This is a genomic window from uncultured Mailhella sp., assembly GCF_944324995.1.
GTDB lineage: Bacteria > Desulfobacterota > Desulfovibrionia > Desulfovibrionales > Desulfovibrionaceae > Mailhella.
Map to the genome: position 1 here is coordinate 1 of NZ_CALUYL010000015.1, position 57,671 is coordinate 57,671.

General features: G+C 62.8%; 43 protein-coding genes, 1 tRNA gene and 1 other RNA gene. 35 read left to right on the plus strand and 10 right to left on the minus strand.

All coding sequences use genetic code 11. The annotated features are described in order from the left end of the window. Window positions 1-48: 48 nt before the first annotated feature. From Q0K02_RS07390 to Q0K02_RS07410, 5 genes are all read left to right on the plus strand, one after another. Window positions 49-447 (plus strand): F0F1 ATP synthase subunit epsilon, encoded by a 399-nt coding sequence (locus tag Q0K02_RS07390; protein ID WP_294486815.1) that lies wholly within the window; start codon window positions 49-51, stop codon window positions 445-447. Between the two features lie 988 nt (window positions 448-1,435). Further along, on the plus strand, window positions 1,436-3,172 hold the full coding sequence (locus Q0K02_RS07395) for an alkaline phosphatase (RefSeq protein WP_294486816.1): 1,737 nt from the start codon (window positions 1,436-1,438) through the stop codon (window positions 3,170-3,172). 261 nt (window positions 3,173-3,433) lie between these two features. Continuing rightward, window positions 3,434-3,868, plus strand: a complete 435-nt coding sequence (locus tag Q0K02_RS07400; RefSeq protein WP_294486819.1) for a hypothetical protein — start codon at window positions 3,434-3,436, stop codon at window positions 3,866-3,868. A 6-nt stretch (window positions 3,869-3,874) separates the two neighbouring features. Continuing rightward, window positions 3,875-4,585, plus strand: coding sequence for an ATP-binding cassette domain-containing protein (locus Q0K02_RS07405; protein WP_294486822.1), 711 nt, complete (start codon window positions 3,875-3,877; stop codon window positions 4,583-4,585). A 119-nt stretch (window positions 4,586-4,704) separates the two neighbouring features. Beyond that, a complete protein-coding gene (locus Q0K02_RS07410) occupies window positions 4,705-5,877 on the plus strand; it encodes an ABC transporter permease (RefSeq protein ID WP_294486824.1) in 1,173 nt (390 codons plus the stop codon). 634 nt (window positions 5,878-6,511) lie between these two features. On the opposite strand, the gene Q0K02_RS07415 is transcribed toward Q0K02_RS07410, so the two are convergent. After that, on the minus strand, window positions 6,512-7,324 hold the full coding sequence (locus tag Q0K02_RS07415) for an MBL fold metallo-hydrolase (protein WP_294486826.1): 813 nt from the start codon (window positions 7,322-7,324) through the stop codon (window positions 6,512-6,514). Between the two features lie 236 nt (window positions 7,325-7,560). Here Q0K02_RS07415 and Q0K02_RS07420 point away from each other — a divergent pair, with 236 nt between their 5' ends. Further along, on the plus strand, window positions 7,561-9,168 hold the full coding sequence (locus Q0K02_RS07420; protein WP_294486829.1) for a sulfatase-like hydrolase/transferase: 1,608 nt from the start codon (window positions 7,561-7,563) through the stop codon (window positions 9,166-9,168). Here the strand turns inward: Q0K02_RS07420 and Q0K02_RS07425 are convergent. Next, entirely contained in the window at window positions 9,159-9,656 is a 498-nt protein-coding gene (locus tag Q0K02_RS07425) for a hypothetical protein (RefSeq protein ID WP_294486832.1), read from the minus strand. The two genes, Q0K02_RS07420 and Q0K02_RS07425, sit on opposite strands and share 10 nt — an antisense overlap. Before the next feature lie 294 nt (window positions 9,657-9,950). Between Q0K02_RS07425 and ileS the strand changes: the two genes are divergently transcribed. The 12 genes from ileS to Q0K02_RS07485 all read left to right on the plus strand — a co-directional run bounded on the left by ileS (window position 9,951) and on the right by Q0K02_RS07485 (window position 25,741). After that, window positions 9,951-12,815, plus strand: coding sequence for an isoleucine--tRNA ligase (gene ileS, locus Q0K02_RS07430; RefSeq protein WP_294486835.1), 2,865 nt, complete (start codon window positions 9,951-9,953; stop codon window positions 12,813-12,815). A gap of 8 nt (window positions 12,816-12,823) precedes the next feature. Beyond that, a complete protein-coding gene (lspA, locus tag Q0K02_RS07435; RefSeq protein ID WP_294486839.1) occupies window positions 12,824-13,312 on the plus strand; it encodes a signal peptidase II in 489 nt (162 codons plus the stop codon). 2 nt (window positions 13,313-13,314) lie between these two features. After that, window positions 13,315-13,923, plus strand: coding sequence for a hypothetical protein (locus tag Q0K02_RS07440; protein WP_294486841.1), 609 nt, complete (start codon window positions 13,315-13,317; stop codon window positions 13,921-13,923). A 138-nt stretch (window positions 13,924-14,061) separates the two neighbouring features. Continuing rightward, complete coding sequence (ybgF, locus tag Q0K02_RS07445; RefSeq protein ID WP_294486843.1) at window positions 14,062-14,919, plus strand: tol-pal system protein YbgF; 858 nt, start codon at window positions 14,062-14,064, stop codon at window positions 14,917-14,919. A 630-nt stretch (window positions 14,920-15,549) separates the two neighbouring features. Next, window positions 15,550-17,298 carry a DEAD/DEAH box helicase gene (locus Q0K02_RS07450; RefSeq protein WP_294486848.1) on the plus strand — a complete coding sequence of 583 codons (1,749 nt, stop codon included), beginning with the start codon at window positions 15,550-15,552 and terminating at the stop codon, window positions 17,296-17,298. 6 nt (window positions 17,299-17,304) lie between these two features. Then, a complete protein-coding gene (locus Q0K02_RS07455; protein ID WP_294486849.1) occupies window positions 17,305-17,775 on the plus strand; it encodes a hypothetical protein in 471 nt (156 codons plus the stop codon). Between the two features lie 11 nt (window positions 17,776-17,786). Beyond that, a complete protein-coding gene (locus Q0K02_RS07460) occupies window positions 17,787-18,695 on the plus strand; it encodes a tRNA (adenine-N1)-methyltransferase (RefSeq protein ID WP_294486852.1) in 909 nt (302 codons plus the stop codon). Window positions 18,696-18,914: 219 nt separating this feature from the next. Then, window positions 18,915-20,930: an ATP-binding cassette domain-containing protein gene (locus Q0K02_RS07465; protein WP_294486855.1), complete on the plus strand. Its 2,016-nt coding sequence runs from the start codon at window positions 18,915-18,917 to the stop codon at window positions 20,928-20,930. Between the two features lie 541 nt (window positions 20,931-21,471). Continuing rightward, entirely contained in the window at window positions 21,472-21,864 is a 393-nt protein-coding gene (locus tag Q0K02_RS07470) for a MerR family transcriptional regulator (RefSeq protein ID WP_294486962.1), read from the plus strand. Further along, complete coding sequence (gene rpe, locus Q0K02_RS07475; RefSeq protein WP_294486858.1) at window positions 21,861-22,514, plus strand: ribulose-phosphate 3-epimerase; 654 nt, start codon at window positions 21,861-21,863, stop codon at window positions 22,512-22,514. Before Q0K02_RS07470 ends, rpe begins: the two co-directional genes overlap by 4 nt. A 34-nt stretch (window positions 22,515-22,548) precedes the next feature. Then, window positions 22,549-24,543, plus strand: a complete 1,995-nt coding sequence (tkt, locus tag Q0K02_RS07480; RefSeq protein ID WP_294486860.1) for a transketolase — start codon at window positions 22,549-22,551, stop codon at window positions 24,541-24,543. Between the two features lie 16 nt (window positions 24,544-24,559). After that, window positions 24,560-25,741: a phosphoglycerate kinase gene (locus Q0K02_RS07485; protein ID WP_294486863.1), complete on the plus strand. Its 1,182-nt coding sequence runs from the start codon at window positions 24,560-24,562 to the stop codon at window positions 25,739-25,741. Between the two features lie 425 nt (window positions 25,742-26,166). Here Q0K02_RS07485 and Q0K02_RS07490 read toward each other — a convergent pair whose 3' ends face one another. After that, complete coding sequence (locus Q0K02_RS07490; RefSeq protein WP_294486866.1) at window positions 26,167-26,961, minus strand: biotin--[acetyl-CoA-carboxylase] ligase; 795 nt, start codon at window positions 26,959-26,961, stop codon at window positions 26,167-26,169. 116 nt (window positions 26,962-27,077) lie between these two features. Between Q0K02_RS07490 and bioB the strand changes: the two genes are divergently transcribed. The 3 genes from bioB to Q0K02_RS07505 are packed head-to-tail and all read left to right on the plus strand — an operon-like array spanning window position 27,078 to window position 31,473. Beyond that, window positions 27,078-28,055, plus strand: coding sequence for a biotin synthase BioB (bioB, locus tag Q0K02_RS07495; RefSeq protein WP_294486869.1), 978 nt, complete (start codon window positions 27,078-27,080; stop codon window positions 28,053-28,055). Continuing rightward, the gene (gene bioA, locus Q0K02_RS07500) at window positions 28,052-30,142 is read left to right on the plus strand and encodes an adenosylmethionine--8-amino-7-oxononanoate transaminase (protein WP_294486872.1); all 2,091 of its coding nucleotides are present in this window, start codon (window positions 28,052-28,054) and stop codon (window positions 30,140-30,142) included. The genes bioB and bioA overlap by 4 nt, the downstream gene beginning before the upstream one ends. After that, window positions 30,136-31,473 (plus strand): sodium:solute symporter family protein, encoded by a 1,338-nt coding sequence (locus Q0K02_RS07505; RefSeq protein ID WP_294486875.1) that lies wholly within the window; start codon window positions 30,136-30,138, stop codon window positions 31,471-31,473. Before bioA ends, Q0K02_RS07505 begins: the two co-directional genes overlap by 7 nt. Window positions 31,474-31,700: 227 nt before the next feature. On the opposite strand, the gene Q0K02_RS07510 is transcribed toward Q0K02_RS07505, so the two are convergent. Next, window positions 31,701-33,638, minus strand: a complete 1,938-nt coding sequence (locus tag Q0K02_RS07510) for an NAD(P)/FAD-dependent oxidoreductase (RefSeq protein ID WP_294486878.1) — start codon at window positions 33,636-33,638, stop codon at window positions 31,701-31,703. A gap of 959 nt (window positions 33,639-34,597) precedes the next feature. On the opposite strand from Q0K02_RS07510, the gene Q0K02_RS07515 reads away from it, so the two are divergent. The 4 genes from Q0K02_RS07515 (at window position 34,598) to Q0K02_RS07530 (ending at window position 37,783) form a co-directional block, all read left to right on the plus strand. Beyond that, window positions 34,598-34,846 carry a DUF6110 family protein gene (locus Q0K02_RS07515; RefSeq protein WP_294486880.1) on the plus strand — a complete coding sequence of 83 codons (249 nt, stop codon included), beginning with the start codon at window positions 34,598-34,600 and terminating at the stop codon, window positions 34,844-34,846. 105 nt (window positions 34,847-34,951) lie between these two features. Then, window positions 34,952-37,018, plus strand: a complete 2,067-nt coding sequence (locus Q0K02_RS07520) for a heavy metal translocating P-type ATPase (protein ID WP_294486883.1) — start codon at window positions 34,952-34,954, stop codon at window positions 37,016-37,018. Window position 37,019: 1 nt separating this feature from the next. Beyond that, entirely contained in the window at window positions 37,020-37,484 is a 465-nt protein-coding gene (locus tag Q0K02_RS07525) for an HMA2 domain-containing protein (protein ID WP_294486886.1), read from the plus strand. Then, on the plus strand, window positions 37,481-37,783 hold the full coding sequence (locus Q0K02_RS07530) for a hypothetical protein (protein WP_294486889.1): 303 nt from the start codon (window positions 37,481-37,483) through the stop codon (window positions 37,781-37,783). Before Q0K02_RS07525 ends, Q0K02_RS07530 begins: the two co-directional genes overlap by 4 nt. 507 nt (window positions 37,784-38,290) lie before the next feature. On the opposite strand, the gene Q0K02_RS07535 is transcribed toward Q0K02_RS07530, so the two are convergent. Beyond that, window positions 38,291-38,782: a peptidylprolyl isomerase gene (locus Q0K02_RS07535; protein ID WP_294486968.1), complete on the minus strand. Its 492-nt coding sequence runs from the start codon at window positions 38,780-38,782 to the stop codon at window positions 38,291-38,293. A 246-nt stretch (window positions 38,783-39,028) separates the two neighbouring features. Here Q0K02_RS07535 and Q0K02_RS07540 point away from each other — a divergent pair, with 246 nt between their 5' ends. From Q0K02_RS07540 to Q0K02_RS07555, 4 genes are all read left to right on the plus strand, one after another. Next, window positions 39,029-39,709: a DUF554 domain-containing protein gene (locus Q0K02_RS07540; RefSeq protein ID WP_294486892.1), complete on the plus strand. Its 681-nt coding sequence runs from the start codon at window positions 39,029-39,031 to the stop codon at window positions 39,707-39,709. Window positions 39,710-39,748: 39 nt separating this feature from the next. Next, complete coding sequence (locus tag Q0K02_RS07545) at window positions 39,749-40,729, plus strand: D-isomer specific 2-hydroxyacid dehydrogenase family protein (RefSeq protein WP_294486896.1); 981 nt, start codon at window positions 39,749-39,751, stop codon at window positions 40,727-40,729. A gap of 110 nt (window positions 40,730-40,839) precedes the next feature. Further along, window positions 40,840-42,252 (plus strand): Na+/H+ antiporter NhaC, encoded by a 1,413-nt coding sequence (nhaC, locus tag Q0K02_RS07550; protein ID WP_294486898.1) that lies wholly within the window; start codon window positions 40,840-40,842, stop codon window positions 42,250-42,252. A gap of 640 nt (window positions 42,253-42,892) precedes the next feature. Next, entirely contained in the window at window positions 42,893-43,549 is a 657-nt protein-coding gene (locus Q0K02_RS07555; RefSeq protein ID WP_294486901.1) for a DUF4125 family protein, read from the plus strand. A 148-nt stretch (window positions 43,550-43,697) separates the two neighbouring features. Here the strand turns inward: Q0K02_RS07555 and Q0K02_RS07560 are convergent, their stop codons facing one another. Genes Q0K02_RS07560 through Q0K02_RS07570 form a run of 3 tightly spaced genes read right to left on the minus strand, consistent with a single transcriptional unit; the run spans window position 43,698 to window position 49,462 of the window. After that, a complete protein-coding gene (locus tag Q0K02_RS07560) occupies window positions 43,698-46,832 on the minus strand; it encodes an efflux RND transporter permease subunit (RefSeq protein WP_294486904.1) in 3,135 nt (1,044 codons plus the stop codon). Next, window positions 46,832-48,019 carry an efflux RND transporter periplasmic adaptor subunit gene (locus Q0K02_RS07565; RefSeq protein ID WP_294486909.1) on the minus strand — a complete coding sequence of 396 codons (1,188 nt, stop codon included), beginning with the start codon at window positions 48,017-48,019 and terminating at the stop codon, window positions 46,832-46,834. Before Q0K02_RS07565 ends, Q0K02_RS07560 begins: the two co-directional genes overlap by 1 nt. A 36-nt stretch (window positions 48,020-48,055) precedes the next feature. Then, window positions 48,056-49,462 carry an efflux transporter outer membrane subunit gene (locus tag Q0K02_RS07570; protein ID WP_294486912.1) on the minus strand — a complete coding sequence of 469 codons (1,407 nt, stop codon included), beginning with the start codon at window positions 49,460-49,462 and terminating at the stop codon, window positions 48,056-48,058. Window positions 49,463-49,702: 240 nt separating this feature from the next. Here Q0K02_RS07570 and Q0K02_RS07575 point away from each other — a divergent pair, with 240 nt between their 5' ends. Then, window positions 49,703-50,611: a LysR family transcriptional regulator gene (locus tag Q0K02_RS07575; RefSeq protein WP_294486915.1), complete on the plus strand. Its 909-nt coding sequence runs from the start codon at window positions 49,703-49,705 to the stop codon at window positions 50,609-50,611. A gap of 1,225 nt (window positions 50,612-51,836) precedes the next feature. On the opposite strand, the gene Q0K02_RS07580 is transcribed toward Q0K02_RS07575, so the two are convergent. Continuing rightward, window positions 51,837-52,343, minus strand: a complete 507-nt coding sequence (locus Q0K02_RS07580) for a C40 family peptidase (RefSeq protein ID WP_294486918.1) — start codon at window positions 52,341-52,343, stop codon at window positions 51,837-51,839. 322 nt (window positions 52,344-52,665) lie between these two features. On the opposite strand from Q0K02_RS07580, the gene Q0K02_RS07585 reads away from it, so the two are divergent. Next, a complete protein-coding gene (locus tag Q0K02_RS07585; protein ID WP_294486921.1) occupies window positions 52,666-53,019 on the plus strand; it encodes a phage regulatory CII family protein in 354 nt (117 codons plus the stop codon). 201 nt (window positions 53,020-53,220) lie between these two features. Here the strand turns inward: Q0K02_RS07585 and ffs are convergent. Continuing rightward, window positions 53,221-53,316: signal recognition particle sRNA small type (gene ffs, locus Q0K02_RS07590), an RNA gene on the minus strand. 375 nt (window positions 53,317-53,691) lie between these two features. On the opposite strand from ffs, the gene Q0K02_RS07595 reads away from it, so the two are divergent. The 4 genes from Q0K02_RS07595 to Q0K02_RS07610 all read left to right on the plus strand — a co-directional run bounded on the left by Q0K02_RS07595 (window position 53,692) and on the right by Q0K02_RS07610 (window position 57,597). Next, window positions 53,692-53,776, plus strand: a tRNA-Leu gene (locus Q0K02_RS07595). A gap of 354 nt (window positions 53,777-54,130) precedes the next feature. Further along, complete coding sequence (locus tag Q0K02_RS07600) at window positions 54,131-55,756, plus strand: bifunctional metallophosphatase/5'-nucleotidase (protein ID WP_294486922.1); 1,626 nt, start codon at window positions 54,131-54,133, stop codon at window positions 55,754-55,756. 275 nt (window positions 55,757-56,031) lie between these two features. After that, window positions 56,032-57,060, plus strand: coding sequence for a tRNA lysidine(34) synthetase TilS (gene tilS, locus Q0K02_RS07605; protein ID WP_294486924.1), 1,029 nt, complete (start codon window positions 56,032-56,034; stop codon window positions 57,058-57,060). Window positions 57,061-57,321: 261 nt separating this feature from the next. Next, a complete protein-coding gene (locus Q0K02_RS07610; protein ID WP_294486927.1) occupies window positions 57,322-57,597 on the plus strand; it encodes a zinc ribbon domain-containing protein in 276 nt (91 codons plus the stop codon). The last annotated feature ends 74 nt before the right edge of the window (window positions 57,598-57,671 follow it).

A 57,671-nucleotide genomic window follows, 5' to 3' on the forward strand; every position in this document is an offset into this window, starting at 1 on the left:
GCCATTGAAAAGTACAACAAGCGTCAGCAGGCATAAGAGGAGACCGCTATGGAAGGTCTTCGTCTCGATATCGTCACGCCCGACAAGGTTGTGCTTCAGGCGGACGTGGAATATGTGGGCGCGAGCGGCGTGGATGGTCAGTTCGGCCTCCTGCCTTCCCATGCGGCCATGCTTTCCGCGCTGAAGATCGGCGACCTGTACTATCGTCAGGGCGGCACGACGAAATGGGTCTTCGTATCCGGAGGATTCGCCCAGATCGCCGACAACAAGGTGACCATTCTGGCGGAAGCCGCCGAACTGGCCTCCGACATCGACGTGGACAGGGCGGAACAGGCCAAGGCCCGCGCCGAACAGCGTCTGTCCGATCCCAAGCCCGATACGGACGTGCACCGGGCCGAGCTTGCGCTCACCCGCGCCATCGCCCGCATTCGCGTCGCAAGGCGCTGACGCCGGGTATCGCGCCGAGCGTTTCTTTCGGGGAACGCGAGAGGCTCCGCAGCCTGTTCCGGAAGGCGGCAACGCCGAGGAGGGCCGGGGAGTTCGGTCGCCATGCTGATACAGAATAACAAAAGGGGATGTCCCGAAAGGGGCATCCCCTTTTCGCGTCCTTGGGAGGGGCGCGGAAACGTGTTTTGAGAAAAGCGGGTGAGGGAAGCCGCTCGGGGAAAGTTTTGGGAAAGCGCCTCGGGAAAGGCTTTCCGAAATGCGTCCTTGGGGGAGGGGCGTCGCGGAACAGTGTCCCGTGAATTGTGCTCCCGGAAAGCCTCTTGAGAAAAGTGTCTGGGGCAGCGCGGACTCGCCGCGCTCCGAAAGGGGAGGGAGAATATTCCCCCGGAAAGTCTCTCAGGAAAAGTGTTTAGGGCAAGGTGCCGGGAGAGACATTTGCAAAACCGTGCTGGGAATTTCTCTCGGGGGCCGCGATTCAGGAAGAGCATCGGGAAAGCGTCTTGGAACGTATTTCAAGACATCTTCTCAGAAAAAGTGCATCGGAAAAGTGTTTGGGGGACGCATTTCGGGGAAGATTCTCGGGGAAGGGCATCGGGAGAACCGTTTTGGGAGCGTTTTCAGGAAAGACTGTCAGAAAAATGTCTTGAAGAAAGTGCCTTGCCTCCCCGCACTGAACCCTCTCGAAAAGTTCTCTGGCAGGATGGGCAGAGCGGCACCCTGCAAAGGCAATTTTCCCGGCTGAGCACCGTGTTGCGGGACAGCTCGTTTCCGCATTCCTCAAATAAAAAGTTTTGGAAGGGAGGATGGGGGTCCGGGGGAAGGAGGGACAACCTTTTTCAAAAGGTGTCCCTCCTTCCCCCGGCACAATCATCTTTCCTTTCTTCATGTTCGCGTAGTGTTTCTTCACGAAGAATTTATCATGACTTCACAGGGGAGTTACGGTTTTTGCTCATAGTGGCGGCAGCTGAAAACAACACTGGAGGAAGTTATGAAAGCTACCGTGATGATGCCGCTGTGTCTCGGCATGGCGCTTCTGACCGCCACTGCTCAGGCTGCGCCGTCCATTTATCCTGTGGACACGGCGCGTTTCCTGGGGACCTCGAAGTTTGACTTCAAGGTGGAATTCGACCGCGAACTCAGCCAGTCCGACATCGACGTGCGCATCAACGGCAAGAGCGTTGCCGACGTATTCGGCGCCAAGCCGGAATTCATCAAGAACGAGGAAGGCAAGGGCTCGGCCATCATTCTTCGCAACGTGTCTCTGGCTCCCGGCAAGTATGCCGTTTCCGCGAAGGACGGCAAGGAAGAAGCGAGCGCCAGGTGGGACGTGTACGGCACGCCGGAAAAGGCCAAGGCCAAGAACGTCATTCTTCTCATTGCGGATGGCCTCAGCATGGGGCATCGCACCGGCGCGCGTCTGCTTTCCAAAGGCGTGACCAACGGCATGTACAACGGTTATCTTTCCATGGACACGCTGCCCTACACCGGCATGCTCGGCACCTGCAGCGTTGACTCCATTGCCGCCGACTCCGCCAACACCGCTTCCGCCTACATGACCGGTCACAAGTCCAGCGTGAACGCCATCGGCGTGTACGCCGACCGCACCAAGGATCCTTTTGACGATCCCCGTCAGGAAACCATTGCCGAGCTGCTTCGCCGCAAGACGAACAAGTCCATAGGCATTGTTTCCGACGCCGAAATCGAAGACGCCACGCCTGCCGCCGTGGTTTCCCACACGCGCAAGCGTTCGGAAAAGGCCGCCATCGTGGGCATGTTTGCGGGCATTCGTCCTGAAGTGCTCATCGGTGGCGGTTCCGCCTATTTCCTGCCGCGCACGGTGCCCGGTTCCAAGCGCAAGGACGAAAAGGACTACGTGGAAGACTTCCGCAAGGCAGGCTACACGCTGGCCACCACGCGCACGGAACTTATGAGCGTCATGGACAAGAATCCTGATCGTCTGCTCGGTCTGTTCCACACCGGAAACCTCGACGGCGCGCTCGACCGCAAGCAGCTGAAGAAGGGCACGGTGTCCAAGTTCCCGGATCAGCCCGACCTCACCGATTCCATGAACGCCGCGCTCAAGGTGCTTTCCAAGAATCCCAACGGCTTCTTCCTCATGCTCGAAGCCGGTCTCGTGGACAAGTACACGCATCCTCTCGACTGGGAACGCGCCATCTACGACACCATCATGTTCGACAAGGTGGTGGCGCAGGCGCAGGCCTTCTGCGACGCCAATCCCGACACCCTGCTCATCGTCACCGGCGACCACACCCACGCGCTCAGCATCATCGGCACGGTGGACGACAATCTGCCCGGCGAGCTCATGCGCGACAAGGTGGGCATTTACGGCGCGGCCGGCTATCCGAACTACAAGGACGAGAACGGCGACGGCTATCCCGACGACGTGAACGTGTCCAAGCGTCTTGCCGCCTTTATCGGCAACTACCCCGATCACTACGAAACCTATCGCCCCAAGCTGGACGGCCCCTTCGTTCCCGCGGTGAAGGATGAAAACGGTCACTACATTGCGAACGCCGCCTACAAGGACATTCCCGGAGCGCAGTTCGTGCCCGGCAATCTGCCCCGCACCGAATCCACGGGCGTCCACGCCATCGACGACCTCGTGGTGGGCGCGAGAGGCCCGAACGCCGATCAGATTCACGGCTTCATGAACAGCACGGAAATCTTCCGCATCATGGCCGAAGCCATGGCCCTCGGCCGCTGATGACGGATGGGGAGGGAAGGCATGTGTCTTCCCTCCGCGACAACAGGGCGCTCCGAATGTTCGGGGCGCCTTTCTTGGAATCCGCTTCGGTTTTCGACGCGCGGCCGAAGCGGACGGGGCGGCCCCGGAAAGCAAAGCAAGCCGGAGCGGCCCGGGAGGAACGAAGACGTTCCCGGCGCGCAGACATAGAGGATTCGGAAGCCTCTGCGGAACGCAGAAGCTTCCGAACGAATCCGAACCTTTTGCACAACGGACATGGATATGAAAATTTGGCTGACCGTGCTGCTTTGTCTTGTGCTTTGCGTGCAGACGGCGCGGGCGGAAGAGGAAAACCGCCTGAGCTTCGACGAGCTGTACAGCGGAGGCGGCGCGCTGGGACTGCGTTTTTCCGACAAGGTGCTGGCGTTTGAAGGCAAGCACGTCGTCATCCGCGGATTCATGGCTCCGCCGCTGAAGGCGGACGCCGACTTTTTCGTGCTTACCCGCGAGCCTGTGGCGCTGTGTCCGTTCTGTCAGTCCGACTCCGACTGGCCGGACAACATTCTGGTGGTGTACCTCTCCGAAAAGCAGCGCTTCGTGCAGAACAACACCGTCATCGAGGTGGAAGGCGATCTGGAAGTCGGCTCCTGGACGGACGAGCACACCGGCTTTGTGAGTCAGCTCAGGCTGCGCAACGCCACCTTTCACAAGCTGTGAGGCAGCATGGAAAACGATCTTCATCTGCGGAACATCCGCTACAGCGTTCAGGACGGCGCCGGGGTGCGGCGAGTGCTGGACATTCCGGAACTTTTTCTGCCCGGCGGTACGCTGGCGGGCATTTACGGCGATTCCGGCTCGGGCAAGACGTCGCTGCTCAATCTTCTGTGCGGTCTGGTGCTGCCCGATCCCTGCCAGGGCTGCGAGCTGCGCTGGGGCGACGACGACCTCACCACCATGCCCGAAGGGCGGCGCGATGCCTGGCGGGGCCGGCACGTGGGCATGATCTTTCAGGATTTTCAACTTTTTCCGCAGCTTTCGGCCATGGAAAACGTGCTGTTGCCGGCCACGTTCCGGAATTTTTCCATTCCGGAAGACGTGCGCGACAGAGCGCGGGATCTGCTCAGGAGGCTGGGCATCCGCCGCACGGATGTGGGCACGGGGGTGTTTTCCCGGGGCGAGCAACAGCGCGTGGCCATGGCTAGGGCCGTGCTGTTCCGCCCGTCGGTACTGCTTGCCGACGAACCTACGGCCAGCCTCGACCGCAGCAACGCGCAGCTCGTCACCGACGAACTCGTGGATCTCGCCCGCTCGGAAGGCTGCACGCTGCTTGTCGTGACCCACGAACAGGTGCTCCACGGCAGAATGGACAGGCGCTACCGTCTGGAACGGGGGCGTCTGCTCTTTGGTCTGGAAGACGATCTGAAATCGAAATGAGCCGATGTTTCCGGCGGAATCTGCTTTCTGAGCGTCGGGGTTCCGGGCTTTTGCCGGAAGGCCGTCCGCATTGTCCGCGCTTCGGGCGGGCGGAGTGACAAACGCTTGCAAGGTGACGTATGAATCCTTTTCTTTTTCTGCGCGGCGAGTTTCGCCGTTCCTGGGGCGGCGCGCTGGCGCTGGCTCTGGTGCTGGCCTTTGCGGGAAGCCTGAGTCCCGCGGTTTCCATGATGGAGCGCTCCATCCGTTCCGGCATGGCGCAGGCGGCCGACGCCTTTGATCTGCTCGTGGGCGCGAAGGGCAGCGCCGTGGATCTGGTGCTGGGGGCGGTGTATCTTCGGCCCGAGCCGCTTCCGCTGCTGCCCCTCGGCACGCTTGAGGCCGTGAAGGCGCACGGCGGCGTCCGCTGGGCCGCGCCGCTGGCTTTCGGCGACCGCTGGCGCGATTATCCGCTGGCGGGCACGTCGTCGGAGCTCGTCACGCTGGGCGGCAAGCGTCCGCTGGCTTCCGGCCGCATGTTTCTCACGGGCGACGAAGCCGTGGTGGGCGCGGGCGTTCCGCTCAAGGAAGGCGACGTTTTTTCGCCGAGTCACGGCAGCGTGGCCGAAGCCGCGCTGGACGAGGGCGGCAGGAGCGCCCACGATCATTCCTTCCGCGTGGTGGGGCGCATGCCCGCCACGGGCACGCCGTGGGACCGGGCCGTGGTGGTTCCCATCGAAGCGCTCTGGAACATGCACGACGCCGGAACGGGGTCGGGGCGCTGTTCCGTGGTGGTGGTGAAGCCCGTCACCGTGGCCGACGCCTACCGTCTGCGGGGCGCGCTGAACGGGCCGGAATCGCAGTCCGTGTTCACCGGCGAAGTGCTGACGCGGCTTTTCGGCACGATGGAGCAGATGCACGACGTCATGATGCTGCTTGCCTCTGGCGCGCAGGCCGCGGCGCTGGCGGCGGCGCTGGTTTCAGGATTTTTCGCCGTGGCCATGCGCGTGCGGGCGCTGGCTCTTCTGCGGGCGCTCGGCGCGTCGCACGGCTTTCTTGCGGTGAGCGTCTGGCTCATGGTGTCGGGCGTGCTCTTTGCAGGAAGCGCGCTCGGTCTGGGGCTCGGCTGCCTGATGGCTTCGGCGGCGAGTTCGTGGATTCAGGCGGAAACCGGCGTGGCGCTGACCGTGACGCTGACGGCGGGGGACGCTCTTGCGGCGCTGGCCGCGGCCGGATGCGGCTGCCTGGCGGCGTTTCTGCCCGCCTGGTTCGCCTGCCGCAGAACGGCCGGAGAACTGCTGCGCTCGGCCTAGCCGATCACCGGGCGCAAAAATCAGGATTCGGCGTTTTTCCGGAGAATGCCGCGGGGGAAAATGCCGCGGGGCAAACGGAGCCCGGCCCGCGAAAAGCCGCGTTTCGACTTCGTCCGCCTGAGCGCGGCGTCCGGGAAAGGGAAAAGCGTCAATCATCGTTTCATGGGGCGCGGAAAGGCGCGAGGGATACCGTCCGGCGTCGGACGAGTGCGCCGTTCCGCTCCTGCGGCCGCAGCCGCCGAGGGATGGGGCATGGCCGCGTCGGCGTCCGGCCGACGACCGGCCTTGTGCGGCCGCAAAAAAAAGGGGGCTTTCGGGCCCCCCTTTTCCTTTCGTGTCCGGTTGTGTCCGGCGCAGGAATTCGACGCGGCAAAGAATATTTTTGCCGGGCGTAGAGGCGTGGTTGCCCCTGCCGGAGAACTTTTGCCATTGTTCAGGGGCGTAGAGGCGTTGCTCTGAGGTCGCAGCATTTTCGGGAGCTGCCGAGCAGGGCCGGGCGACGACCCTGCGCATGACCCTAGCCCGGCGCTTTGTACAACGCTCCGTGTTCGACCGGAGAGCTTCGGCCCGCGCGTCGTCTTTTGCGCCGGGGCTCTGCGCCTGCGAGGCGCAGGCTCTCCGATTCGCGGCGGCACTACTTTTTCAGAGCGATGACGTCCAGATCGTCGGGCACGTACACGCCGCCCCGGAAGGCCTGGCGCGCTTCCTCCGTGTAGCGTTCCTTGCGCAGCGAGGGCGGCGTGCGGTCTTCGGTGTGCCACAGCACAAGATTGCGCACGTGGTGCTTGCCCGCGAGCAGGGCGGCTTCGCGCACGGTGCCGTGACCGATGATGTGCGGCCGGAAAACGCGCGAATCGGCGTCGAGGCAGAAGGCTTCGTGAAGGAGCCAGTCCGCGCTTTCCAGATAGTGGCCGCACGCGGGCTGACAGGGCTCGTCGCCGGTGCAGACGATGCGCTGCCCGTCCGGGCCTTCCATGTGGAAGCCGAACTGCTCGGCCTTGCGCGAGTGCGTGTTGAAAAACGTGACGGTGTGCCCGGCGATGGAGCGCTGTTCGCCGTCCTTCACGGGCACGAAGCGGATGCTGGTTCCCACCGTGGAAAACTGCTTTTCGCTGAGCGTGAACTGACAGATGGCGCGCAGCTTTTCCGAAAGGCGGCTGTGACAGTGGATGCGCAGAATGTCGCTGCGCTTTTCCCGGAGAAAGAGGGAGGCGGTCATGCGCACGAGCCAGATGACCCCGAGAGAGTGATCGATGTGTTCGTGCGTGACGAAGATATCCTTGACGTCGAGAAGGGAGACTCCGGCCTTCTCCAGCTGGACGAGAATGCCGTTGCCGCCCCCGCCGTCCACCAGCAGACCGCCCTGCGGCCCCTCAAGCATGAAGCAGGTGTTGTAGTAGCGCAGCGCGTTGGCTGCTCCCGTGCCGAGAACGATGAGCCTCTCCATGGAGAACCTCCTTGCCTTCTTATGCACGATACGAAGCGCCGGGCGCAGCGTCAAGAAGCGAAGGTCACGGGGAGCGGGCTTTTGTTGAGAAAGTCGGGCGGAACGCCCGCATGACGAAGCAAAAAGCCCGCACGCAGCGCCGGAAATCCCCCGTGATGAGTAATCTTTCTTTTTTATTCTAAGTGGTTGACCTGATCTTCTTGCGGGCCGATGATGAAGGCTCCGTGGGAGGAGTCATGCGCAATCTTGTACCGCCCGTGAATCATGGAGGCCCGGCGCTCTGCCTGCGGCTTCTTGCCGTTGCGGCGAGCGCCGCGGAGTCCTTTTTCGTTCAGACGTACTCCATTTATCACGCGCTGACGTGGGAGAGCGTGCGAAGCACGATCAATGCTCCGCTGCTTTGCATCGACGTTCTTTCGCCGCTTGCGCTGGCCCTTCTTTCCCGCAGGGCTTTTGCGGTTTTTCTTGTGGGGCAGACGGCGATCAGCGCCGTGGTGCTGCACTACGGCAGCTTCTTCTACAACACGCTCACGCTTTCCACCATCTATCATTCCATGCAGGGGCTGTCCTATCTCGGGGGCTCCGCGTTCGTGTTCGTCAAGCCTGACCTTCTTCTCCTTCTTGCCCTCGTTCTGGCCGTCAAGCTCCTCCTTGTCCGGCTTTCCGCCGCGCCCGTCATGCCGCGTTTGTGGAACCTGCGGGGCGTGGCGGCCGTGATCTGTCTCATGCTGGTGTCGGTCACGGTGTTCTGGGAGCACGGCCGGTCGGGCATCCTTTCGCTCTGGACCGGAGAGGGGCCGCATCGGACGGCCGTCGACCGCCGCAGTCAGGAAGGCGCGAAGGAGTCCGTGCGCAGCCTCGGCTATCTGGCCACCTGGGCCGGGGAGTGGATGGGAGGCGTTTACAGGGATACCAGTCTCATCTACGCCGAAAAAAGGTGCCCGGATCCCAACGTCCGCTTTCTGGAACGGCATCCGGAGAGCGTCGATGCCTGGTGCGGCTGTCCGCTGCCGCCTCCGTTCGAGCGCGCGGCGCTCATTCAGGTGGAAAGTCTCGACTACGCCGCGCCGTTTCTGATCGTCAACGGCGAGCGGGTCATGCCGTTTCTGCATTCGCTTCTGTCGTCGTCGCTGCTGCTCAGAGCCTTTGCGCCGCACAAGGTGGGTTCGGCCAATTCCGACTATGAACTTCTGAACGGCCGCGTGGCGGATCAGAACGTCATGTATTATTCCTACATCCGCGAGTACCCCGACAGCGTGATCCGCGAGGCGGCGGCCATGCGTCCTGCGGTGTTCCACGGGCTGGAAGGCAATCTGTTCAATCTTCGCGAGGCGTACCGGCTCATGGGATTCGACAGGACGTTCTTCAAGGAAGAGCTGACGGAAGAAGGATACCCGACAAGCCGTCTGGCCATGGAGCAGGTGGCGGACGAACATGTGCTGGACGCGGCGGCGCGGTATCTGGAAGAGGGAGAGGGCAGGGCGGTGTTCGTGGTGACCATGAGCAGCCACATTCCTTTTATGGAGCCGCGGCCGCTGTTCGGGCCGGGACGGGGCATGTTTTTCCGCTACATATCGTCGCTGCGCTACGTGGACGAGTGCCTGGCCGACTTTTATGCCAGACTGCCCGAAGGCGCGCTGCTGGCGCTTTGGGGCGATCACGGCAGCGACGTGTCCTACCCTTCCGACATGACGCCGAACGGCAGGCGCGTGCCCTTTCTTCTGCACGTGAAGGGAAACGACGCCTGGATTGCCGGAAAGGAAAACGACGTTCCGCAGCGGGAGTTCACGCTGTGCTCGCTCTCCTGGCTGCTGCGGGCCGTGCTGCGTCGCGCCTACCCCTGACGCTCTCCCGGTTTCAGCACGGCGAGCGCGAGGGCGAGGCCGAGCAGGGCGGCGTAGAGCGCGCAGTACAGCTCGCGCCGGGCGTGCCGGGCCATGACGTCGGGCCTTGTGTAGGCTGCAAGGCCGTTTCGGCAGACGTCGTCGAGTTCCTGCCCGGCCCACGGAATGAGAAACAGCGTGCCGACAACGAGCAGGCTCGCGGCGATGAACCACTTGCAGGCCACCCAGGGATATTTCACGAAACCCCGGCTGGTGCAGAGCGAGAAGGTCAGGCCCGTGAAGAAGGTGCCGAACGCGCCCGCAGGCACGAGAACGTACTGATTGATGACGGCCGAGGCACGGAGCATGCCGAACAGATCGTCGTCCGAACCGGCGAGCGGGGCTTCGTGCATGAGCAGCAGCACGCACAATACGCCGCCGAGCCAGCACGAGACGGCCGCAAGGTGCAGAATACGCAGAACAAGCTGTCCTTTTTTCCCGAGATGCATGGCGTTGCTCCTTACGCGTGTTTTCTTGAGACACGGAGGGCAGTTACCATGCGCGGAAAAAAATCGGAATAATATTTTCCGGGGCGCGGACGCGGCGGGCGGAGAAACGGGGCTTTATGAAAATGACGCTCTCCGTCCTCCTCAGGCCGGACGTCGGCGCGCGGGGAAATTGGGCTTGACATTTGGGCCCGACGCGGGAAAACATACCTTTTTCTGACTGCTTTCGGGGCGGTCTCTGTACTTGTGCCCCGCAAGGAATACCATGGCGCGTTCCGCGCCCGGAGGAAAAGCCTCATGGCTGAATATAAGAAAACGCTGAATCTGCCCGTCACCGGTTTCCCCATGAAGGCGAATCTGGTTCAGAAGGAACCGGAGATGCTGAAGTTCTGGGAAGAAAACAATGTGTTCCAGCGCATGCAGGACGCTTCCGGCTCGCGCGGAGAATTCGTGCTGCACGACGGCCCGCCCTACGCCAACGGTCACATCCATCTCGGCACGGCGCTGAACAAGATCCTCAAGGACATGATCATCAAGTCCCGCAACCTCATGGGCTGGAAGACCGGCTACATTCCCGGCTGGGACTGCCACGGTCTGCCCATCGAACACAACGTGGAACTTGAACTCGGCGACAAGAAGAAGGATCTGCCCGCGCACGTCATCCGCAAGCGCTGCCGTCAGTACGCGCAGAAGTTCCTCGATATTCAGCGCAAGGAATTCAAGCGCCTCGGCGTGCTGGGCGACTGGGAACATCCCTATATGTCCATGGATCCGGCCTACGAGGCCGTGACCGCCGCGGAACTGGCCACCTTCGTGGAACGCGGCGGCGTGGTGCGCAGCAAGAAGCCCATCTACTGGTGCTGCCACTGCAAGACCGCCCTTGCCGAAGCCGAAGTGGAATACCGCGACCTTTCTTCGCCCTCCATCTACGTGCGCTTCCCGCTTCCCGATCCCAGGCTCAAGGACGTCTTCCCGAACGCCGACGTGTCCCGCGCCTACATCGTGATCTGGACCACCACCCCCTGGACGCTGCCGAGCAACCTTGCCGTGTGCGTGCATCCCGAATTCCGCTATTCCCTCGTGGAAACCGGCGGAAGTCAGTACATTCTCGCTTCCGAGCTCGTGGAAGGCTGCGCGAAGACTTTCGGCTGGACCGACTACACCGTGATCGGCGAGACCACCGGCGACAAGCTGGATCGTCTTGAGGCCCGTCATCCCTTCATCGACCGTCCTTCGCTCGTCATCAACGGCGAGCACGTCACCCTCGACGCCGGCACGGGCTGCGTTCACACTGCTCCCGGCCACGGCCGCGAGGACTACGAAGTCGGCATGAAGTACGGCCTCGACGTGTACTCCCCCCTCGACGACGAAGGCCGCTTCCTGCCTTCCGTGGAATTCTTCGCCGGCATGCAGGTCTTCGACGCCAACCCCGCGGTCATCGCCAAGGTGGAGGAACTCGGTCATCTGCTGGCCCGTCAGGACATCACCCATTCCTATCCCTGCTGCTGGCGCTGCAAGAATCCCGTTATTTTCCGCGCCACCACGCAGTGGTTCATCGGCATGGAGCCCAACAATCTGCGCGGCAAGTCCCTCGACGCCATCAAGAACAAGGTGAAGTGGATTCCTTCCTGGGGCCAGGGCCGCATCTACAACATGGTGGAATCGCGTCCCGACTGGTGCATTTCGCGTCAGCGCATGTGGGGCGTGCCCATTCTCGCCCTCATCTGCAAGGACTGCGGCGAGGTGTGGAACGATCCGGCCTGGATGCGCGAGATCGCTTCGCGTTTTGCCACGCATCCTACGGGCTGCGATTACTGGTACGAGCACGACGTGGATGAAATCGCGCCCAAGGATCTGGTCTGCCCGCACTGCGGTGGACGTCACTGGGAAAAGGAAGACGACATCCTCGACGTGTGGTTCGACTCCGGCACCAGCTTCGCCGCGGTCATGGAAAAGCGTCCCGAAGGCCGCGTGCCCGCCGATCTGTATCTGGAAGGCTCCGATCAGCATCGCGGCTGGTTCCACAGCTCCCTGCTGGTGGCCGAAGGCACGCGCGACATTCCGCCCTACAAGGCCGTGCTCACGCACGGCTACGTGGTGGACGGCAACGGCCGCAAGATGTCCAAGTCCATAGGCAACGTGGTGGCTCCGCAGGAAGTCATCGACAAGTACGGCGCGGAACTGCTGCGTCTGTGGGTCGCTTCCGTGGACTACCGCGAAGACATCCGCTATTCCGAAGAGATCATGAAGCGCCTTGTGGACGCCTATCGCCGCATCCGCAACACCTGCCGCTACATTCTCGGCAGCATTCATGATCTTACCCCTGAAACGCTCGTGCCCTTCGCGGACATGAAGCCCCTCGACCGCTACGCCCTGAGTCTGGTGGCCGCCTTCCACGAAAGCGCCGAAACCGCGTATCAGGAATACGAATTCCACAAGGTGTTCCAGGGCCTGCACGGCCTGTGCGCCACCGAGCTTTCGGCCTTCTACCTCGACGTGCTCAAGGATCGCCTCTACTCCTCGCTGCCCGACAGCGCCGAGCGTCGTTCCGCCCAGAGCGCGCTGTATCAGATGCTGCTCATCATGCTGCGCGACATGGCGCCTATCATGAGCTTCACGGCTGAAGAGGCGTTCCGCTACATTCCCGAGGCCTTGAAGCCCGTGGACGCCGAAGGCAAAACCGTGGTCACCGTGTTCGCCATGCCTCCCGTGGACGCGACGAAGTTCCGTCTGTCCGACGACGAGCGCGGCGCGTGGGAAATGGTCATGGACATCCGCGCCGGCGTCACCCGCGCCATCGAGCCTCTGCGCAAGGAAGGCGTGATCGGCCATGCGCTCGACACCCACGTCACCCTGTATGTGGACGACAAGCTGCGCGCCGCCATTGCCGACAGCGGCGCCGACATGCGTTCGGTGTGCATCGTGTCGCAGCTTGACGTGGCTCCCTTCAAGGACGCGCCCGTGGACGCTCTGGCCGCCGCGCAGCTCGACGAGTGCCCCGGCCTTGCCGTGCGCGTGAAGAAGGCCGGCGGCGAGAAGTGCGAACGCTGCTGGATGTACTCCGAGGAACTCGGTTCCGATCCTGAACATCCCACGCTGTGCCCGCGCTGCGCTGCGGTCATGAAGGAACTTGAGGCCAGAGAAGCCGGAGCCAAAGAGTGAAAGGGGCGGTGAACCGCCATATCGTCGTCTTTTCGGTGGCGCTGGTCTGGCTTGTGCTGGACCAGCTCACCAAGGCGGCCATAACGGCAGGCCTTGCCGTGGGACAGGGGTTTTCCGTCATTGACGGATGCTTCAACATCGTCCACGTGCTCAACCGCGGCGCGGCCTTCGGTTTTCTGAACAGCGAGGAAACGAGCTGGCAGTTCTGGCTCTTTCTGGGAGCGGCGCTGCTCGTGACGGTCGTCATCGTGCACATTGCGCGCACGTCCGCCTACAGCCGCACGCTGTTCTTCGGACTGGGGAGCATTCTCGGCGGCGCTGCGGGCAATCTCATCGACAGGGTGAGAAGCCGCGCCGTGACCGACTTTCTGGACGTGTACTGGGGAGAATGGCACTGGCCCGCCTTCAATGTGGCGGACATCGCCATCTGCCTCGGCGTGCTTCTTGCCGGCGTGGTGCTGTTCCGGCAGGGGCGCGAAGACGACGGGGGAAAATAGCCGTGCTCATTTCTGACCTCAGCAGCGAACAGCTGCTCATGCTCATCGTTCCTGCGCTGCCGAACATGTGGGCGCTCAAGCATGCCATGTACCACGACTTTCCCACCACGAAGGAAAAGTACCGCTGGATGATGGCCTGCGTGTTCGTGCCCTGCCTTGCGGGCGTGGCCTACTATTTTGTGGGCAGAAAGCGCGCCAGCAAGGAAAAGGTGGACATCCGCGCCAGAATGGAGGCGGAACGGGCCCGGGCGGCCGAGGAAAAGGCGAAGGCCGAAGACTCGGCGGCTGCATTGAGCGCAGCGTCGGCGGAATCTGCCGGAGCGGCGGGCGAAAGCGCGGCCCTTGCGGGGGCTGCGGGCTCCGGAGCTCTTGTGTCTGCCGGAGAATCCGCCATTGAGCGCGCTGAGGCCGCAGAGCGCGAAGCTCCGGCAAAGAGCGAAGCGTTGACCGCGGAGGTCGCAACCACTGACGAAGCATCTGCCGAGGCGCCTGCGGCGGCGGACGCTGCGGCGAAGGCAGAGCGCGCGGATGCGCGTCCGCGTCCTTCGGGAGCAGTGAGGGCGGGCGACGACTGGTCCTTCGGCTGCCCCGACGACGTTCGGAAGCCGTGAATATTTGACAATAGTAAGACAGGGCCCCGACCGGCGGCGTCGTCAGGACGCGGCGTGCAGGAGCGTCATTTGCCGGCGGAGTTCGTATGCAACGGGGGCGGGCCTGGCCCGCGTCCTCATGAATCAGGAGAAAAGGTCATGGAACTTATGAAATGGGGCCGCAATCTTGCCCTGTTGTCCCTGCCTCTGATGCTGACGGCGTGCGTGACGAGCAGCGAGCATAACGCTCTTCAGGCCCAGGTCAATCAGATCAACCGTCAGGTGAGCAGCAGTCAGACCAATCAGGCCGACAGCTGGTCGCAGCTCATGGAACTGCGTCAGGAAGTCTCGGAACTGCGCGGTCAGATCGATACGCTCAACTACGCCCTGCAGCGCGCCGGCGGCGCGCAGAAGATGGCCGACACCCTCGCCGTGCATGATCGCGCTCTGCACCTTCTGGAAAGTCAGATGGCGCTGGATCTGCAGCTCGGCGGCGATCCCAACGCGCAGCCCGGCGTTCCCGGAGCCGACGGCGCCATGCCCGGCACGGTTCCCGGCATGCAGGCGGCTCCCGCCGCCGCTCCGGCTGCCCCTGTGGCGCAGGCCGCTCCCGCCGCCGCTCCGCAGCAGCAGAATGTGGACATGGCGCAGGCCCTGTACGACAACGGCATGAAGTCGTTCAATTCCCGCAACTATCAGGCGGCACTGCGTTCCTTCAGCGACTTCACCAAAACCTACCCCAAGAACAAGCTGGTTTCCAACGCCTGGTTCTGGCAGGGCGAAAGTCAGTATCAGCTGAAGAACTACGCCGAGGCCGCCCTGGCCTATGAAAACGTGATTTCCGGCTATCCCAACAGCGTGAAGGCTCCGGCTTCCTACCTGAAGCAGGGCATGTCCTTCCTGCAGCTCAACAAGAAGGCCGCGGCCAAGCAGCGCCTGAACGAACTCGTGCGCAAGTTCCCCAAGGCTCCCGAGGCCACCCGTGCCAAGCAGGTCATCTCGCAGAACAAGCTGTAGCGCGGCGCAGGCGAAGGCCTGCCGTCGCTTTTCTGCCGCAGGCACGGCAGAGCGCATTTTTGCCGTCCGCAAGGCGGAGACATGCTTGAAAGGCCCGGCGTCGCTGACGACCGGGCTTTTCTGCGCCCTGAAGGGGAGACGAAGCAGGCTCGTCTCCGGCGTTTTCTTCCTCGCGGGAAAAAGATTCCCGCACGAGCGGGGCTTCGGCGGCGCTTCGCCTCCGAAGCGTTCTTGCCCCGGAATTTCACCGTCCATCCCGTCGTCGGTCACGGCGAAGCGCCTCGGCGGAATTTCGCTGTCCGTTCGGCAGGTGTCCGGTCATGCCGGGCGTCGCCGGGCAGTCCCGCAAGGCGGGCGCGGCGGGACGCGCCGTTGAGACTCCCGCGCTGCGGATTCCGATGACTTTCGTCCGCAGTCTCTGCGCTTTGCCGTCATTCCTCCCCCACTGACGATTCTTCCGGCGTCCGGCTGTTTCTTGTGCATTCCGGGGGGCTTTTGCGCCGCAACGCCCAGGAACAGCGCCGCATCCGGGGGAGCGTGGCCGCTCTTGGCAACCGGAGCAGAATCGGCTATGATGTTTCGTTTTCTCAAGACAGTCATATCATTTTATTCTTTTATCAGGATTCGCAAATGTCGGATACCATAGCCAACGACGAGGAGCTTCACATAACCGCTCCCGAACATTCCCTGCCGCCCTGCGCGCTGGAAGAGCTGCCCGAAGCCATGCAGCGCGCCTGCGCCCGCGCAGGCTGGACGCGCCTCATGCCCGTGCAGGCGCATGCGCTGCCCTATCTCATGGCCGGACGCGACCTCATGGTGCAGTCCCGCACGGGCAGCGGCAAAACGGGCGCCTATCTTCTGCCGCTTATTTCTCTGCTTGATCCCGAAGAGAAAAAGCCGCAGGCCCTTATTCTCGCGCCCACGCGCGAACTGGCCAGTCAGGTGGAACACGAGGCCCGCACCCTTTTTGAAGATGCGGGTCTTTCCGTGGCCGCGCTCTACGGCGGCGTGGGCTACGGTCGTCAGCTCGAGGCCCTGCGCGTCGGCGTTCAGGTCATTGTGGGCACGCCCGGCCGCGTGCTCGATCATCTTCTGCGCCGCACCCTTTCGCTGGACGCCCTGCGCGCTCTCATCTTCGACGAAGCGGACCGCATGCTCTCCATCGGGTTCTACCCCGACATGAAGGAGATTCAGCGCTATCTGCCTTCGCACGCCATGCTGTCCACGCTTTTTTCCGCCACCTATCCCCAGCACGTCTTGAATCTCGCCGGAGAATTCCTGCGCGATCCGCAGATGCTCAGCCTCTCGCAGGGACAGGTGCATGTGGCCGCCATTCAGCATCGCTATGTGGAATGCGGCCGCATGGACAAGGACCGCACCCTGGTGCGCCTCATGGAAACCGAGAATCCCACCTCGGCCATCATTTTCTGCAACACGAAGTCCAACGTGCATTATGTGACCGCCGTGCTCAAGGGCTTCGGCTACAACGCCGACGAGCTCTCCGCCGACCTTTCCCAGAACAGGCGCGAGGAAGTGCTTGAACGCCTGCGCGAGGGCAAGGTGCGTCTGCTCGTGGCCACCGACGTGGCCGCCCGCGGCATCGACATTCCCGCGCTCTCCCACGTGTTCCTCTACGAGCCGCCAGAAGACCGCGAGTCCTACATTCACCGCGCGGGCCGCACGGGCCGCGCCGGAGCCGCAGGCACGGTGATCTCCCTTGTGGACATCATGGAAAAGATGGAACTTCAGCGCATCGCGTCGTTCTACCGCATCGACATGGAGCCTCTGGCCAATCCCACGGACGAAGAAGTGGCCGTCGCCGCCGGACGCCGGGAAACCGCGCTGCTCGACGCGCGCCGCAGAGCCTGCACCGGACTCCAGCTGGAACGCGCCCGCCGTTATCTTTCCCTGGTGAAGGAAATGGCGCAGAGCGACGATGAAGATCAGCTCATGCTTCTGGCCCTGCTCATGGACGCCGATTATCAGCGCAGCCTCGGCATGGAACAGACCCTGCCGAGACCCCGCGCCGAACGCGAGAACGACCGTCGCTCCTCCCGCAGAAACCGCGGCAGAGACAAGGCCGAAGAAGCGTCCGAAGAGGGGGAAAAGTCCCGTTCGCGCCGCCGCAGACGCAGAAAGTCCGGCGATGCGAATGCCGCCGATGCTCCCTCCGAGGAGCAGGGTTCCGCAGCCGCGGATCAGGCTGCCGCCTCTGAGAACAAGGCTGCGGCGGAAGGCGTCGAAACTGCTTCCGCGCCGGAAGGTGAAGGCCGCAGACGTCGTCCCCGCCGCCGTTCCCGCCGCCGCGGCTCGGAAGAGGGCGCGCAGCAGGGCGAACAGAGTTCCGAACCTTCTTCGCAGGCGGGCGATACGGAGTAGAGAGCCGTGCGCATACCTGGCACGGTGGTAGATCCGCAGGCGGGCAGGGCCACGCCCGAAGCGCTGGTGAACACCTTTGAGGCGCTGCTTGCCGATGCGGATTTTGCCGCCTTTCTCAATATTCTCGGCACGGGCCGCTTCGCCTTTTCCGCAAGGAAGGCCATGCGGCCCGTGTTCACGGCGCTGTGCCTCGGCATTTGGCGTCTGGCCCTGAAAAGAGCCGCGCCAGACAGCTGCGATGAGGCCTATGAACGCGGTCTCGCCGAGTTCTGGCCCAGGGTGAAGGACGCCGACGCCTTCATGGTGCTCGTGCGCGACGTTGCCCGCTTTCTGCCCGAGCAGGGCAGGGAGGACTTCACTCCCACCGCGCGGGACATGTTCCGCCGCGCGGGCCGGGAACCCGATCAGGCGGGGCTCGTGGGCATGGCGCTCTTTCTGCGGCGCATGTACGATTATTTTTTAAACAACCTCATGTAACAGGAAACATTATGCCTCAGTACGGCGATCTCGTCATTCTGGCTTCTCCCCGCGGCAAGCGTCACATCTACCGCATCGAGGAAGGGCACGACCTGCACACGCAGGACGGCGTCATGCGCGCGGCCGATCTGGCGGCCTCCGAATTCGGCACGGAAGTGCGCACGGCCATGGGCGTTCCCTTCCGCCTTGAAAAGCCGCAGCTCTACGACCTGGTCATGGGCATCAAGCGGCAGACGCAGATCATGTATCCCAAGGACATGGGACTCATCTGCTTCAAGCTCGGCGTGGGCAACGGCCGCACCATTCTCGAAGCCGGTTCCGGTTCGGGCGGCTTCACGCTGGCGCTGTCGTGGTTTTCCGGCCCCAACGGCCATGTTCACAGCTTCGAGGCGCGCGAGGAATTCCACAAGCTCGCCAAACGCAATCTGGCATGGGCGGGCGTGGGCGACAACGTCACCTTCCACCTGCGCGACATTGCCGACGGCTTCGGCGTGAACGATCCCGACGTGCTGAACGGTCAGAAGGGCGACGCGCTCTTTCTCGACGTGCGCACCCCGTGGGAATACCTCGACGCCGCGCGCGAGGCCCTTGTGCCCGGCGCTCCCATCGCCTTTCTGCTGCCCACCGTCGAGCAGGTGGCGGAACTTATCAAGGCGCTGGAAATCGAACCCTTTGAAGAAACCGAAGTGTGCGAAATTCTGGTGCGTCCGTGGAAGGTCGTGCCCGGACGTCTGCGCCCCGCCGACCGCATGAGCGCGCACACCGCGTTTCTCGTGTTCACGCGCATACAGGAACGCAGCGCCGACTGGGACGCCCGCATTCCGCTGGGAACCCGCGAACGCAAGCAGGAAGCCGCCCGTCAGGCCCGGCTTGCCGAGGCCCGCGGCGAGGATCCGGACAGCGTGGACTACGAAATCTAGCCGCGAACGCTGAAACGGCGGACGCGCCGCTTCGCCCGGCCTGCGTCTCTGCCGCGCGTCGACGCCGTGTCGGAGCCGAGTGCTCATCCTTGTCCAGAGCCGGAAGGGGGCGGCGCTTTCGGAGGGGGGGCGTCGTTTCGCCTGTGCCGTCTGCCAGGAGAGCACGGCGTCGCGTCAACTTGTCACTACAACACGGGGAACGTCCCCGAACGCATTGTCATGAACATTACCATTCAGAATCTTTCCAAGTCATACGGCGGCCGCGACATTTTCCATGATTTTTCGCTGGATATCGTGGACGGCATGCGTCTTTGCGTATGCGGCCCCAACGGAACGGGCAAATCCACGCTTCTGCGCATGCTGGCGGGCGTGGACGCGCCGGACGGCGGCCGGGTGATCATTCCGCACGGATGCCGGGTGGGATACGTGGAGCAGATACTGGACGAAAAAACGCTGGACGTGCCGCTTCTGGAATGGGTGCAGGCCGCGCTGCCCGACTGGGGCGATTTCTGGCAGGAATGGGAAAAGGCGCAGAGCGCCGGCGACGAGGCGGCCATGAACCGCCTCATGGCGCGTCAGCACGACCTTGAGACGCGCTACGGCTACAATCCCGAGCAGCGCGCGCAGACCGTGCTTTCGGGCCTCGGTTTTTCCAAGGAAAAATGGAGTCTTCCCATCCGGCAGCTTTCGGGCGGCTGGCGCGAGCGCGCCAAGCTTGCGCGCGTGCTCACCGCGGGCGCGGACGTGCTCTTTCTCGACGAACCGACCAACCATCTCGACCTTGAGGCTGTGGAATGGCTGGAAGAATTTCTCATGAACTTCAAGGGAATTCTGGTATTCGTGGCGCACGACCGCGTGTTCATGGATCATGTGGGCACGCACGTGTTGTATCTCGGGCTTTCCAAACCCGTGTTCCGCAAGTGCAACTACACCAAGTTTCTGGAGCTTCAGGCGGAAATCGAGGAGCAGCGCGAACGCGAGGCCAAGCAGATAGCCGACGAGCTTGAGCACAAGATGGACTTCATCCGCCGCTTCAAGGCCAAGGCCACCAAGGCGCGTCAGGCGGGATCCCGTCAGAAGCAGGCCAGAAAGCTGGAAAAGGAACTTGAACAGTACAAGCCCGAACCCAAGCGGCGCGAACTGTCGTTCAAGTGGCCGGAGGCCGCGCCTTCCGAAAAGGTGGTGCTCTCCGTGGCAGAGCTGGCCTTCCATTTTCCCGACGGCACCACCCTGTGGCCGCCGCTCACCTTTTCGCTGTTCCGCGGTCAGCGCGTGGGCCTTGTGGGCCACAACGGCTGCGGCAAGTCCACGCTGCTCAAGATCATTGCGGGCAGGCTGGCCCGCACGGGCGGCACGTTCACCATGGGCTCCTCCACGCGCATGGGCTACTACAGCCAGCAGCAGGCCGAAACGCTGGATCTCGGCGGCACGGTGCTCGGCGAAATGCGTCGTCTTTCCGACCCGCACACCTCGGAAGAGGAACTCATGAGCGTGCTCGGCCTGTTCATGCTCGGACAGGGCTACTTCGACCGCTCCATTGATTCGCTTTCCGGCGGCGAGCGCAGCAGGCTCGTGCTGGCGCTTCTGTTCCTGCGCCGCTGCAACTTCCTCGTGCTCGACGAACCGACCAACCATCTGGACCTCGAAAGCCGCGACGCCCTGGTGGAAGCGCTGGAAGCCTTTGACGGAACGCTGCTCGTGGTGGCGCACGACAGGCATCTGCTCTCCGAAGCCGTGGACGAAATATGGGCCGTGGATGAGAAGGGCATCACCGTGTACAAGGAAGGCTTTGCGCAGTACGACGCGGCCCGTCGCGCGGCGCGCACTGCTGCCGCAAGGCAGGAATCCGCGCCTGCCGCGAGTTCCGCGTCGTCCGGCGCGGCGGTGAGGCCGGTTCCCGGCACCAACCTTTCCCGCGAAGACCTCAAGAAGCTCAAGCGCGAGCAGGCCGAACAGCGAAACGCGCTCTACAAGCAGCTCAAGCCGCTCCAGGCACGCTACGCCGAACAGGAAAAGGCGCTGGAAGCCCTGCTGACCCGTCAGGAGGAAGTGGAAGGCCTGCTGGCCGATCCCGCCGTGTACGCCGACGGCGTCAAGGCGTCGGAGCTGCTCAAGGAATTCCATTCCCTTCAGGAGCGTTCGGAAAAGGAACTCGAGGCGCTCGGCGAGCTGGAATCGAAGATTTCCGAGCTTGAGGCCAAAAGAGCCGCGCTTTCCCTCGACGGGGGAGAGTAGGGAACGTTGACGGAGCCGCGCTTCGTCGTCCCTGCCGGGCGGCGGGAACCGAAATGCCGAGTTTTCGGCAAGAGCGCGGCCTGTTCGGGCGTCGCTTCTCGGCCCACATTCGCGGAGCAGCATGCCGCCTCTTCGCCGCGGCCCTGTGGCGAAGAGCTGACGAAGTTCTTGCTTTTGCAGAGTTTCCCTGTGCCCGGGCTCGATTTTGCCGGAGCGCGGGTCGGAAGAGCGGCGCTTCGACGCGCCTTGTCTTGCCGGCGTCGGGAGCGGCGAACCGTTGTCCCGCAAGGCAAAAGACGCGAAAAAAATGTCCGGCTGACATCATATTGACTCAGTTGCGTGCCATGCTGAAGGACGAAGTCGTGAAAGTGGCGCTGCCTCGCTGATTTTTTTCTGGAAATTTTTTCGGGAAAGGGCGACTATCGGGGTGGACACGGACATCGGTCGGCAAGCCGTTTCTCTTTTTATCGTGGAGAGCCCCGTGATCGATCAGAATTACTTGCAGTGCCATTTTTTCAGATCGCAGACCAAGGACAGCAACATGCACAGGAAAAAGCCGCAGTCCGGCAGGGTGTACCGCATAGGCGAAGCCGCCCGTGCGCTGAACCTTCAGACCAGCGTGCTTCGGTTCTGGGAAGGGGAATTCCCCGCGCTCCAGCCTGTGCGGACGCCCAAAGGTCAGCGTCTGTACTCGGAAGGCGACATGGAGCTTCTGCGCAAAATACGTTCGCTGCTCCATGAACAGGGCATGACCATAGAAGGCGCGCGCCGCGTGCTGGCGGGCGAGGCCATGCCGGAACTTGCGCAGGCCCTCGCCGGGCGGCCCGCCGAAAAGGACGACGACGCAAGAAAGCTGCTGACCGAGGCGCTGAAGGAGCTTGTGGAAATACGCGCTCTGCTTACCAACAACCCTCCCAAGGAGAACCATTCATGATACTCTCGCCCTCGCTTCTTTCCGCCGACTGCGGAAATCTGGCAGAAACCCTCAGAAATCTGGAATCTGCCGGGGTGAAGTGGGTACACTGGGACGTGATGGACGGGCAGTTCGTGCCCAATATCACATTCGGACAACACGTCATAAAAGGCCTGCGCCCGGCGTCGGGTCTTTTTTTTGACGTTCATCTCATGATCGAGCGGCCGGAACGCTATCTGAGCGAGTTCCGGGACGCAGGCGCGGACATGCTCGTGGCGCACGTGGAAGCCACCGTGCATCTTCAGCGCACGCTTGCGGAAATTCGGCGTCTCGGCATGAAGGCCGGGGCGGCGCTGAATCCCGCCACGCCGCTCAGCGCGCTCGACTACGTGCTCGACGATGTGGACATGGTGCTCGTCATGAGCGTGAACCCCGGCTTCGGGGGACAGAAATTTCTGCCCGCCACGCTCCGCAAGGTTGCGGAACTGCGGGCGAAGCTCAACGCCGCCGGCCGTGCCGACTGCCTCATTCAGGTGGACGGCGGCGTGAATCTCGACAATACCGGAGCCCTTGTTGAAGCCGGCGCAGACGTGCTGGTTTCCGGTTCCGCCTTTTTCGGACATCCTCCCTTCAGCGAACGCCTTGCCGCCTTCACGGCCGCCGCGCGCTGAGTTTTCCTGCAATACATCCAAGGAGACAGCCTTTATGCCTACTCGTGCAGAACTTGCCAATGCCATCCGCGCCCTTTCCATCGACGCCATTGAGAAAGCCAAATCCGGTCATCCCGGCGCTCCCATGGGCATGGCCGACATGGCCGAAGCCCTGTGGCGCGGCTTTCTGAAGCATAATCCTGCCGACCCCGCCTGGCCCAACCGCGACCGCTTCGTGCTTTCCAACGGTCACGCGTCCATGCTGCTCTACGCGCTGCTGCACCTCACCGGATACGATCTTTCCATGGACGACATCCGCAACTTCCGTCAGCTCGACGCGAAAACGCCCGGACATCCCGAATTCGGCGTGACTCCCGGCGTGGAAATGACCACCGGCCCGCTCGGTCAGGGCATCGCCACCGCCGTGGGCATGGCCCTTGCTGAACGCATGATGGCCCACACCTTCAACCGTGAAGGCTTCCCCGTCATGGATCACTACACCTGGGTGTTCCTCGGCGACGGCTGCCTCATGGAAGGCCTGTCGCAGGAAGCGTGCTCGCTCGCGGGCACCTGGAAGCTCGGCCGTCTCATCGCGCTCTACGACGACAACAGCATTTCCATCGACGGCAACGTGGAAGGATGGTTCACCGACGACACCCCCGCCCGCTTTGAAGCCATGGGCTGGCACGTGGTGCGCGGCATCGACGGTCATGATTCCGAGGCGCTCGACATGGCCATCCGTCAGGCCATGGCCGTGACGGACAAGCCTTCGCTCATCTGCTGCAAGACGGTGATCGGCCGCTTCGCGCCCACCAAGGCCGGCACGGCTTCCTGCCACGGCTCGCCGCTCGGCGCGGAAGAAGCCGCCGCCGCCCGCGCCGCCATGGGCTGGACGGCCGAACCCTTCACCGTGCCGGACGACATCCGCGCCGCCTGGGACGCCCGTGAAAAGGGCGCGGCCGCGCAGAAGGCCTGGGAAGACATGTTCGCCGCCTACGCCGCCGCCTATCCCGAACTTGCCGCCGAGTTCCGCCGCCGCATGGCCGGCGAACTTCCCGCCGCCTGGCCCGACGCGGCCCGCAAGGCCGTGGAGGCCGCCATGGCCGAAACCAAGGACGTCGCCACCCGCGCGGCGGGCAAGAATGCGCTCAACATCATCGCTCCTGCGCTGCCGGAACTCGTGGGCGGCTCGGCCGACCTCAGCGGTTCCGTGGGCACGGAGTACAAGGGCGCAAAAACGCTCGACGTTTCCGATTATTCCGGCAACTACATCCGCTACGGCGTGCGTGAGTTCGGCATGGGCGCCGTCATGAACGGCCTCAAGCTGCACGGCGGCTTCATTCCCTACGCGGGCACCTTCTTCGTGTTTTCCGACTACGCCAAGAGCATCATCCGCTCGGCGGCCATCATGAAGCAGCGCGTCATCTGGGTGCTCACGCACGATTCCATCGGCGTGGGCGAAGACGGCCCCACCCATCAGCCCGTGGAACAGATTGCCGCCCTGCGCATGACGCCCGGCGTGCAGGTCTGGCGCCCCTGCGACAGCACCGAGGCCGCCGTGGCCTGGACGCAGGCCGTGGAATATCAGGACGGCCCCGTGTGCCTCGTCATGAGCCGTCAGGCGCTGCCCCAGCAGAAGCGCACCGAAGCGCAGGTGGCCGACATCCGTCGCGGCGGCTACGTGCTCAGAGACTGCGAAGGCGAACCGGAACTCATTTACATTGCCACGGGTTCCGAAGTGCAGCTTGCCGTGCAGGCCGCGGAAAAACTCGCTGCGGAAGGTCGCCGCGTGCGCGTGGTTTCCATGCCTTCCTGCGAGGTGTTCGACCGTCAGGACGCCGCCTACCGTGAATCCGTGCTTCCGTCTTCCGTGCGCGTGCGCGTGGCCGTGGAAGCGCAGACCGCCGCATGGTGGTGGAAGTATGTGGGACTTGACGGCCGCGTCGTTGGTATGGGAACATTTGGAGCTTCCGCTCCGGCGGGAAAGCTGTTCCCGAAGTTTGGCTTTACGGTAGAAAACATTGTGCAGCAGGCTCTTGAACTGCTGTAAGGAAAGGAGAAAACCGATGAAAGCACTGACCATGAACGATGTGGACATGAAGGGCAAGCGCGTTGTCATGCGCGTGGACGTGAATGTTCCCATCCATGACGGCGTCATCACCAGCGACAAGCGCATCCGCGCCGTGCTGCCCACCATCAAGAAGGCCCTGGACGCGGGCGCGGGCGTCATTCTGCTTGCGCATCTGGGCCGCCCCACCGAGGGCGTGTTTGAAGAACAGTTCTCTCTGCGTCCCGTGGCCGCCCACATGGGCAAGCTGCTCGGCATGCCCGTGGAATTCTGCGCCGAACCGCTGAAGGGCGTGGAATGCAAGCCCGGTCAGGTGGTGCTGTGCGAGAACGTGCGCTTCTTCAAGGGCGAAAAGAAGAACAGCGAAGAGCTGGCCGCCAAGTACGCCGCCATGGGCGACATCTACGTGATGGACGCGTTCGGCGCGGCCCATCGTGCTCAGGCCTCTACCGAAGGCGCGCTGCGCAAGGCCGCCGTGGCCGTGGCCGGACCGCTCATGTTCGCCGAAATGGAAGCCGCCACCAAGCTGCTCGATAACCCTGAACGCCCGCTGTTCGCCATCATCGGCGGTTCCAAGGTGTCCACCAAGCTCACCGTGCTCGAAAACCTGCTCAAGCATGTGGACGGCCTCATCGTGGGCGGCGGCATTGCCAACACCTTCCTGGAAGCCGCGGGTTGCAATATGGGCTCCTCCCTCGTGGAAAAGGATCTCATTCCCGAAGCCAAGCGCCTCATCGACATGGCCAAGGAACGCAACGTGCTGCTGCCCCTGCCCACCGACGTGGTGGTGGCCCCGAGCTTTGAACGCGCTTCCGAAGCCGTGACCAAGAAGGTTTCCGAACTTTCCGCCGAAGACTGCGCCTTCGACATCGGCGAAGAGACCGTGAAGGCCTACGCCAAGATTCTTGCCGACGCCCGCACCATCGTGTGGAACGGCCCCGTGGGCGCGTTTGAAACCGTGCCCTTCGACAAGGGCAGCCGCGCTCTTGCCGACATTCTTGCCGACTCCAAGGCCTACACCCTGGTGTGCGGCGGCGACACCGTGGCCGCTGTGGAATCCTTCGGCGTGGCCTCCAAGATGGGCTATCTGTCCACCGGCGGCGGCGCGTTCCTCGAAGTGCTCGAAGGCAAGACCCTGCCCGCCGTGGCCGCCCTTGCCGACGCCGCCTCGAAGAAGTAGGCGCATCCTGCAACTATTCGCGGGGAGGACGCTCTTCGCGACGCATAAAAAAGGCCGTTTTCCGAAAGGAAGACGGCCTTTTGCGTTGGAAGGCGCGGCGATGCGGCAGGAGAGAGCAGGGCGGAGAGCGTCGGCAAGGAGAAGGCTCGAAGCTGAGCCTTGCACGAAGCAGAACTTGCGAGGCGCGGCGATGTACAGGTCGGCCGATGCGCGGATCTGGGCCTGCGCGAAACTGAAATTCGGCAGGCCGACCGATGCGCAGAGCGGGCCGCGTGGATTTGAGCCCTCGCCTCTTGAGACTGCACGGGCGGAGACTATTCGGAGCCGAGATCGAGCGAAACTGAGACCTTGCGGGGTGAAAATGCGCGGGGCGGCGGGGCGAGACGCGGCAAAGGCGCGGGCAACGCGCTGCGCTCCCGCCGGTCTCACAGATTGAGCACGTTTTCCAGCTCTTCCAGAAGATGCCGGAGCAGATTCGCCACGCTGAAGGCCGTGCCGGTTTCCGCGTACAGGGATGAGGCGATGCCCGCAAGTTCCTTGGGAATGGCTTCCGCCGGCACGTTGACGTTCACGCCTATGCCCACCACGGCCCACTGCAGATCGGTGTTGTGAAACATGCTTTCCACCAGTATGCCCACCACCTTGCGGTTGTTGAAGAAAAGATCGTTGGGCGCTCGCTGCTCCAGCTCGAGCCCGCAGCTTTTCTTCACCGCGCGTTCCACGGCTTCCATGGCCAGACGGGGCAGCCAGCCCAGCTTTTCCGGTGAAATGCGCGGCCTGGCAATGACGGAAAACGTCAGGCTTCCCGGCAGATTCAGCCAGCGGTGACCGTTGCTGCCTCTTCCCTCGTTCTGGCGTCGCGCCACCACGACCACGCCTTCTTCCGCGCCGTTCATGGCCTCCAGCGCGGCCACCTGATTGGTGGAGTCCGTTTCCTTGAGCCACAGCCAGTCCTTTTTTCCCAGCACGTTGGTGTTGAGCCCTTCGCGCACGTCGCTGCCCGCCCACGGATCCGCCCGGGAAATGAGTCGATAGCCCCGCCGCGGCACCGATTCTATGATGTGCCCTTCCTCGCGCAGTCCCATCACATGCTTGCTCACCGCGGCCCGACTGATGCCGAGAGAGCGTGAAAGCGACTCTCCGGAAATCCAGTGTTCCTGTCCGTTCTGCACAAGACTGTCCAGAATGCGGTCACGCATGGGAATTTCATCTCGCGTCATGGCCTTCTCCCGTGGTGAAACGTCAATTGTCAACCAAAAATTATTTTATTTAAGTTGACATTAAACGGCATGCGGATAAAAAAGAGGACATCCCTTACCGTTATCAGGAAAAGATTATGCATACTCTTCTGTCCGCCATCCTTCATCGTCTTGCCGGGGACGGGAAAGGTCCCCTGCTGTCCCGCCGCGAAGCGGAGGAATTCATTCATCTTCCCGCCTCCTGCACCACGGACATGCTGTCCGTGGCCGGGGTGGTGCGCGCCGCGCGCGCTCCGTCGTTTTTCAACTGCGGCATCATCAACGCCAAATCCGGCCGTTGCCCGGAAAACTGCGCCTTCTGCGCACAATCAGCACATCATGAAACGGGCGCTCCTGTCTATCCTTTTATGGACGAGGAGACGCTTTTGCGCAAGGCGGCGGAGGCTGCGGCGCACGGAACTCGGCGTTTCGGCATCGTGGTGAGCGGAACCATGCTCGGCGAGGCCGACGTGGAGCCCATGTGCCGCGCGGTGGAGCGCATTGTCCGGGAAACGGGCATGAGCGTGTGCGGCTCGCTCGGCATGCTCACGAAGGAGCGCGCCGTGTGCTATCGCGAGGCGGGCGTCACGCGCTATCATCACAATCTGGAAACGGCGGAGAGCTATTTTCCGAACATCTGCACCACGCACGCCTACGCGGAAGACGTGCAGAGTCTGCGCGTCGCCCGGGAGGCGGGGCTGGAAGTGTGTTCCGGGGGCATCATCGGGCTCGGCGAGAGCCTGGAACAGCGGGTGGAGCTCGCCTGCACGCTCGCGGAACTGGATGTGGATTCCATTCCGCTGAACTTTCTGAACGCCATTGCGGGCACGAGGCTCGAACACATGCCGCGTCTTGCGCCCGAGGAGGCGCTGCGCGCCATTGCGCTTTTCCGCGTCATGAATCCCGACAAGGATCTGCTCATTGCCGGAGGCCGAGGTCACGTGCTCGGCGCGTGGCAGAGCTGGCTGTACGCGGCGGGCGCGAACGGCATGATGATCGGCGATTATCTCACCACGTCGGGCGCGGCCTTTGAAGCCGATCTTTCCATGATGCGCACGCTGGGAGTGAAGTCGTGAGCGCGTTTTTCGTCACGGGTACGGATACCGACGCGGGCAAGACCACGATCACGGCGGGTCTGCTTCGGGCCTTTGCCCGGGCGGGCGTTCCGGCGCGGGCCGTGAAGCCTGTGCAGACGGGCTGCGTCGAGGGGCCGGACGGTCTGGAAGCTCCCGACGTGGCGGTCTGGAAACGGGCCGGAGGGGAGGGAAGAGCCATTTCTCTGTTCCGGGTTCCCTGTTCGCCGCACCTTGCCGCGCGACTGGAGGGGGCAACGCTGAGCGCGGCGTCATTGGCAGCCGAGTGCCGGAAGAGCGTCGGCGCGGAAGGCGTGACGCTGTTTGAGGGCGCGGGAGGGCTGCACGTTCCTCTGAACGAAGAGGAAAGCATGCTCGATCTCATGCGGGAACTGCGCTTTCCGGTGCTTTTGGTGGTGGCCAACCGGCTGGGATGTCTCAATCACGCCGTGCTTACGCTGGACGCGCTGGAACAGGCCGGTCTCACGGCGGCGGGCATGGTGCTCTGCCGCACCGCGCCGCCCGATCAGGCGGATGCGGGCACGGGCGCGGAGGCCGAGGCGCTCATTCTCAGCGACAACGTGGAGAGCCTCGCCCGGGAAGGAAAAAGACGCGGCGTGCCGCTTCTCGCGGACGTTCCCTATCTGGCGGACGTTTCCCCGCAGGATGAGCAGTTCTGGGACGCGCTGGCCGACCGGCTCGCCGGGGCTGCCCGGCGTCTTGCCGAAGAGCCGGACGACGCGCGTCGTCATGAGGAACTGCTCGCCTTCGACCGGGCGCATTTGTGGCATCCGTACACGTCGGCCATGCGTCCTCTGCCGGCGCTCGAAGTGACGGGCGCGTCGGGCGCGCGGCTTTTTCTGCAGGGCGGTGCGAGTCTGGTGGACGGCATGTCGTCGTGGTGGTGCCGGGTACACGGCTACGGCAACAGGCGTCTGGTGCGCGCCGTGCAGAGGCAGGCGGCCGTACTTTCGCACGTCATGTTCGGGGGGCTCACGCACGAACCGGCGGTGGAGCTCGGCAGACGTTTGCTGTCGCTGCTTCCGGCAGGGCTGGAACACATCTTTTTTGCCGATTCCGGCTCCGTGGCCGTGGAAGTGGCCATGAAGATGGCCGTGCAGTACTGGCGCTCTCTCGGACGAGAGAAAAAGAGCCGTTTTGTGGCGCTGCGGGGCGCGTATCACGGCGACACGCTGGGGGCCATGTCGCTGTGCGATCCGATAACGGGCATGCATTCGCTTTTTTCCGGCGTTCTTCCCCGGCAGCTTTTCGTGGAGCGGCCGACGTGCCGTTTCGACGCTCCCTATGATCCTGCGAGCTTTGCGCCCATGGAACGCATGCTGCGGGCCCATGCCGGGGAAACGGCCGCCGTGGTGGTCGAGCCTGTGGTGCAGGGAGCCGGGGGCATGTGGTTCTATCATCCATCGTACCTGCGGGATCTGCGCGCGCTCTGCGACGAGCTCGACGTGCTGCTGCTTGCCGACGAAATAGCCACGGGCTTCGGCCGCACGGGGCGCATGTTCGCCTGCGATCATGCGGGCGTCTCGCCCGACGTCATGTGCGTGGGCAAGGCGCTGACCGGCGGCATGATGACGCTTTCCGCCGTGGCGGCCACAAGGCGCGTGGCCGAGGGCATTTCCGGCGCCGACGCGGCGCACGGGGGCGGAGTGTTCATGCACGGGCCCACGTTCATGGGCAATCCGCTGGCCTGCGCCGCCGCCTGCGCCGGCCTCGACGAGCTGTGTTCCTCTCCCTGGCGGGAGCGCGTTCTGCACATTCAGCAGACGCTGGAACAGAATCTTGCCCCGTGCCGCAACGCGCCCGGCGTGTGCGACGTGCGCGTGCTCGGAGCCATCGGCGTGGTGGAAATGGAACAGGCCGTGGATGTGGAGGCCTGGCAGAAGTATTTCGTTTCGCGGGGCGTGTGGATACGTCCGTTCGGGCGCACCGTGTACGTCATGCCTCCGTTCGTCGTTTCCGACGAGGAACTTCATCTTCTGGCCGGAGCCGTCTGCGACGCGGTCACTTCCGCCGCCGTTCACGGAGGCTCGCCCGCTTTGGACAACAACGGGAGACCGTATTCGTGCTGATATTCTGCCTTTACTCCGCGCTGCTGCTCGCGCTCGGCGTGCTGGACGCCCGTCATTCGCGCGGCTCGTCGGCCTTTTTCGTCAACAGCCGCTCCTCGGGCGCGTGGCGCACGGGCTTTTCTCTGGCGGCGTCCTGCATCGGCGGTTCCGCCACCATAGGCATGGCGGGACTTGCCTGGCAGGTGGGCGCACCCGCCTTCTGGTGGCTGGGCTCCGGGGCCTGCGGTCTGGCGCTGCTCACGCTTTTCATTGCCCGCAAGGTGCGCGAGTCGGAAGCGTACACCATGCCGGAAATCGTGGCCGCATGGATCAGTCCGCAGGCGCGCACGCTCTCTTCCCTCATCATCATGCCGGCGTGGCTGGCCATACTGGCGGCGCAGTTCACGGCCATGGGCAAGCTTGCCGCAGCGCTCACGGGCATGCCGCCGGAATGGGCCCTTGTGGTCGGCGCGGCGGTGATCGTGGCCTATTCCTGCCTAGGCGGGCAGGCGTCCGTCATCCGCAGCGACGGCCCGCAGTGCGTGCTGCTGCTTGCGGGCATTCTGGCGGCGCTGTTCTGGCTCTGGGGGCACAATCCTGCGCCGCTGGAATCGCTGCGGCTGGAAATCGTCAATGACGACTTCACGTTGGAAAAATTCTCGTATTTCATGATCATCATGGGCGGCAGCTATCTTGTGTGCCCCATGCTGTTCGGGCGCATTTTGAGCGCGAAAAGCGGCGCGAGCGCGCTGCGCGGCTGCTGGCTTGCCGTGTTCATGCTGCTGGGCGCCTCGGCGGTTATTGTGGCGCTCGGCGTGCTCTGCCGGAACTTCGTGCCTGCGGGAACGGCTCCCGACGACGTGCTTGCCGCGGCCATGCGTCTTCTGCCGTCGTGGGTGGGCATGTGCCTCATGGTGGCGCTGCTTTCCGCCGTGCTCTCGTCGGCGGACTCCTGCCTCGTGACGGCTTCCACGGTGCTGTGCAACGATCTTCTCGGTCGGCGCGACGTGAAGCTCTGCCGTCTGGTCACGCTGCTCTTCGGCGCGGGCGGTCTGCTGCTTTCCGCGCAGGGGCACGGCATTCTCGATCTTCTGCTCATGGCCAACGACATGTATGTGTGCGGCGTGGCGGTTCCCGTGTTTGCGGCCATGCTCATGAAGCGGGGAGCCGTGCATCCGCGGGCGGCGCTGGCGTCCATGATGATGGGCGGCGCGGGCGGTCTGGCCTGCGCCGTGAGCGGACAGGAAATGTTCGGCTACGCGGGCATGGCGTTCGCCGTGGCGGCCATGCTGCTCGGGCGCTTCGTGCGGACGGCTCCGCGATCTTCGGCGGGGAACATGCAGATTTCATAGCCGCCGAAGGCTCGGGCGAGCGGAGCCTGCACCTTTCATCAACGGCGTAGAGTGGGCTCCCGGAGTACGCCCGGAGAGCGGAGCAAATGGCACTCGTCAAAAAAGGCCGTCGGAGTTCGTCCGACGGCCTTTTGTCTTTGGCGTGTTTTCGTGCGCCCGGCAATAACAGTCCGGTGCGGAAGCTTTCCGGCCGGGCCGGGACGCGCGCCGGAGTCCGGCGGCGTTTTTTACACGTCGAGTCCGGCGTGATAGCCCTGATACACGGCGGTGGTGATGGTGGAGGGACGCACGGCGTCGCCGATGACGCGCACGACGGGCGCGGCGTCAACGAGATCGGCGTACTTGCGGGAGCGCTGACCCACGGCGCAGATGACCGTTTCGGCGGGCAGCAGCATTTCCTTGCCTTCGGCGTCGCGCACGAGCAGGCCGTTTTCCTTCACGGCAAGGCCGGTGCATCCGGTGCGCACGTCCACAAGTTCCTTCAGCTTGCGCAGCAGAATGGGGCGATGCCGGATGTTGGCGTCGGGAGCCACTTCGGGCCGCATTTCCACCAGCGTGACCTTCTTGCCTTCCTGAGCCAGATGAATGGCGCATTCGCAGCCCGCAAGGCCGCCGCCGAGCACGACCACGGAGTTTGCGCATTCATGTTTGCGCAGGTAGTAGTCGTTCACCACGATGACGTTCTTGCCGTCCATGCCGGGCAGCGGAGGAATGATGGGTTCGGAGCCGATGGCGATGATGAGCGCGTCCGCGCCTTCCTTTTCCACGTAATCGGCCGTGACCGTGGTGTTCAGGCGCACTTCCACGCCCTCAAGTTCCATCTGACGGGCGAGCGTGAGGCCGAGCTGATACATTTCGTGCTTGAAGGGAATGGCCTGTTCGCTCTTGAGAATGCCGCCGAGCTCGGCTTCCTTTTCGCACAGAATGACGTGATGGCCGCGCTGAGCTGCGGCAATGGCGGCCTTCATGCCGCCGCAGCCGCCGCCGGCCACCAGCACCTTCTTCGCGCGGCGGGCGGGCAGCGCGGGCGGATCCTGTTCGCGGCCTATCTGCGGATTCACCGTGCAGCGGCGCGTGCCCGTGGTGGGACGTTCGGCCATGCACACGAAACAGCGCAGGCAGCGTACTATTTCGTCGTCGCGGCCTTCCATGACCTTGGAGGGCAGTTCGGGATCGGCGATGAGGGCGCGGGCCATTTCCACCACGTCGGCCTTGCCGGAGGCAATGATGTCCTCCATCTGGGCGGGATCGTTCAGCGCGCCGATGGTGGCCACGGGCGTGGACACGTGTTTCTTGATTTCGGCGGCGAGATACACGTTGCAGCCGTGTTCGGAGAACATGGGCGGATGCGTGTCGAAGAAGCCGAACTGATAGGAGCCCGCCGACACGTGAATGAGATCGACCTTGCCGTCGAGCAGTTTGGCTATTTCCACGCCGTCTTCCAGCGTGTAGCCGCCCTCGAAGAGTTCGGAGCCGCTCATGCGCACTTCAATGGGGAAGCCGGGACCGACGGCGGCGCGCACGCTGGCCACCACTTCGAGCAGAAGGCGGGCGCGTCCTTCCAGACTGCCGCCGTATTCGTCGTCGCGTTTGTTGAAATAGGGGGAGAGAAACTGATTGATGAGCCATCCGTGCCCGGCGTGGATCATGACCATTTCAAAGCCGGCGCGCTTGGCGAGGGCGGCTTTTTCCCCGTAGGAGGCCACGATGTCGGCAATCTGTTCTTTGGTGAGGGCCTTGACCGGGCGACCGTCGGGGCGCACGCCGTCGCAGGGACCGTACTGGGAGAGCGACGCCTTTTTTTCCTTGTCCACGAGATAGGTGCCCGCGTACTGGCCGGAATGGGAAAGCTCCACGCTGGGAATCGCACCGTGACGGCGTATGGCGTCGGCCATCATGGTGAAGCTCGCCAGCGAGCCCGGCGTCTGCAGTTCAAGATGCAGCATGTGGGAGGCGTCCGTGGCCGGATGTACGACAAGCTCGCTCACGGTGACGTTGGCGCTGCCGCCCTTAGCCCTGTTTTCGTAGAAGGCGCGGCTCCCCGGTCCGGCGCAGCAGTCCCAGGTGATGTCGGTGGCGCCGGTGGGCGCGGCAAACATGCGGTTGCGGAAGGTGACTCTGCCGAGAGTGATGGGGGAACTCAGATGCGGAAATTTTCTCGTCATACGTTCTCCAGAAAAAAGTTTTTCTATTATCCATCGCATGAAAAGGCTGTGCTGTAAAGTCGAAAACGTCTTCGGAATGTTCGATGGCGTTGCACATGACCGCCGTGCCGAACGGAGTGCGAAAAGTCTTGGTGCGCAAAAGAACGGAGCGAGGGGGCAAGGAAAGTTTTTCGTCGGGAGAGACGGCGGAACCGCCCGAAAAGCTCCCGCGAGAAGGGGGAAAGAGCGTGCTTGAGGGGGCAAAGGGAAGTGATGGGCGAAGGGGCAGGCGGGTAAGTGCGTCGGCTTAGCGAGGGGGCGTGGGCAGTCGAGGCCTGCCGAGAGGCGCATCAGAAAAAGAACGGCGGCGCTGACGACGAGTGCGGCGGCGTTCAGATGGGGCGACGGGAGGCAGAGGCCGGCTGTGGAAGCTCAGCGCGCGGGAGGATTGGTGCGGAATGCGAGGCAGGCACAACTGCTTGGGCTGGCCGAATAGATGAAGACGGACAAGGGAGTTTTGCGTCAGCGAAGCGGTCGGCAGGCGGAAGGGCGGGGCGGCAAGGCACTACCGGCAGGTTGCGCTCTGCGGTTGCGGGAGGAGCGTAGAAGCCTGTGCAGCGTTTCGGGTCGTTTCGTTCGGACAGGCGTCTCTGATTTTTTTGCGGCGCTTGGGCCGCGCGGGCGGCTTTTCAGGCAGCGCTTTTATGGGCGCATAGGCTCGGCGGCGTCGTTCTTCGGCGCAAAGAGAGCGCTTTCAGGCAGTGGAACTCAGCAGAAACGTTCATTTTCTCCCTCGCGGAGAAAGTTTCCCTGCGAATGATAATGAAATTCTTTTTCTATAATATTGACAGTGAAAATCCATTTCAATATAGTTCCGTCATCGCCCTTTGCCGGTGGAATGGTTGCAAGGGATGGCCGACGGCGTCGGGGCGCATTCAGGAAAAAGCGCAGGGCTCTCCTGCATTTGAGGAGGATAAGGTATGAACGAGAATCTCAAGTACGGTCTGTTTTTTCTGGGCGGCGCGGCTCTTGGAGCCATTGGTGCGGTGGCGGTGAGCCGCGGCAAGCTGGATCTCAAGCCTTTTGCCGCCGAGCTTGTGAGCCGCGGCCTTGATCTGCGCGACGCCGTGATGGCCCGCGCCGAGACCGTGCGCGAAAACGTGGAGGATGTGGTGGCCGAAGCGCAGGCGGTTTCCGAGCAGCGCAAGGCCCGCAGCGAAGAAGCGTAGTTTCGGCGGGCCGCGCTGGCGGCTTTTCGACCCGGACGCTCTTTTGCGGGCCGGGTTCTTTTTTGACCGGCGGCATGCGCCTTGCCGGCGTATTCGGGAGATGCCATGAATTTTGTGTTGGTCCATCGCATTCCGGGGAGGGCGCGTCTTCGCAGCGACGCGCCGTTCGGCATGCGCACGGCCGAGACGCTGGCCGACAGGCTGGACGCTCTTGAAGGCGTGGAGGGCGTGCGCGTCAATCCGCGCACCGGAAGCGTGCTTCTGCTCTACAACAACGAAAGCGTGTTCGACCGGGCGTCCGCGCTGCTCTTCGGCGCAGGCAGAGAGCAGGAGAGGCGCGTTCCCGCGCCTGCGCCTGCGCGCGGAGAGAAGCCCAGTCTGTTTCCTTTTTTCCATTATCTTTGCCTGCGGCCGCTGCTGCCCGTGGCCGTGAACATGGTTTCGGCCTTTTCCCGGGCGCTGCCGTTTCTTCGCCGCTGCCTCTCTTCGCTGGCGCACGGAAGGCTCGACGTGGACGCCCTCGACGGCGCGGCCATAGCCGTTTCCCTGCTTCGCCGCGACTTCAGCACCGTGGGGCTTCTCACGCTGCTGCTCGGCTTCGGCGACGCGCTGGAGCGCTACACGCAGAAGAAGTCGCTGGAGAATCTGGCCTCGCACCTGGCGCTCCAGGCGGACAGGGTATGGGTGAAGAGAAGCGGCGCGGAAGAGCTCATTCCCTTCGGGGAGCTTCGGGAAAGCGATCTTGTGGTGGTGCGCGCAGGTTCCGCAGTTCCCGTGGACGGCGTGGTGGAAGGCGGAACCGCTTCCGTGAACGAGTCCTCCATGACGGGCGAGCCGATGGGCGTTCTGCGCTCCCGCGGAGCGTCGGTGTATGCGGGAACCGTGGTGGAGGCGGGCGAAATTCACGTCCGGCCCACGAGCCTGGGCAAGGACACCCGCATGCAGCAGATCGTGCGTTTCATTGAGCAGTCCGAGCAGATGAAGGCGGGCATTCAGGGGCGCTTTGAGAAACTGGCGGACAAGGCCGTGCCCTTCACGTTCGGTCTGGCCGCGCTGGTGTGGCTGTGTACGCGAAGCCTTACACGCGCTTCGTCCGTGCTGCTTGTGGATTACTCCTGCGCGCTTCGTCTGGCTACGCCGCTCGCCATTCTGGCGGCCATGGACGAAGGCGTGAAGCACAAGGTCATGGTCAAGGGCGGACGTTTTCTTGAAGCGCTCTCTTCCGTGGACACCGTGGTGTTCGACAAGACGGGCACGCTGACGCAGTCGCGGCCGGAGGTGGCCCGGGTCATTCCGGCGGAAGGCTATGACGAGGACTTCGTGCTCCGGCTTTCGGCCTGTCTTGAGGAACATTTTCCGCATCCTGTGGCGCGCGCGGTGGTGCACGGCGCCGAGCGGCGGAATCTGCGCCACGAGGAAGAGCACACCGAAGTGGAATACGTGGTGGCGCATGGCATTGCTTCGCAGTGGCGGGGCAAGCGCGTGCTGCTCGGCAGCCGTCACTACCTTTCGCAGGACGAAGGCGTGGACGTCTCTTCCATGGACGCCGTGGTGGAGGACCTTTCCCGCGAGGGATATTCGCTGCTCTACCTTGCCCTGGACGGGCGTCTTGCAGGACTCATTGCCATGGAGGATCCGCTCCGGCCGGAGAGCGCGGCGCTGGTGGAAAAGCTTCGCGGCATGGGCGTGAAGCACGTGCTCATGCTCACCGGCGACGACGTCCGCACGGCTTCCGCCGTGGCCGGCAGGCTCGGCATCACGGAATTTCGCGCGCAGGTGTTGCCGGAAGACAAGGCCCGCGTCGTGCAGGAGCTCAGAAGCGAGGGGCGCGTGGTGCTCATGATCGGCGACGGTATCAACGATTCTCCGGCGCTGTCCTCGGCCGACGTGGGCGTGACGTTGCGCGACGGCTCGGATCTGGCCCGCGAGGTGGCCGACGTGGTGCTCATGGGCGGCTCGCTCAGGGAACTTGTCACGGCGCTTGAGCTCGGCCGGGGCGCGATGAAGCGCATTCACTTCAACTTCCTGACCACCATGGTGCTGAATACCGCGTTTCTGTTCGGAGGACTGTCCGGACTGCTTCAACCGGGAGCGTCGGCGGTGCTTCATAATCTGACCACGCTGGGCGTGTCGCTGAACGCCATGCGTCCGGCGCTGCCCAAGGGGGAATGACATGATTTCCGTTTCCGATTGCGTTGTGAGCGCCGTTGAAGGGCGCGTGCGTCTGCGTCATCCTGCGCTGAAGCAAGCCGCCACGGCCGACATGGCGGCCGCCGTCGTGTCCGGTGTGGAAGGCGTGACGAAGGCGAGCGTGAATCCGGTGACCGGATCGCTGCTGATTTTTTACGATCCGGAGATTCTGTCCCGGGACAAGCTGATGGAGCTGGCCGAACAGGCGGCGGCCCTGCTGCCGGACGCGGATCAGAAGCAGGCGTCGTCGGCCCGCTGTGTGGACAGGCTGCTGAGCCGCCGGGCCACGCGCATGGTGGACAAGGTGCTTTTCGTCTCGCTTCTGGCTTCGCTCGTGGGTGCGGCTGCGGGCATGGGCGGCATGCACCGCGTGGCCGGAACGATATTCGCCGCGGCGAGTGTTCAGCATCTGGCCGCGCACCGCAGGGCGCTGTGGCAGCGGCCGTGACGTGGCGCGAAGGCGTGCGTCGGGCGGGGCGGTGGCTTGCCGCCGCATGGTGCGGAGCGCTGGCGCTGGGCATCCTGTGCATGGCGCTTGCCGTGCTCGTGCAGGCGCTTGCGGTGCTGGCCCTGGCGCTGATCGCGGCCATGCTGCTTCTGCCGCATCCGCCCGCGTGGTATGCCGAACGGGGCGGCGAAGCTGCGGGAGTGTTCTTCCGTTCGCTGCTGCGCTCGGCCGGGCTGGAAACGTCGCCTGACGTCGACGAGCGTGCCGGGACTCGCAGCAGCGACGCGGATCAACATTGAACAGGCGTGCAGAACGCGCGTCGGGAGTCGGAGCGAGGCTTCGGCTCCTTTTTTTTCGGCCGGACGAAGGGAAGAGGGACGGGCGAAGCGGCAACAACTCTTGCCCCGGGCCTGCGGGGCGTTTTTTGCGGCGGAGTCCGGAGAAGGTCGGCGTCTGCCGTTTGGCGGGCGGCGGGCTTCTTTGGGACGGGCCTGCGGCTTTGGCGGGCCTGCGGTGAGTTTCCTGTTTCAGAACTGTGCGGAACGTGTTTGGGCTGGGGCCGCGCCGGAGCGACTTCCGCCGGTTTCGCTTCTGCGCGAGGCTCTTTCCCGCCTCGTTTCCGCGGGGATGTCCGCTGCCTGTTTTGTGCCTGCGTGACTTCCGGGAGCGCTCTTCCGGAAGGCGCGGCAGGCGGGACGCGTGCCTTCGCGTGTTCGGGACAGCGACGGAGCGCAAAAAACGCCTCCTCCGAGGCGTTCGGAAGAGGCGTTTTTTATGCCTGCCCGGAAGATGAGCAGGAAAAGGGCTTAGTCGATGACGGCCTTTTCAATGATCACGGGTTCCACCGGCACGTCCTGATGGGGGTAGTGCGAGGTGGTGGGAACCTGGGCGATGGAGTCGACCACGTCCTGACCCTTCACCACCTTGCCGAACACGGCATAGCCCCAGCCCTGCATGGTGGGAGCGGTGAAGTTGAGGAACTTGTTGTCGGCCACGTTGATGAAGAACTGGGCCGTGGCGGAATGGGGAGCCTGCGTGCGGGCCATGGCGATGGTGTAGGTGTCGTTCTTCAGGCCGTTGTTGGCTTCGTTCTCGATGGGGTCGCGGGTGGGCTTCTGAACCATGTTCTTGTCGAAGCCGCCGCCCTGGATCATGAATCCGGGGATGACGCGGTGGAAGATGGTGCCGTCATAGAAGCCGGACTTCACATATTCAAGAAAGTTCTTGGTGGTGTTGGGGGCCTTTTCGGCGTCGAGTTCAAGGACGATGTCGCCTTTGTTGGTCTTGAGGGTGACCATGTTTTTTCCTCCGGCTTGAGCCTGGCAGACGGGGCCGAGCACGAGCGCGGCGGCGATCAGCAGGCAGGACAATAGAAGTTTGCGCATGTTGTTTCTCCATAATGCATTGGAAGTATGCGTCGACTGTTCTTGTATAGGAAGTGCCGGCTCTTGGCAACGTCGGACCGGGCAGGAGAGGGGGCGGAAAAGGACTTACCTGACGGCGTGATTTATGGTATGGATGACTGACATGTTGATGGAGGTAATATGTTAGGCACCATAGTCAATACTGCGGCCATCCTTTGCGGCAGCGTGATAGGCAGCGTGCTGCGCAAGGGAATCAAGGAAAAATATCAGCAGGCCCTCTTCGACGCCATGGGCTTTTCCGCCGTGGCCATCGGGATCAACGCCGTGGTGTCCAACATGCCCAACAGCCGGTATCCGGTGCTGTTCATTCTGAGCATGGCGCTCGGAAGTTTTCTCGGCGCCGTGTGGGACTGGGACGGCAAGTTCCAGAATCTGGCCCGCCGCATGGGAAGTTCCGATCTCGGCCGCGGGCTGGCCACCGCCATTCTGCTCTTCTGCATAGGCACGCTTTCCATACTCGGCCCCATCGAAAGCGCCGTTCACGGCAATCACACCTTCCTCTTCACCAACGCCACGCTGGATTTCGTCACGTCCATGGTGCTGGCGTCCACCTACGGACTCGGCATAGCCTTTGCCGCGCCCGTGCTGTTCTGCTGGCAGGGCGGGCTCTATCTGCTCGGGCTCTGGCTCGGCTCCTTCGTGCCCCGCGATCTTCTCACGGAAGTCTCGGTGGTGGGCGGCATACTCATTCTTGTGTCCGGCGTGTCCATGCTCCGCATCAAGGACTGCAAAACCCTGAACATGCTGCCTTCGCTGTTTGTCAGCGTTATTCTTTATGGTCTGGCGGCCGCCTTCCTGTAGGCCGTTTTTCCGTACACGTTTCTCTTTGGAGATCAGCCCATGAACATCGTTGTCTTTGAAGTCAGTCATGACGAAAGACAGGAACTGGAACATCTTTCCCGCACGCTGCCCGTTTCCCTGCGTCTTGTGGAGGCCAATCTGTCTCTGGCGACCGTCGCCGAGGCCGAAGGCGCCGAAGGCGTGTCCGTGCTCGGACGCAGCCGTCTGGACCGCCCCCTGCTGGAAGCGCTGAAAAATCTGGGCGTGCGGTATGTGTCCACCCGCACCATCGGCGTGGATCACATTGATCTGGACGCCGCCCGCGAGCTCGGCATACGGGTGGCGCACGCCTCGTATCCGCCCGACGCCGTGGCGGACTTCACCATCATGCTCATGCTTCTCGTGCTGCGCTGCTACAAGCCCGCCATGTGGCGGCAGAACGTGAACGACTATTCCCTGTTCGGTCTCATGGGTCGCAGCATGCGCAGGCAGACCGTGGGCGTGGTGGGCACGGGCCACATCGGAGCCGCCGTGATACGCGATCTTGCCGGGTTCGGATGCCGCATTCTGGCCTACAATCTCACGCCGTGCGAGGATCTGAAGTCCCTGGCCGAATTCGTCGATCTGGACACGCTCTATCGGGAAAGCGACATCATCACGTTTCACGTTCCCTTCACGCCCGCGACCCGTCACATGGTGAACCGGGAGAGCCTTTCCCGCATGAAGGACGGCGTGGTGCTCATCAACACGGCGCGCGGCGAACTCATGGACATCGACGCCATCACCGAAGGCATTGAAACGGAAAAAATCGGCTCGCTGGCCATGGACGTGTTCGAGCATGAGCAGGGCATCTATCACGCCGACCGCAAGACCGACATCTTGAAGAACAAGGACATGGTGTATCTGCGTCAGTTCCCCAACGTGGTGCTGACCCAGCACATGGCCTTCTACACCGAGGAGTCCATCACGAGCATGGTGGACTGCGGCATAAAAACGCTGCTGGACATGAAGGAAGGCAGGCAGACCAGACTGGAACTGTAGCGGCAAAACGCCGCGCGACGGCCGCATGATTTTGGAGCGGACGTTCGGGCGGTTGCGGAATAAGCCCGCCCGGGGCGGGTTGGAACGTTTATCCTCAACAAGGAGTCTCTATGGAGACGCAAGGAAAGAAACCGTCGATTTTGTGGGCCACGCTTTCGCTCGTGCTGCCCGTGGCCATGATTCTGTACGGCACGCTGGTGGTCGGCGTGAGACCTCCGGTGCTGCCGCTGCTCGGTGCGGTGGCCCTTGCCGCAGTCATGGCTCTGAAAACGGGCTACACCTGGGAGGATCTTCAGGACGGCATGTTCGAAGCCCTCGGCCGCATTCAGATAGCCATCGCCATTCTGGCCATGGTGGGCATGATCATTGCCGCGTGGCTGGCTTCGGGCACCATTCCCGCCATCATTTACTGGGGTCTTAAACTCATCGCTCCCGAGCACTTCCTGCTTTCCGCCATGGTGCTGTGCTCGGTGGCGTCCGTGGCCACGGGCACGTCCTTCGGCACCATGGGCACCATCGGCGTCGCGCTGCTCGGCGTGGGACAGGCCCTCGGCTATCCCGCCTACATGACCGTGGGCGCCATCGTTTCCGGCGCGTACCTCGGCGACAAGATGTCCCCCGTGTCCGACTCCACCAACATCACGGCGTCGGTGTGCGAAGTGCCGCTGTTCTCGCACGTCATGTCCATGCTCTGGACCACCGTTCCCGCCTTCATCGTGGCGGGCATCGCCTATACCTTCCTGGGCAGCTCCGTGGCCGCCCAGCAGGGAGCCTCCCTGGAGAGCCTGAACGCCATCCTTACCGGCCTTGAGGCCAACTTCAGCCTCGGCCCCGTGGCCTTCCTGCCGCCCGTGCTCATGATCGTGCTGGCCTATCGCCGCTATCCGGTGTTGCCCGTCATGCTGATCTGCCTGCTTACCGCCATGGTCATTGCCGTGTTCGAGGGCGTGCCCTTCAACAAGCTCGCCACCATGCTCACGTCCGGCTACGTGTCCAAGACCGGCATCGCCCAGCTCGATCCGCTGCTCTCCCGCGGCGGCCTCATGAGCATCATGCCCACGGTGCTGCTGCTCTGCTCCGGCATGGCCTTCGGCGGCGTGCTGGAACGCTCCCGCGTGCTCGAAGTGCTGCTCGAAGCCATTCTCAAGGGCGCCAAGTCCGCCGTGCGTCTCGTGGCTTCCGCGCTCGCGGCGGCCTACCTCATCAACTTCGGCACCGGCAGCCAGATGCTGGCCGTCATCGTGCCCGGCCGCGCGTTCCTCGATTCCTTCAAGAAGGCCGACATCAGCCCGCTCGTGCTCTCCCGCACCTGCGAGGACGCCGGCACCATCGGCTGCCCGCTGGTTCCGTGGAGCGTCCACGCCTTCTACATCGCCGGCGTGCTCGGCGTGAGCGCCTACGATTTCGTGCCCTACGCCTTCCTCAACTGGTTCGTGCCCATCTTCTCCCTGCTGTGCGCCATCACGGGCTTCGGCATCTGGAGACTCGACGGCACGCCCGTGCGCAAGGCGCGCGCCAAATAATCGACGTCTGACCCGCTCGGGCCTTGCGTCATGAAAAAACGCGTCGGAACGCTGTTCCGGCGCGTTTTTTCGCAGACGGGCGCGTGATGGGGCGGGTCGCTCGACGTTCGGCGCGCGGGAGCGATGCTCCGTAGGCGTTGTGCAACGATGGGCCGCGGAGTCGAGGTTCGTGCTTCCTGCTCCGCCGGTGGATGGACCGAAGCGTCCGCGTCGTCGTTTCGGCAAAAGCTGGGCAGGCCCGTCTTCGTTCAGGCGACTGTCTGGCGGGGGAAAAAGTTCCGCCTCCGAACCGCCTTGTGCGTCAGCGCTTCGGCGCTTGCGGGCACGCAGTATTGACGATGACGACGCAGCAGGCCAATATGACGCTGTGAGCAGGAAAGCTCCGGCTCGGGCAGGAGGGAACGGGAGCCCTAGTGTCGGGATTCCCGGAAAGCTCGTCGCCCGCATGGCGCTCCGGATGGAGCGCCGCGGCGCCGATACGGGCTCATGGCTCTTGCCCGCAGCGGTCATACGTTTCCCGGAGCGGACATCTTTCAGCATGGTCCGCTCATTGTTTTTTAACCTGTTGAGGGCGGATCCGGCGTTTTCGCAGGCCTTTCGGGCAGAAAAAGGCGCGGATTTCCGTCCCGGGAGAAAAATTATGGAAAACGATTCCAAACATGAGGCAAGAAAAAAGCTGATCGACGACATCTGCAACATGGAATGGGAGATGTTCGACAAGGTTCAGAACAAGGGCGGGCGCGCAAGCTGTCAGAACGACGAGGCGTTCTTCAAAAAGATGCGGGAATGTCAGTTCGGAGACTGGAACGACGAGATGCTGCTGAGTTATTGTTCCGATCTCATGAACGCCCGGCAGGCGGGCCGCAATCTTCCCATGGAGAAGTACGCCTTCATGATGGAGCGCACCTGTCCGGCGGAATTTGCGGAGCTGAAGGACAGCCTGCCGAAGATAGACGAGGAAAAAGCCGCGCTCATTCGGGAAATCGTGGCCGCGCAGGTGGAATGGGAACGGGAGGTGGACCGGCAGTATCCGTACGTGCGGGCCGGAGGGCGTCCGCTGACCAGCGACAAGGACACCCCGATGACGACGTCGTTTGAAACCTATCTCACTGGGGAATTGAAGACGTATTCCACGAACACGCTGCTGCTTTATGTGGAATACGTACACAAGCTGAAGGAGGCCGGAGTGAATCTGGCGCTTCTTGCGGCGGAACGCACGGTGCGCGTGTACGGGTACGCGTCGCTGGACGACGCGGAAGAGAAAACGCGCATGAAGGTCGAGCGCATGGCGCGCTGAGGCGAAGGAACACGGCGTCGGGCCGGGAACGCCTCATGACGGGAGTTTCCGCCCGCAGTTTCAGAAAAAGCAAGAGGGCCGTCCTTTCGGGCGGCCCTCTTTTTGGCTCTTGCGCATCGCAGGGAGAAGGCGTTGCGCAGATCAGCGTTTACTCATAGCGGGGCTTTCTCTTCAGGTGCTTGCGGAACCATCCGGTGATCGAGCTGATGACCACGAAGAAGGTGGGAATGAAGAAGATGCCGAGCGAGGTGGCGCACACGGTGCCCCAGAACACGGCGGTGCCCACGGCGTGCTGGCTGGCGGCGCCGGCGCCCGAGGCCGACATCATGGGCAGCACGCCCAGACCGAAGGCCAGGGAGGTCATGAGAATGGGGCGCAGACGGATGCGGCAGGCTTCCACGGTGGCGTCGATGAGGCTTCGTCCTTCCGCCTGAAGGTTTCGGGCGAATTCCACGATCAGGATGGCGTTTTTGGACGAGAGGCCCATGACGGCCAGAATGCCGACCTGGAAGTACACGTCGTTGGTGAGATCCTTGAAGTAGGTGCCGAGCACGGCGCCGAGAATGCCGAGCGGAATGACCAGCAGCACGGCGAACGGGATGGACCAGCTTTCATACAGGGCGGCCAGGGCCAGGAACACGACCAGCACGGACAGGGCGTACAGCATGGTGGTCTGCGAGCCGGCCATCTTTTCCTGATAGGAAAGGCCGGTCCATTCCATGCCGAAGGAGTTGCCGAGCTTTCTGACCTCATCTTCCATGATGGACATGGCGATGCCGGAAGCCACACCGGGCATGGGTTCGCCCTGATATTCGAGGGCGGGCATGGCGTTGTAGCGCTGGAGCACGGCGGGACCGAAGGTCCAGTCGGTGGAGTAGATGGCGTTGAAGGGAACCATTTCGCCGGCCGCGTTGCGGAAGTGAATGCGGTTGAGGCTTTCGGGATTCTTGCGCACGTCGGCGTCGCCCTGCACGTACACCTTCTTCACGCGTTCGTTGTGGACGAAGTCGTTGACGTAGGTGCCGCCGAGCATGGTGGAAACGTCGGCGTTCACGCTGGAGAGCGCGAGGCCCATGCTGGTGGCCTTGGCGTTGTCCAGATGAATGTTGAACTGCGTGATGTCGTCCATGCCGGTGGGGCGGATGTAGGCGATCTGCGGATTGGCGAAGGCCGCGCCCATGAGCTTCTTGCCGGCTTCCACCAGCTTTTCGTGACCCACGCCGCCGCGGTCCTGCAGTTCCATGGTGAAGCCGTTGGTCATGCCCAGCGAAATGATGGCCGGGGGAATGGAGGCGATGAACTGACCGTCGAGAATGCCGGCAAAGCGCTGGCGTATGCGGGCGGCCACGGAAGCGGCGTCCTGTCCGGGCTTGGTGCGGTCGGCGTAGTCCTTGAGCTTCACGAAGCCCATGCCGGTGTTTTCCGCCACGCCGCCCATGCCGTAGCCGGCCACGAACATGTAGGAAACGACGTTGTCTTTTTCTTCATTGAGAATGTAGTCCGAAACCTTCTGGAACTGCGACTTGGTCTGTTCCAAAGTGGCGTTCGGGGGCATCTGCAGCATGGTGATGATGGCGCCCTGGTCTTCCGAGGGAAGGAAGGACGTGGGCAGCTGCTTGTACACGAGGCCGAGGCCGCACACGAGCACGGCGTAGATGATCATGACTCTGCCGCCGCGCTGCACGAGGGCGTGCACGCCGCCGGAGTAGCGATGCTGGTTCTTGGTGAACATGCGGTTGAACCAGCCGAAGAAGCCGTGCTGAGCGCCCTGGGAATGGGGCTTGAGCATGCTGGCGCAGAGCGAGGGGGTGAGGATAAGGGCCACGAGCACCGACAGCGTCATGGCGGACACGATGGTCACGGAGAACTGCCGGTAGATCACGCCCGTGGATCCGCTCATGAAGGCCATGGGCAGGAACACGGCGGAGAGCACCACGCCGATGCCGATCAGCGAGGAGCTGATTTCGTCCATGGATTTTTCCGTGGCGGCGACGGGATCGAGATGTTCTTCCTGAATCACGCGTTCCACGTTTTCAACGACCACGATGGCGTCGTCCACGAGCAGACCGATGGCGAGCACCATGGCGAACAGGGTCAGCGTGTTGATGCTGTAGCCGAAGGCGAGCAGCACGCCCATGGTGCCGAGCAGAACGACGGGCACGGCGATGGTGGGAATGATGGTGGCCCGGAAGCTCTGAAGGAAGAGCCACATGACGAGGAACACCAGAATGATGGCTTCCACGAGGGTTTTCACCACTTCGTGAATGGAGGCGAGCACGGGGGGCGTGGTGTCGAAGGCCAGTTCGTAGGCCATGCCGTCGGGGAAGTAGTGGGAAAGTTCCTCGATTTTGGCCTTCACGAGGTTGGCGGTTTCGAGGCCGTTGGCGCCGGGGGCGAGGGTGACGCCTATGCCCGAGGCGGGATGGTTGTTGTAGTAGGTGGTGATGCCGTCAAGTTCCGTGCCCATGGCCACGCGGGCCACGTCGCGGATGAACACGCGCTCGCCGCTTTCGGTCACCTTGAGCAGCACGTTTTCAAATTCGGTGGAGTTGCGCAGCAGGCTCTGAGCCTTGATGATGACGTTGAGGGCCTGATCGTTCTTGCCGCCGATGATGTTGGCGCCGAGCTGACCGGCGGTGACTTCCATGTTCTGGGCGGTGATGGCGTTGCGCACGTCGGAAGGCGTAAGTTCGTACTTGGTCAGCTTTTCGGGATCGAGCCAGATGCGCATGACGTACTTGCCGCCGAACACCTGCACCGTGCCCACGCCCTGCGTGCGGCTGATTTCATCCTTGATGTTGGTGCTGATGTAGTCGGCAAGGTCGATGTTTTCCTGACTGTTGTCCGGCGAGTACAGGGTGATGACCATGAACATGTTGTCGTTGCCCTTGGACACCGACACGCCGTAGCTCTGCACGGCGGAGGGCAGCTGCGACTGCACCTGCTGCACCTTGTTCTGCACCTGCATGTGGGCGACGTCGGGGTCGGTGCCCACCTCGAAGGTGAGGGTGATGGTGGACATGCCGGAGGAGTCGGACTTCGACTGCATGTAGATCAGGTTATCGATGCCGGTCATGTTCTGTTCGATAACCTGGGTGACGGTCTGGTCCACGGTAGTGGGGGAAGCGCCCGAGTAACGCGTGTTGATGCGTATGGAGGGCGAAGCCACTTCCGGGTACTGCGATATGGGCATGGTGAAGATGGCCAGCACACCGAAAAGCATGGTGACGATGGCCAGCACCCACGCGAATATGGGGTGATGAATGAAAAAACGGGAAAGCATTACTTGCTGCCTCCGGCCGCCTTGGCGGCTTCTTCTTCGGAAACCACCTGCACGGGCTGTCCGCCGCGGGTGTTGTGAATGCCGTTGAGCACGATTTCTTCGCCGAGATTGAGGCCGCTCGTCACGTACCAGTCATTGCCGATGGCGTGGCTCAGGGTGATGTTGCGGCGTTCGGCCATGCCGTCCTTGACCACATAGACGTAGGGCAGGCCCTTGAGATCGCGCAGCACGGCCTTCTGAGGCGCGAGCACGGCCTGATCGTCCTGACCCATGACCACGTTCACGCGAACGAAGAGGCCGGGCAGCAGCACGTTGGCGGCGTTGGGGAACTCGGCGCGCAGGGTGACGGTGTTGGTGGTCTGATCCACGTTCACGCCGGTGAAGTTCAGATGGCCGGCGGCGGGGTAGTAGGAGCCGTCGTGCATGGTGAGCGTGGCCTTGATGTTGGCGGGATTCACGTCCTTGAGATCGCCGCGTTCGCCGAGCTGCTTCTTGAGGGAGTAGAGGTCGTCGGACGACTGGGAGACTTCCACGTATATGGGATCGGTCTGATAGATGGTGGCGAGCGGCGAAGCCTGACTGGCGGTGAGCAGCGCGCCCACGGTGTAGTTGCTGAGGGTGATGCGGCCGCTGATGGGGGCGCGCACCTCGGTGCGGCGATAGTTGATTTCCGCAGTGTCCACGGCGGCCTTGCACGACTGCACCGACGCTTCGGCCTGACGCAGGGTGGCCTTCACGTCGTCGTAGTCCTGCTGGCTCACGGACTTGGTCTTCAGCATGCTGGCGGTGCGGCGTTCGCGCAGGCGGGTGACGTTGAGATTGGCTTCGGCGCTGGCGAGATCGGCGCGGGCCTTGTCGAGGGCGGCCTTGTAGGTGTCGGGCTCGATGCGGTAGAGCACGTCGCCTTCCTTGACCATGGCGCCTTCGGTGAAGCAGCGTTCCTTGAGAATGCCGCCCACTTCGGGGCGCACTTCGGCCCAGCGGTAGGCCACGGTACGACCGGTGAGTTCTCTCTGAATGTCCACCTTGTGGGGAGTCATTTTTACGGTGGTCACGCGGACGGTGCGGGCCTGGGGCGCCTGAGCGGCGTTGTCCTTCTTGGATATGAGGCCGCTCAGCTGATCGCAGCCGACAAGGAGGAAGGGAAGCGCCAGCAGAGCGGGCGCGAGCTTAAGAATTCTGACCATTATAACATGCTCCTTGGGTAAGGATGGAGTAGCGGGTTATTCCTGCCAGCCGCCGCCGAGGGCGAGGCACACTTCGGCGATGCTGACGAGATGATTGGCGTGAGCCACGGCAAGGGACTGCTGCGCGGTGAACAGATTGCTTTCCGCGGTGAGCAGGTCGAGGTAGGAGGCGAAGCCGTTGTCGTAGCGGGTGCGGGCGTGCATGACGGCGCGGGAGAGGTAGTCCACCTGACGGGTGAGCGCGCCCACGGAATTGGCGTATTCGGTCTGGGAAACCAGCGCGTCGCGCACGTCCTTGAAGGCGTTCTGCACGGTGAGCTCGTAGGTGGCCACGGCGGCCTTCTTGGCGGCTTCGGCGCTGTCCACGGTGCGCTTGATGGTCCAGAAGTTGAGCGGCAGGCTCAGGCTTCCGCCGACGCTTGCGTACTGATTGGTGCTTCTGAGCAGCTCGTTGAGTTCAAGGCTCGCGCCGCCGAGCAGACCGGTGAGGGAGAACGACGGGAAGAACGACGCGCGCGCCGTGCCGATGTCGTAGTTGGCGGCCTGAAGGTTGGCTTCGGCCTGACGGATGTCGGGACGATGCTCGAGAATCTGCGAGGGAATGCCGGAAGGCAGGGCGGGAGTCTTGTCGAGGGAGGTCATGAGCGAGGCGGGAGCCTTGAGACCGCCCATCTTCATGATTTCCGCGGGCGAGCGGCCGAGCAGCACGGCAAGGGAGGTTTCGGCGGCGTTCTTGGCGATTCTTGCGGAGGCAAGAGCGTTGCGCGCGGTTTCCACGTTGGCGCGGATGCTCAGAATGTCGAGGTCGCTGATCTGTCCGTTGTCGAAGCGGTTCTGATAGATTTTCAGGGAATCTTCGCGGTTTTTCAGCACGTCGCGGGCGATTTCCTCCTGCCAGGTGTAGGCGCTCAGCCAGAAATAGGATTCCACGGTGCTGGCGGCCACGGTGAGGATCACGTTGTCGCGGGCGGCTTCGGTAGCCACGAGGGAAGCGCGGGCGGATTCCGCGGCGTTCCAGTATTTGCCCCAGAAGTCGAGAGTCCAGCTTGCGGCGAGCGCGCCGGAGAAGGTGTGGGTGTTCTTGCCGTTGTTCTGCATGGCGGCGGGCGAGGTGGCGGAGCGCGCCATGGTGCGCGTGCCGTCGGCCGAGGCGGAAGGCACGGGCAGCAGCGCGTCGCGCGCTATGCCGAGTCCGGCCTGCGCCTGATCCACGTTGGCCATGGCCTGGTCGATGTTCTTGTTGTGCGCGAGCGCTTCTTCCACCAGCGCGTTCAGCGTTTCGTCGTGGAAGCGCTCCCACCACTTGGTCTGAAGCGCCTGCGACTGCGAGGCCTCCCACGTTTGAGGGATATCCATTTCCGGACGCTGATAGTCGGGGGCAAGGTTGCACCCCGCAAGAAGCAGCATGAATGCCGGAGCAAGAATCGACAGCATTTTGACCATAAAAAGGCTCCTGTATCCTTTGAAATGAGCAATATGCCGGAATTTAACGGGATTTTCTGGAAACAGCATGGACTGCGCTGCCTGTTTCCGTCGCGTCCGAACCGGCATCTCCCTTTTTTGGAGAGGGGGGCGTCATTTTGATTGAGTGGACATACCTTATCTTTCTTGTTATAAAAAATCAAGAAGCATCAATATTTTGATAGAAAAAAGAAACACTATGTCAGGCTGGGGAGGGGAAACTTGAACTGGACCATAGAGCAGTTGCGCGCCTTTGTCACGGCCGCCGAAAAAGGATCGTTCTCTGCGGCGGGTCGCGCCATGGGCAAGGCGCAGTCGGTGGTGAGCACGCATATCGCCATGCTGGAGGACAGTCTCGGCGTGGAACTTTTCGATCGTTCGTCGCGTTCTCCCGTGCTCACCGAAGCCGGTCGGGCGCTTCTTCCCGAGGCGCGCGCCGTGCTCCGGCAGAGTCATCGCTTTGATTCCTGCGCCATTGCCCAGTACAGCGGCGAGGCCGTGCTGCTCAACATCGTGGTGAGTCACGGCGTGCCTTTTCAGGGGATATCCGAGGCGATGGCGTCGCTGACGGAAAAATATCCTTTCCTGAGCGGAAGTTTTCACATCGTGTCGCTGGACAGCGTGTGGAAGCAGGTGAGCGAGGGAGACGCGCAGATAGGCATTGTGGGCGGGCATCTGCCGGAAACCAAGAGCAACTGTGAAGTCGTCTGCCTCGGTCAGCTTCGTTACTGTCTGGTGGCTTCGCGCAATTCGCCGCTCGGTCAGAAGAAAAACGTGACCGTGGAAGATCTCGCGCAGTATCGGCACATCGTGTTCAACCGTTCGCGCGCGGAGCGGTATCTGCTGAACTCTCAGTACTGGGAAGTGAACGACGTGGTGGCGGCCATGTACTGGGCGTCGCTCGGCATAGGCTGGGCCGTGGTGCCGCTGGGGCTGGCTCAGCGCATTGCGCGCGACGAATCCATGAAGAACCTCGTCATTCTCGACATGGACAACATGTCGTTCGTGGCGCACAACATCTATCTCATCTGGAACAACGTCTTCAGCCGTCGCGACATTCTGGAAGACCTCTGCCGCGATTTGAAGACCTATTATCAGCAGGCCTTTGAACAGGGCGACAACATGTTCTGAGACGCGCCGGGCGAGAGCCCGGGCGTTCTTCGGAGCGAGTCGCTCCGGCTGTTGACCGACGTTGGAAGCGCCTCCGGCGCATCGAGCCCGTCCATGAGACGGGCTTTGTTATTTAAAGGATGAGACGCGAAGCTGCGGCGGGGATGAGCGCGTTCCGAAGGCGTGCTCACGGCCTCTCGAGCCGAAGGCATGCTCACGGCCCCTCGAAACATCGGCCGGGGAGGAGCGGCGTGCGGGAGCTGTCCGGCGCGACGCCGCAGAACGGGCGGCGGCGAGACGTCGGGCGCCGGGAGCGCTGCTCCGGAGGCAGGCCCCCCGGTGTCGGCAGCGGGGCAAGAGAATGCAGGGCCGCAGCCTTGCGAGTTCATGCGGTTGCCGGGCGCAGACTGCAACGCTCAGGCAATGACGCATGCAGGCTCTCCGACGTCATGGTTCTGTATTATGAAATAAGACAACAGATGTCCTGTTCGGTTTTGCATAGGAATGTTTTTCTTTATCCGGGCCTCATCTGGAGCGCATCGGAACGCAAACAAGGCGAAAAAAGAGGGCCGTTCGGCGCTTTTTATTCTGAAATGCGTTTTTATGAAAAAATAAATAAAATATTACAATGAGATAAAATATTTTATGTTTATAATTTACAAGCGTTTTAGCAGTATATATAAGTTTATTGATAATTTTCCTTTTCAAAGGAGATTAAGACGTGTTCGACGTACCTGTGCAGACAAGTGCCCGGGGGAAAAAAGCAGGGCTTTGGAGCGGAGCGGCCGGAATGCCTGCCTCGGCTTCCGGCGACAAGGAGCGGAAAAGAGGCGCGGCGTTGCGGGAAAGCCGCTCCGCCGAACGCCGGGAGAGCGGTGGGCCGCGGAACAGCGTTCCGCCGCGGGAAGGCGCTTTGTTGCGGAGCGCACTGACGAAAGAGAGCGACGGGCGAAAGGTCCGGCGGGCGTTTTGGCCCGCGCAGGGCAGCGCCTCTGAACATACGACTTTTGGGGGGAAAGATGACGTCGTCGGTCGCGGCAGAAAAGGGGGCGGCGTCGAATGCGGAAGTCATGCGCTGAGGCGCGGCTCCGGATCGCCCGGCAGCATGGCGATGACGGGGGAATCCGTCATGGAGGCGGACTCGGGAGCCCTGAGGGCGGAGCGCTCCTGGTGGCGCGTCAATGTTCCGTTGAGTCTTTCGGGCTCGGAGCGTCCGATGACGGCGACGGAGCCGGAGGCGAACCGGTCAGCGTCTGGCGACGCGCCGGGCCGTGACGTAGTAGCGATCCCAGTAGTTGACGGAGAGCGATTCGATGCGCACGCGGGCCCGGGGCTTGGGACTGTGGATGAAACTGTTCTGGCCGACGTAGATGCCCGTGTGATAGCCGGAGCGCGGAATGCGGAAAACCACGATGTCGCCGGGGCGCAGACTGCCGCGGGAAATGCGTTTGCCCGCGCTGGCCTGATCGCGGCTGATGCGGGGCACGGAAATGCCGTTGCTGGCGCAGGCCCAGTACACGAGTCCGGAGCAGTCGAAGCCGCGCGAAGGCGAGGAGCCGCCGGACACGTAGGGACGGCCGAGCTGACTTTTGGCCGTGGCGGCGATGGCCGCGCCGCTGCCGGAAACGGCGCGGGGCTGTTGATAGGACGGTCTGTAGGTCTGTTTGCCGCAGCCAGCGGTCATGAGAAGGGCCACGCACAGAAGAAGCAGCGGAACATACCGATAGAGGGAATGATCGCGATGTGTCGTCATGACGGACCTGCCGGAGTTGAAAGTGCAATATTTTTTTTGTAGGTCATCCCGGGGCAACTTGCAAGTGTGGCCTCATTTTTATGTTGATGTTGTACAGTTATTTTTAATAGTTGTATAAAACAAACCTTGAAATGACGAAATTGTTTATTCAATTTCAGGATATTTCTATAAGATGATGTGGTATTATTTTTTCCTGTTCCTTTCTTGACGCAAAGTATCAAAAGTGAAATACACTGTTATCAGTGTTTTGTATTGCTTTCTCATGAAAGTAACAGGATTATGTGGCGGAAAAGTTGCTTTCTGTAAAATTGAGGAGGAATTTATGGTATCGGAACTTTCCACTCTCATTCACAATCTTGTTCTGGACAATCCCGTGCCTGCGAAAGACCTGGCGAAGGCCATAGGCAAGCCGTATTCCACCCTGCTCAGGGAAGTGAATCCGTATGATACGGGAGCCAAGCTCGGCGCGGAAACACTGCTGCAGATCATGATGCAGACCGGCGACACCAAGCCGCTGGAGTACATGGCGGGCAAGCTCGGCTATTCGTTGGTGGCCGCCAGAAACGACGCGCCGCACGTCACGCCCGGAGCCTTTCAGGGGGCCGGTTCCGGCGTGAATGCGTCCGTTCCCGCGCTGGACGGACGTCAGAACGGTGAAAAGGAACACCGGGCCTGATTCGGTTCTGCGCAAACAGGACAGGAATCATGAGGGCGGAGGCAGGGGGGAAAGCTGTCTTCGCCTTTTTTTGCGTGCGCAGGCGGCGCTCGTTTCGAGGGGAGCCTGCGCACGGTCTGAACAAAAAAGGCCCCGGCAGACAGGCGAATGTCGTGCCGGAGCCGAGGAGGAGTTAACGAAAAAGGGCGCAACCGTGTTGCGCCCTTTTGGGAACCGGACACCCGGCAACAACCGTTACCGTTGCTTCCTTTCGGACCTGGCGGGGTTGGCGGCGCGACCGCCGTCCGGTTCCCGGAACTTATAAGCGAAAGGCAGTATAGACGGGGGCGGGGAATCTGTCAAGATCGGTCGGCATGCGCGGGCGTTGCCGCATCGTTGTCCGGCACGTTCGGAGCATGCGGCGCACAAAGCGATGTTGGACAACTCGTTTGAAGCGTGGTTCATGATCGCGGAATTCGTTTTTTTCAAAAGCCCTGAACAGGCGACTTCATCCGCAAGCCTGCCCGGCGTGCGACGTGCTGCGGCGCGGGTGCGGAGGCGTCCGAAGGGGGGAGGATGCGGCAAAACCGGGCGGCTTCGTCATGGTCCTCGGGGCGGCTTTGGAAAGAAAATGGGGAAAGAACGAAAAAAACGCTTGCCAAGGCATGGGCTTTGCTATACAAAAACAGCTGTGCCCAGGTGGTGGAATTGGTAGACACACTATCTTGAGGTGGTAGCGCCGAATGGCGTGGGAGTTCGAGTCTCCCCCTGGGCACCAGTGCGAGAACAGGAGCTGCAAACTACGGTTTGCAGCTCTTTTCGTTTAATCGACGCATCGACCGGTTTTGATGTTTGTGCGTCGGCTGAATTTGTTTTTGTTGCATCGGGCGGGCGCGGAGGCTGCGGCAGGCAAGGCACGGCCATGATTGTGCATTGTCTGTTCCGGCGCGCTCCGGCGATGGGCGGCAGCATGGTGGGCTTCTGCCAGTCGGCGCCGCGTGCTGCGGACGCGTCTGGCCGGGGCAGCGTGATCCGGTTGAGGATGTTTGATGGTAGCGGACGGCGTTTGCGTGTCGGTCGAAGGAAGGAGCGTGCCTCGCGGCAGCAGAACGGGAGCAGGAGGAAGGAGTTCATGAGGAGCAGGAGGGAGAATTGGGCGCTGTCGGTGGCGGCGGCGCTGCTTGCGGCGTTTTTGTTCACGGCGTGCGCGCCGCAGAGCGGAACGTCGGATAGTCGAGGCGAAGGGCTGGAGCTTGTTGTTTTGCACACCAACGACACGCATTCCTTTCTTGCGGGCATGGACAGCCGCGGCAACGCCAGTCTGGACGGCCGGAACAGCTCGGGCGGGCTCGGGCGCGTGGCTGCGGCCATGAAGGCGGCGCGCCGGAGCCGGGACAACGTGATTGCGCTTGACGCCGGAGATCAGTTTCAGGGCACGCTTTTTTACAGCGTGAACAAGTGGCCCATGATTGCGGAGGTGGACCGCGCCGTGCCGTGGGACGCCATGACACTGGGCAATCATGAGTTTGACGAGGGCTGTGCGGAGCTTTCCCGTTTTCTGAAGCAGACGCCCGTGCCGGTGCTGGCCGCCAATCTGACGCCGGAGACGGGGTGTCCTCTGCGGGAAAGCGGAACCCGGGCGCATCTGGTGAAGATGGTGCGCGGCGAGAAGGTGGGCATTGTGGGCCTTGCCAACGACGAGGTGAAAACGTTGTCCGCAGCCTGCGGGCACACCGCATTTTCGCAGGCCCGGGACACGCTGGAGCGCGAAGTGAAGGCGCTGGAGGCGCAGGGCGTGAAGCACATTGTGGCGATCACGCATCTCGGTCTGCCCGAAGACCGGCGACTCGCCCGTTCGGTGAACGGCGTGGACGTGATCGTGGGCGGGCATACGCACAGCTATCTCGGTCCGTCGCCGTCCGACGGTCCGTATCCCGTGGTGGAGCACGCGCCGGACGGCGCGCCCGTGCTGGTGGTGACGGCCGGACGCGGCGCGAAGTATCTCGGCGAGCTGACCGTGCGCTTCGATGGGCGCGGCGTTCCCTGCGCTTGGAGCGGTTCCGCCGTGGAGCTTTCCTCCGACATGCCGGTGGATCCAGAGGTGCAGCGGCTCATTGATCGCTATGCCGCCACGCTGACCGCGCTGCGTTCCGAGGTTGTGGGCAGTCAGCGCTTGTCTTTGCCCGACGGCATGGAACTCTGCCGCGAGGGAGACTGCCTCAGCGGCATGGTCACGGCGGACGCCATGCTGGAATACGGGCGTCCGCACGGGGCGGTGGCGGCGCTGTGCAACGGCGGAGCGCTGCGGGCGGCGCTTCCTGCGGGAACGATTACGCGGGGCGACGTGCTTTCGGTGCATCCGTTCGGCAATGCGGTGCTGCTGCGCGAATATTCGGGCGCGCAGCTTCTGGCGGCGCTGGAGCACGGGGTGTCCGGCGAGAATGCGCGGGGGCCGCAGCTTTTGCAGACGGCCGGGCTGCGTTATGAAGTGGACGGCAGCCTTCCTGCGGGGCGGCGCGTGACGAAGGCGGAAGTGCTGGATGCGCAGGGCCGCGCAACGCCTCTTGAGCCCGAAGGCCGCTACGTGACGGCGCTTGCTGATTTTCTTGCGGACGGCGGCGACGGCTACGCCATGCTGAAGCAGGGCAGAGTGGTTTCCGCGCCCGATCCGCTGGTGGCGGACGTGGTGGAGAACTATCTCAAGGCGCACAATCCGCTGCCGGAACCTCGGGTCGGACGCCTGACGCGTTTGCGCTGAACGCTGATTCTCCGCTCTCCGACGCACGGCGCTTTCCGGCAGGCCGGCCGACTGGATCCGGGAACGCCGTTTTCCGCGCTTTGCGCACGGCGCTTTCCCCCTGCCGAAGAACCGCGCCTGCGACGCTCCTGTTTTCCTCCCACCATACCCTCCCCATTTTAAAGGATTTACCCCCTCCATTAAAAGTTTTAGGAAGGAGGATAGGGGCTCGGGGGAAGGCGCCTTTTTCAAAAGGGTCCTTCCCCCGCTACTCTCACCTTCCAAGGAGTTCTCTCATGACGGCGCGGGCATTGTTTTCTCTGAAGGATCTGGAGGCGTGCGATGCGCGTCTGGCGCTCGGGGCGGCGCGTTTTGTGGAGAAGGAGCTCGGCGCGGACATCCGGGGCAGGAGGCTGGTGGTGGCGCTGTCCGGCGGGGCGGATTCCACGGCGCTGCTCACGATGTTCTGTGCGCTGCGCGGTATGCTCGGCGTATCGCTGTTTGCGGCGCATCTCGATCATGGTCTCCGGGCGGAGAGCGCGGCGGAGGCGCAGGCGGCGGGGGAGCTTTGTTGCCGGTTCGGCGTGCCTTTTTTTGTGAAGTGCGCGGATGTGGGAGCGCTGGCGCAGGCGCAGCGCTGCGGCGTGGAGGAGGCCGGACGCCGGGCCCGCTACGAATTTCTGGAAGAGTGCCGCGCGGCGACGGGCTCACGCTGGGTGCTCACGGCGCATCATGTGGGGGATCTGGCGGAAGACGTGCTCATGCGTTTGTCCCGCGGGGCGCTGTGGCCCGGGCTTGGGGGCATGAAGGGCCTTGTGGACGAGCCGGGGCGGCATGTGCTGCGTCCGCTGCTCATGCTGGAGAAGGCCCAGCTTGAAGGACTGCTGCGGCGGGTCGGTCTGGCGTGGCAGGAAGACGCCTCCAATCGGAGCCGAGCGTGGAAGCGCAACCGCATGCGGCATGACGTGGTTCCGCTGCTGCTGGCGGAGAATCCTTCGTTTTACGAGAGCGTGCGTCGCCTCTGGAGAGCCGCCCGCCGGGACGAGCGCGACTGGGCGGCCACCGGGGCGCCGGCGCTGGAAGAGCGGGACGGCGGCGTGCTTCTCTCCGACGCTTCGCTTGCTGCGCTCGGCGAATCGGGCAGGCTGCGCGCCATGGCCGAGGCGCTGCGGAAACTTGGGGGAGAAGCGCGGGCCGACACGCTGGAATCGCTGGAAGCGGCGTGGGAGCGGAGACATTTTCCGCGTCGATTTTCCTTCGGCGGAGGCGTGAAGGCGGAACTTTCCGGCGCGGGCGTCTGGTTTCATCTCGCTCCGGGGCGTTGAAGGGCGCGGATCCGTCGTCTGTTCTTTTGCTGTAACACTATGCAAGAATTGAACAAAACCGCGTCGAGAGCGCGCAAAATCTGATAAGAAACCGCGCAATACGCTGTTTTTATTCATGGAAATTTCTTACTGAATGTTTCCGACCCCCGCCGAGACGCGCTTTTGACCTTTTGCCTTACCCTTGCCAGCTGGTGTAGGGTGCTTATTTAGCAGCAGAGAGAAGGATAAGCCTTCCATTTTTTTCTCGCGAGGAGTATTGCCATGCCGCTGTATGATTTTGAATGCAAAGATTGCCGGCACACGTTTGAAGAGCTGGCTTTTGACGACGATGACGTCATCAGCTGCCCGAAGTGCGGGTCGCAGAACACGGCCCGTCTTGTTTCGGCCCCCAGCCCTCTGAAAACGGGAGCCTTCCCCTTCAAGATAGGGCCGAGACCGGCCTGGATGAACGACAAAAGACTCAATCGCAACAGCCCCTGCCACGGCAACTGTTCCTCGTGCGGCGGAGGAGCGGGCGGAACGGGGGGCGCGCAGTAAGCCTTTGCTCCCGTAATTACAATGGCATGGACGGCTCTTGCGGGATACAAGGAATTCAAGAGTCCTTCTTTCGC

Coding starts and splice junctions, on each gene's coding strand:
- Q0K02_RS07390 (WP_294486815.1), top strand. CDS start 49: ATGGAAGGTCTTCGTCTCGATATCGTCACGCCCGACAAGGTTGTGCTT.
- Q0K02_RS07395 (WP_294486816.1), top strand. CDS start 1,436: ATGAAAGCTACCGTGATGATGCCGCTGTGTCTCGGCATGGCGCTTCTG.
- Q0K02_RS07400 (WP_294486819.1), top strand. CDS start 3,434: ATGAAAATTTGGCTGACCGTGCTGCTTTGTCTTGTGCTTTGCGTGCAG.
- Q0K02_RS07405 (WP_294486822.1), top strand. CDS start 3,875: ATGGAAAACGATCTTCATCTGCGGAACATCCGCTACAGCGTTCAGGAC.
- Q0K02_RS07410 (WP_294486824.1), top strand. CDS start 4,705: ATGAATCCTTTTCTTTTTCTGCGCGGCGAGTTTCGCCGTTCCTGGGGC.
- Q0K02_RS07415 (WP_294486826.1), bottom strand. CDS start 7,324: ATGGAGAGGCTCATCGTTCTCGGCACGGGAGCAGCCAACGCGCTGCGC.
- Q0K02_RS07420 (WP_294486829.1), top strand. CDS start 7,561: ATGCGCAATCTTGTACCGCCCGTGAATCATGGAGGCCCGGCGCTCTGC.
- Q0K02_RS07425 (WP_294486832.1), bottom strand. CDS start 9,656: ATGCATCTCGGGAAAAAAGGACAGCTTGTTCTGCGTATTCTGCACCTT.
- ileS (WP_294486835.1), top strand. CDS start 9,951: ATGGCTGAATATAAGAAAACGCTGAATCTGCCCGTCACCGGTTTCCCC.
- ybgF (WP_294486843.1), top strand. CDS start 14,062: ATGGAACTTATGAAATGGGGCCGCAATCTTGCCCTGTTGTCCCTGCCT.
- Q0K02_RS07450 (WP_294486848.1), top strand. CDS start 15,550: ATGTCGGATACCATAGCCAACGACGAGGAGCTTCACATAACCGCTCCC.
- Q0K02_RS07460 (WP_294486852.1), top strand. CDS start 17,787: ATGCCTCAGTACGGCGATCTCGTCATTCTGGCTTCTCCCCGCGGCAAG.
- Q0K02_RS07465 (WP_294486855.1), top strand. CDS start 18,915: ATGAACATTACCATTCAGAATCTTTCCAAGTCATACGGCGGCCGCGAC.
- Q0K02_RS07470 (WP_294486962.1), top strand. CDS start 21,472: ATGCACAGGAAAAAGCCGCAGTCCGGCAGGGTGTACCGCATAGGCGAA.
- rpe (WP_294486858.1), top strand. CDS start 21,861: ATGATACTCTCGCCCTCGCTTCTTTCCGCCGACTGCGGAAATCTGGCA.
- tkt (WP_294486860.1), top strand. CDS start 22,549: ATGCCTACTCGTGCAGAACTTGCCAATGCCATCCGCGCCCTTTCCATC.
- Q0K02_RS07485 (WP_294486863.1), top strand. CDS start 24,560: ATGAAAGCACTGACCATGAACGATGTGGACATGAAGGGCAAGCGCGTT.
- Q0K02_RS07490 (WP_294486866.1), bottom strand. CDS start 26,961: ATGACGCGAGATGAAATTCCCATGCGTGACCGCATTCTGGACAGTCTT.
- bioB (WP_294486869.1), top strand. CDS start 27,078: ATGCATACTCTTCTGTCCGCCATCCTTCATCGTCTTGCCGGGGACGGG.
- Q0K02_RS07510 (WP_294486878.1), bottom strand. CDS start 33,638: ATGACGAGAAAATTTCCGCATCTGAGTTCCCCCATCACTCTCGGCAGA.
- Q0K02_RS07515 (WP_294486880.1), top strand. CDS start 34,598: ATGAACGAGAATCTCAAGTACGGTCTGTTTTTTCTGGGCGGCGCGGCT.
- Q0K02_RS07520 (WP_294486883.1), top strand. CDS start 34,952: ATGAATTTTGTGTTGGTCCATCGCATTCCGGGGAGGGCGCGTCTTCGC.
- Q0K02_RS07525 (WP_294486886.1), top strand. CDS start 37,020: ATGATTTCCGTTTCCGATTGCGTTGTGAGCGCCGTTGAAGGGCGCGTG.
- Q0K02_RS07535 (WP_294486968.1), bottom strand. CDS start 38,782: ATGGTCACCCTCAAGACCAACAAAGGCGACATCGTCCTTGAACTCGAC.
- Q0K02_RS07540 (WP_294486892.1), top strand. CDS start 39,029: ATGTTAGGCACCATAGTCAATACTGCGGCCATCCTTTGCGGCAGCGTG.
- Q0K02_RS07545 (WP_294486896.1), top strand. CDS start 39,749: ATGAACATCGTTGTCTTTGAAGTCAGTCATGACGAAAGACAGGAACTG.
- nhaC (WP_294486898.1), top strand. CDS start 40,840: ATGGAGACGCAAGGAAAGAAACCGTCGATTTTGTGGGCCACGCTTTCG.
- Q0K02_RS07555 (WP_294486901.1), top strand. CDS start 42,893: ATGGAAAACGATTCCAAACATGAGGCAAGAAAAAAGCTGATCGACGAC.
- Q0K02_RS07560 (WP_294486904.1), bottom strand. CDS start 46,832: ATGCTTTCCCGTTTTTTCATTCATCACCCCATATTCGCGTGGGTGCTG.
- Q0K02_RS07565 (WP_294486909.1), bottom strand. CDS start 48,019: ATGGTCAGAATTCTTAAGCTCGCGCCCGCTCTGCTGGCGCTTCCCTTC.
- Q0K02_RS07570 (WP_294486912.1), bottom strand. CDS start 49,462: ATGGTCAAAATGCTGTCGATTCTTGCTCCGGCATTCATGCTGCTTCTT.
- Q0K02_RS07580 (WP_294486918.1), bottom strand. CDS start 52,343: ATGACGACACATCGCGATCATTCCCTCTATCGGTATGTTCCGCTGCTT.
- Q0K02_RS07585 (WP_294486921.1), top strand. CDS start 52,666: ATGGTATCGGAACTTTCCACTCTCATTCACAATCTTGTTCTGGACAAT.
- Q0K02_RS07600 (WP_294486922.1), top strand. CDS start 54,131: ATGAGGAGCAGGAGGGAGAATTGGGCGCTGTCGGTGGCGGCGGCGCTG.
- tilS (WP_294486924.1), top strand. CDS start 56,032: ATGACGGCGCGGGCATTGTTTTCTCTGAAGGATCTGGAGGCGTGCGAT.
- Q0K02_RS07610 (WP_294486927.1), top strand. CDS start 57,322: ATGCCGCTGTATGATTTTGAATGCAAAGATTGCCGGCACACGTTTGAA.